Raw genomic sequence first — 48,840 nt, 5'->3', positions numbered from 1 at the left:
ATTCACCCCAGTCATCGCGGGCAAGCCCGCTCCCACATTTTGATTTAGCCAGCCTTAAGCTTTGGGTACGGTACCGAACACGCCTCATCCAGAAACTTCACCACAGTGCCCATGCACGCCTGGCGTTCTTCGACATGGGGCATGTGGCTGGAGTCTTCAAACAGCGCCCAGCGCACATCCGCGATTTCATCCAGGAACGGCTTGACCACCAATGGCGTGGCCTCGTCATGCCGCCCGGAGATCACCAGGGTCGGCACCTTGATCGCCGACAACCGGCCAATCGACTTCCAATCCTTCAAGCTGCCGATCACGTGGAACTCGGTCGGGCCGCTCATGGCGTGGTACACCGTGGGGTCTGAGTCGACTTGGGCAAAGGTCCGCGCGACCTCTTCCGGCCATGGATTGACGCGGCACACGTGCTGGTCATAGAAAATCCGCGAGGCGGCGAGGTATTCCGGGTCTTGATAGGTGCCGGCGGCTTCATGCTTGAGCAGGGTTTCGTGCACGCCTTCAGGCAATAGCTTGCGCAGGCGGTTGGCTTCGCTGACCCAGGTGCGCATGCACGTCGGCGAGTTGGCCGGGATGAACGCGCGCAGGCCCTTGGGCTGGCGGATCGCGTGTTCGCTGCCGAGCATGCCGCCCCAGGATTGGCCGAGGATCGCGTAGTTATCGCGGATGTTCAGGTGGTCGAGCAGGTTGTCCAGTTCGGCGAGGAACAGGTCGACGGTCCAGAACGACGGGTCTTTGTCCGGCAAATGGGTGGAGCGGCCGTTGCCCAGTTGATCGTAGTGGATCACGGCATGGCCGCTGGCGGCGACGTCCTTGAACGCATCGACATAGTCATGGGTGCAGCCGGGGCCGCCGTGGATGATCACCAGCGGCGTGCGGCCGGTGGTCAGGTCGCCGGTGACGCGGTACCAGGTCTGGTAGGCGCCAAAGGCCGCATACCCTTCGCGGATTTTTTCGATGAATTCCATTTCGTACCCTGCTCTTTGGAAAAAGGATCAGGGACACGATAGTCGGCACGCCAGATTTAGGTAACTAGCAAAACAGCTAGGTTTTACCCATCGGTCAATCTTCCAGCAGGCGGTAATGGGTGGCGCGCACCACCGCTTGTACGCGGTTCTTGGCCCCCAGCTTGTGCATCGCCGAGGCCAGGTGCAGGGTGACCACCGCCAGTGAACGGCTCAACTGCGTGGCGATTTCGGCGGCGGTGAGGCCGTCGGCGGCCCATTTCAGGCATTCGCGTTCGCGTTTGGTCAGGTGGATATGCGGGTACGTGCGTAGCTCTTTGCTGAACAGCGGGTAGGCCGCTTCCTGCAAGGCGTGGGTAATCAGGCTGAAATCCGCCAGGGTCTGCTGTGCATCCTGCAACACACTGCGGGCCTTGCCGATGCGCAGGCCGGTCAACGAGGCGAAGCCGCCGCGTGGCAAGTGGATGGGCACGCTGACGCCGCAGGTCAGTTGGCGTTCGTGCAAATAAGAGGAAACAGGCGCGTGGCAAGGGTCGATGATCTTCTGCAGCGCCGTCTGGGCCTTGGCCTCGTAGGACCAGACAAATGGCGATACTGTGCTCAAGGCCAGGTGCTGCACCGGGTCGATCTGGTAGAAGCCTTCGCCGCACCACAACGCGTGCCAGTCGGGCGGCGTGTTGCGCAGTTCCAGGACCGAAGGGGTGATCAAGGCGCCGTCATGGTCGATGGGCACCGGGGTGTAGTCATACACCAGTGCATCAAAACCCAACTGTTGGGCAAGGATAAAGGTGTTGTCCATCTGTTCATCCAGGCTCCTGCCCGGCATCAGACGGTTATTGAAGGCAGTAAGCTTGGCCAGCATCCGTTCTGCTCCCGAATTCATTTGAATCTCGACTTGCGGCAAGTAGAATGCCACGCCCCGGCGAAGGACTGCCAGGCCAAACCTATAAGAAATACTAGGTTATGGACGCACGGCATCCTCGGTAGTGTTGGCCTGATCAACGGCCGCTGCCAGCCAGGCCGATACCACACAAGGAATGTATGCATGTGGCGTGAAATTGCCCCCGACCAGCAGTACAACGTGCACGTCGACGGCCATAACCTCGTGGTCTACAGCTTCGGCGAAGGCGATGAGGTGCTCTTGTGCCTCAACGGCGGCCCGGGCCTGCCGTGTGACTACTTGCGCGACGCCCATGGCTGGCTCAAGGACCATAACCTGCGAGTGGTTGCATTCGACCAGCTTGGCACGGGCGCATCAGCCAGACCGACCGATGTTTCCCTGTGGGAAATCCGCCGTTATGTCGAAGAAGTCGAAACCGTGCGCCAAACCCTGAATCTGGGACGCGTGCATTTGCTGGGGCATTCCTGGGGCGGCTGGCTCGGCATCGAATACGCCATCCATTACCCCGCTGCGTTGAAAAGCCTGATCCTCGAAAACACCGTCGGCGACATTCCGCACCTGTCCCAGGAGCTTGAACGCCTGCGCGGCGCCCTCGGCAGTGAAACCGTGGCGATGATGCAGCGCCATGAAGCCATGGGCACCCTCGACCATCCCCAGTACCAGGCCGCCATCACCTTGCTCAACTATCGCCACGTGTGCCGCCTGGACGAATGGCCCGAGCCGGTCAAGCGCTCCCTCGGCGACTGGAACATGGGGCCTTATGAAACCATGCAGGGCCCTAACGAGTTCCTCTATGTCGGCAACCTCAAGGACTGGAACCGCATCCCCGAGATGGCCGACTTTACGATGCCCACGCTGATCACCACCGGCCAACACGACGAACTCACCCCGGCCTGCGCCATGCGTATGAAGATGGCAGTCAAGCACGCCGAACTCCACGTCTTTCCCAACAGCAGCCATATGCCGTTCTACGAAGAGCCCCAGGCCTATTTCCCGGTGTTGCTGGACTTCCTCGCGCGTCACCGAGGCTGACGGATGAACCTGGCGCGCTACCGTTTTGTGCTGTCCCGGCCGCTGCAATTGCTGCCGGTGTTGTTTGGCATCAGCCTGATCACCTTTATCCTGGTGCGCTCGATCCCCGGCGATCCGGCGCGGGCCTTGCTGGGCTCGCGCAGCACACCGGACGCGCTGCTGAAAATCCGCGCCCAGTACGGCCTCGACCAGCCGTTGTGGCTGCAATATTTCTACTTCCTGAAGAACCTGCTCAAAGGCGATCTCGGCCAATCGCTGCTGTACAAGGTCGATGCCCTGAAGCTGATCGTCACCCGCATCGAGCCGACCCTGGTGCTGGTGCTCGGCAGCGTGCTGCTGGCGCTGTTGATCGCGGTGCCGCTGGCCACCCTGGCGGCGCGCAACAAGGGCGGCTGGGTGGATAACCTGATCCGCGTGTTCACCACGGTTGGCCTGGGCATGCCGGCGTTCTGGCTGGGGCTGATGCTGATCCTGCTGCTGAGTGTGAAGTGGGGCCTGTTTCCGGTGTCGGGCTACGGCCGCACCTTTCTCGACAAGGCGCACCACATGGTCTTGCCGTGCCTGACCATTGCCCTGGCACTGTCGGCGGTGCTGGTGCGCAACCTGCGGGCGAGCATGTTGATGGAATTGCAGGCCGATCACGTCACCGCTGCGCGGGCGCGCGGGTTGTCGGAGGCGGCGGTGTTTCGTCGGCATGTGTTGCCCAATTCCCTAGTGCCGGCGGTCAACCTGCTGGCGGTGAACATCGGCTGGCTGATCAGCGGCACGGTGGTGATCGAAAGCCTGTTCGCCATCCCGGGCATCGGCCAATTGCTGGTGCGCGGCATCTTTACCCGCGACTACATGGTGGTGCAGGGCGTGGCCATGGTGCTGGCGTGTGCGACGGTAATCGTCAACTTTGCCGCCGACGTGGTCACAGTGGCCCTCGACCCACGGGTGAAGATGCAATGAGCAGCCGCCCGTTGATCGCCCCCTGGCGCTTGCGCCTGCGCTTTGGTTTTCGCAATGGCCGACTGACCGCCGCGTGGGGCCTGTTGATCTTGTTCGTATGGTTTGCCTTGGCAGTGTTTGCGCCGTGGATCGCCCCCTATGACCCGATTGCGCAGAACACCGAGTTCAGTTTGCTGGCCCCCAGCCTCGCCCATCCCTTCGGCACCGATAACTACGGGCGCGACATTCTCTCCCGCGTGATCTGGGGCGCACGCATCGACCTGCAACTGGCCATCGTCGGCGTGATCTTTCCGTTCATGATCGGCACCTTTGTCGGTGCGGTCTCCGGCTACATCGGCGGGCGTTTCGACAGCTTCTGCATGCGCGTGATCGACGTGATCCTCGCGTTCCCGTTCCTGGTGCTGATGCTGGCGATCATGGCCATCCTCGGGCCGGGCTTGCAGAGCTTTTATATCGCCATGGCGCTGGTGGGCTGGGTGTCGTATGCGCGGTTGATCCGCTCGCAGATCCTGGTGCTCAAGGAAAGCGACTTTGCCCTGGCCGCCAAGAGCCTGGGCTTTGGTCATGGGCGCATTCTGTTCCGGCATTTGCTGCCGAATGCGATGTTTGGCTCCATTGTGTTTTCCATGTCGGACGCGGTGCTGGTGCTGCTCAACGGCGCCGCCGTCAGTTACCTGGGCCTGGGTGTGCAGCCGCCGACCGCCGAGTGGGGCACGATGGTTGCCGAAGGGCAGGCGTTTATCACCACGGCGTGGTGGATCTGTACATTCCCCGGCCTGGCCATCGTCACCCTGGCCATGGGTTTCAGCCTGCTGGCCGACGGTGTCGCGCAAGTGTTGGGGGACCGCGCATGAGCCTGTTGCAGGTGCAGGACCTGAGCGTGATCGCCAACAACGCGGGGCGCGATGTAACGCTGGTGGACCGTGTGTCCTTCGCCCTGGCCGAAGGCGAAATCCTCGGGCTGGTGGGCGAGAGCGGCTCGGGCAAGACCATGGCCTGCCGCGGGCTGATGCGCTTGTTGCCGTCGCCGAACCTGCGGGTGCAGGGCGCTGCCGTACGGCTGGCCGGCCAGGACTTGCTGGCGCTGGACGATACCGGCATGCGCGCCGTACGCGGTGGGCAGTTGGGCATGATCTTCCAGAACCCCAGCAGCCACCTCGACCCGCTGATGCGCATCGGCGAGCAGATTGCCGAGGGCATTCGTCTGCACCAGGGCGCGTCGAAAAAAGACGCGCGCCGGCAAGCCATCGAGGTACTGCGCCAAGTCGGCATTCCCGATCCCCAGGCGCGGGTGGACAACTATCCTCACGAATTTTCCGGCGGCATGCGCCAACGCGCGATGATCGCCGTCGCCTTGGGCTGCAACCCGAAAGTGTTGATCGCCGACGAACCGACCACCGCCCTCGATGTGACCGTGCAGGCGCAAATCCTGCGCTTGCTGCTGGACCTGCGCGACCGGCGCGGCCTGTCGATCATCATGATCACCCATGACCTTGGCGTGGTGGCGCAGACCTGTGATTCCATCGCGGTGATGTACGCCGGGCGCCTGTGTGAGCAGGGGAGCAAGTACGACTTGTTGGCGCGCCCGCAACACCCGTATACCGCTGGCCTGATCGCGTGCCAGCCGGCCCACAGCAGCGGCCACGCGTTGCTGCGCACCATCGCCGGGCAGCCGCCGTTGTTGGATGCGCTGCCCGACGGTTGTCGCTTCAACCCGCGCTGCCCGCAGGTGGGCGCCTTGTGTACCGAGCAGGTGCCGCAAGGCTTGCGCGTGGCCTGTCACTACCCGTTGGGAGCACGCCCATGAGCCTGTTGCAGATCAAGGACCTGGAGGTGAAGTTTGCCGCGTCCGGCAGCGGTTTCCTGGGGTTGAACAAGCAGTGGGTGAGGGCGGTCAACGGTGTTTCGCTGAACCTGGCGGCGGGGGAAACCCTGGGCTTGGTCGGCGAGTCCGGCAGTGGCAAGAGCACCCTGGGTCGGGCGATTCTGCACCTCAATCCGATCAGCGCCGGGCAGGTGTTGTTCGATGGCATCGACATGGCCCATGGCAGCCCTATCGACATCGCCCGCCTGCGTCACGAAACTGCGATGATCTTCCAGGACCCGTACGCAGCGCTGAACCCGCGCCACACCATTGGCGAAACCATTGCCGAAGTGCTGCGGGTGCAGCGCAAGGTCACGCCGGACCAGATCCCGCGCCGCGTCGATGAGCTGCTCGACCTGGTCGGCCTGCGCCCCGAACTGGCCAGCCGCAAGCCCGGCTCCCTCAGTGGCGGCCAGTGCCAGCGCGTGGGTATCGCCCGCGCATTGGCGGTGGAGCCGCGCCTGATCATTGCCGATGAGTGCGTGGCGGCGCTGGACGTGTCGATCCAGGGGCAGATCATCAACCTGTTGCTGGAACTGCAACAGCGCATGAACCTGGCCATCCTGTTTATCGCCCATGACCTGGCCATCGTGCGCCGCCTGTGCGACCGCGTGGCGGTGATGTACCTGGGCAAGATCGTCGAGGAAGGGCCGGTGGAAGCGGTCTTCACCGCGCCGCGTCATCCCTATACGGCGGCGTTGATCGAGGCGATTCCCGAGATCGATCCCCATCGGCCGTTGCCTACAGAACCTTTGCCCGGTGAGCCACCGAGCCCGCTGAACCTGCCTGCCGGTTGCGCCTTTCACCCGCGTTGCCGGCATGCGCAAACCATGTGTTCCGTGGTGTTGCCGCCTACCCATTTCCTGCACGAGCATCGGTACAGTTGCGTGCTTGAAGAACCATTGCTTTAACCCTCTGCCATTCATTAACAAGGAGTTGTGATATGCAATCGCGTCATTTGAAGTTGCTCGCCGCCGCTACATTGACCGCCTGGTCCCTGACCGCCGGGTTGGCGCAAGCCGCCGGTGTACTGACCATCGGCTGCCGTGAAGACAGCACCACGTTCGACCCGATCAAAAGCGCGCAAAACCGTGACACCTGGGTATTCGCCAACGTGTACGACACCCTGGTCCGCGTGGACAACCTGGGCACCAAGATGGAGCCGGGGCTGGCAGAAAGCTGGGACATTTCCAAGGACGGCCTGACCTACACCTTCAAGCTGCGTGATGCGAAGTTCTCCGATGGCTCGGCGATCAGCGCCGACGACGCGGCGTTCAGCCTGTTGCGCATCCGTGACAACAAGGCCTCGCTGTGGAGCGATCCGTTCAGCCTGATCGACACCGCCAAGGCGGCTGATCCGAAGACCCTGGTGGTCACCCTCAAGACTCCGGCCGTAGCCTTCCTCTCGCAACTGGCGTCGCCGACGGTGTCGATCCTGTCGGAAAAAGCCATGACCAAGATGGGCGAAGACGCCTACTCGGAAAACCCGGTAACCTCCGGCGCGTTCACCGTGGACGAGTGGCGCAAGGGCGACCGCGTGATCCTGAAGAAGAACCCGAACTTCTGGCAGGCCAAGAACGTCAGCCTGGACGGCGTGGAATGGGTCTCGGTGACCGACGACAACACGCGCATGCGCATGGTGCAGAACAACGAACTGGACACGGCGATCTTCGTGCCGTTTTCCCGCGTTGAAGAGCTGAAGAAAGACAAGAACGTGGTGATCCACTCCGACCCGTCCACCCGCGAAGATCACCTGCTGATCAACCACGCCCACGGCCTGCTGGCCAAGAAGGAAGTGCGCGAGGCGCTGGACATGGCCATCGATAAACAATCGCTGGTGAAGACCGCCACTTACGGTCAAGGCACTGTGGCGTATTCCTACATCCCTAAGGGTTCGCTGTTCCACTACGCCAACAACCTGCAACGCCCGTATGACCCGACGGCCGCCAAGAAGCTGCTGGCCGATGCCGGCGCCAAGGACTTGAAACTCAACTACGTGGTCAACGCCGGCAACGAAGCCGACGAGCAGATCGCGGTGATCATCAAGGACCAGTTGGCCAAGGTCGGTGTGACCGCCAACCTGCAAAAGGTCGACCCGACCCAAAGCTGGCAGATGCTGGTGGACGGTGAGTACGATATTTCGGTGATGTACTGGACCAACGACATCCTCGACCCGGACCAGAAGACCACCTTCGTGCTGGGCCACGACACCAACCAGAACTACATGACCCGTTACAAGAACGACAAGGTCAAGGACCTGGTGGCAGCCGCGCGGATCGAGGCCGACCCGGTCAAGCGTGAGCAGATGTATGTGGAGTTGCAGAAGCTGGCCAAGCAGGACGTGAACTGGATTGACTTGTACTACAGCCCGTACATCAATATTTCACGCAGCAACATCAGTAACTTCCTGCAAAACCCATTGGGTCGTTTCACCCTAGAAGAAGTCGTAAAAAACTAAAGAACACCGCAATACCCATGTGGGAGCGGGCTTGCCCGCGATGGCGATCTGTCAGTGACGAATACTTCGCCTGACCCTCCGCCATCGCGGGCAAGCCCGCTCCCACATTTTTGGTGTTCACATTTTGCTTTTATGGTGTATCAGGGATTATTGCGCGTCGAACGCCTGGCCATTGATGCCAGTACTGTCAGGCCCCATCAGATACAGGTACACCGGCATGATCTCTTCCGGCGCCGGCCGCTCCATCGGGTTCTCCCCCGGATACGCCTGGGCCCGCATGCTGGTGCGTGTGCCGCCTGGGTTGATGCTGTTGGAGCGTACCGCTGCCACATCCTCAAGCTCATCGGCCAAGGTCTGCATCAGCCCCTCAGTGGCAAACTTCGAAACACCGTAAGCCCCCCAGTACGCCCGCCCCTTGCGCCCGACGCTGCTGGAGGTAAACACCACCGACGCATCCTGGGACAGCTTGAGCAGCGGCAGCAAGGTGCTGGTCAGCATGAACATCGCGTTGACGTTCACGTGCATCACGCGCATGAAGTTCTCACCGGACAACTGCTCGATCGGCGTACGTGGGCCGATGATCGAGGCGTTGTGCAGCAGGCCGTCGAGGTGGCCGAACTCCTTTTCGATCATCGCTGCCAGCTCATCGTACTGATGGGGCAGGGCGGTCTCCAGGTTGAAGGGGATCACCACCGGCTGAGGTTGGCCGGCCGCTTCGATTTCGTCATAGACCTGGGCGAGGTTGGCTTCGGTCTTGCCCAGCAACAGCACGGTGGCGCCATGGGCGGCGTAGGTTTTCGCCGCCGCCGCGCCAATCCCGCGACCGGCGCCGGTGACCAGGATCACCCGGCCTTTGAGCAGTTCTGGACGTGCAGAGTAATCAAACATAAATAGCCTCGACAAAATTCACAGTGATACAGCGCTCAATCTGCAACCCAATTCTTGTGGGAGCTGGCTTGCCTGCGATAGCGGTGTATCAGTCAGCAGAAGTGTTGGCTGGCAGGCCGCTATCGCAGGCAAGCCAGCTCCCACATTGACATCAGCGGTTTGGAGATAGGTAAGCAATCAGCAACTGCACAGTGCGTTATCCAGCACCTTGCGCAGTTCCAGCGGGTGGTCCACTACCACGTCGGCGCCCCAGTTGCGTGGGTTGTCGTCCGGGTGGATATAGCCGTAGGTCACCGCGGCGGTGCGGGTGCCGGCATCGCGGCCAGACTCGATGTCGCGCAGGTCATCGCCCACGAACAACACGCTGGCCGGGTCGAGGTCGAGCATCTTGCACGCGAGGATCATCGGCTCCGGGTCCGGCTTGCTGTTTTTCACGTGGTCCGGGCAGATCAGCAGGGCCGAGCGCTCGGCCAGGCCCAGTTGCTGCATGATCGGTTCGGCAAAGCGCAGCGGCTTGTTGGTGACCACGCCCCAGACCAGCTTGGACTTCTCGATGTCCGCCAGCAGTTCGGCCATGCCGTCGAACAGTTTGCTGTGCACCGCGCAACCCTTGAGGTAACGCTCCAGGAACTCCAGGCGCAGCTCTTCAAAGCCTGGGGATTCCGGGTCCATCGAAAAGGTCACGGCGACCATCGCTCGCGCACCGCCGGAGATTTCATCGCGGATGTGTGCATCGTTGATCGGCGCCAGGCCACGGTCGGCGCGCATGGCCTGGCAGATGGCGATAAAGTCCGGCGCGGTGTCCAGCAGCGTACCGTCCATATCGAAGAGAACCGCTCGCAACTTCACAGGCTTACTCCTCGCGCAGGGTCTGGATCATGTAGTTGACGTCGACATCGCTGGCCAGCTTGTAGTGCTTGGTCAACGGGTTGTAGGTCAGGCCGATGATGTCCTTGACGGTCAGGCCGGCCTGGCGGCTCCAGGCGCCCAGCTCGGACGGGCGGATGAATTTCTTGAAGTCATGGGTGCCACGGGGCAGCAGCTTCATGATGTATTCGGCGCCGATGATCGCGAACAGGTAGGCCTTGGGGTTGCGGTTGATAGTGGAGAAGAACACCTGGCCGCCCGGCTTGACCATGCGGAAGCAGGCGCGGATCACCGAGGATGGGTCCGGCACGTGTTCGAGCATTTCGAGGCAGGTGACCACGTCGAACTGCTCGGGCATTTCTTCGGCGAGGTCTTCGGCGGTGATCTGGCGGTATTCGACGTTCACCCCGGACTCCAACTGGTGCAGTTGGGCTACGGCCAGTGGCGCTTCGCCCATGTCGATGCCCATCACCGTGGCGCCGCGCTGGGCCATGGCTTCGCTGAGGATGCCGCCGCCGCAGCCGACGTCCAGCACCTTCTTGCCGGCCAGGTTGACGCGTTCGTCAATCCAGTTGACCCGCAGTGGGTTGATGTCGTGCAGGGGCTTGAACTCGCTTTCGCGGTCCCACCAGCGGTGAGCCAGGGCTTCGAATTTGGCGATTTCGGCGTGGTCGACGTTGCTCATGGTGCATCCTCTAAATCTGATAAATCGGGTTGTCGGTCTTGAACGTACGGCGTCAAGGCCGGCGTTATTCGTGGTGCCCGCTGATGCGTTTGCCCCAGGCGATGGCCGTGGCGGTCAACTGTTGCTCATCCATGCGGGTCAATTGCCGGTCGTCGAGCAACTGCTTGCCGGCGACCCAAAGGTGTTTCACGCAATCCCGTCCGGTGGCATATATAAGCTGTGAGACCGGATCGTAGATCGGTTGTTGCGCCAGCCCTGACAGATCGAAGGCGACCATATCCGCCGCCTTGCCGACTTCCAGCGAGCCTATCTCGCTTTCCAGGCCCATGGCCCGCGCGCCATTGAGGGTGGCCATGCGCAGGGCGCGGTGCGCATCCAGCGCGGTGGCCGAACCGGCGACGGCCTTGGCCAGCATCGCTGCCGTGCGGGTTTCGCCCAGCAGGTCGAGGTCATTGTTGCTGGCGGCGCCATCGGTGCCGATGGCCACGTTGACGCCAGCCTGCCACAGGCGCTCCACCGGGCAGAAGCCGCTGGCCAGTTTCAGGTTGGATTCCGGGCAGTGGATCACGCTGGTGTTGCTTTCTACCAGCAAAGCCAGGTCGTCCTCGCTGATTTGGGTCATATGAACGGCCTGGAAGCGCGGGCCCAACAGCCCGAGGCGGCCCAGGCGCGCGAGCGGGCGTTCGCCGGTCTGCTCGACGGCTTGCTGCACTTCAAAGGCGGTTTCGTGTACGTGCATGTGGATCGCGGCGTCGAGCTCTTCGGCGATCACGCGGATTTTTTCCAGGTTGGCATCGCACACGGTGTAGGGCGCGTGGGGGCCGAAGGTGATCTTGATGCGCGGGTGGTGCTTGAGGTCGCCGAACAGCTCGACACCCTGACGGATGGCCTCGTCGGCGCTGCTGGCGCCGGGAATCGGGAAGTCGAGGATCGGAATCGCGATTTGCGCGCGCATGCCGCTGTTGTGCACGCAGTCACTGGCGACCTTGGGGTAGAAGTACATGTCCGAGAAGCAGGTGATGCCGCCCTTGAGCTGCTCGGCGATGGCCAGGTCGGTGCCGTCGCGTACGAAAGCCTCATCGACCCACTTGGCTTCGGCGGGCCAGATGTGTTTTTCCAGCCAGGTCATCAGCGGCAAATCGTCGGCCAGGCCGCGAAACAGGCTCATCGCCGCATGCCCGTGGGCGTTGACCAGGCCAGGGCTGAGCAGCATGCCCGGCAACTCGCGGACCTCTTTGGCTGCCAGCTTCAATGCCGCCGCCCGTGGGCCGATAAAGGCGATGCGCCCGTCACGGATGCCCACGCCATGTTCCTTGAGCACCACGCCGGCAGGTTCGACGGGCACCAGCCAGGTGGGCAGCAACACCAAGTCGAGCGGGGCGGCAGTGGCGGTCATCGCGGGCTTCTTCCCAGGCAGCTATAAAAGAAGGCCGAAGTATACCCGAGCGCCCCGGCTGGCGGATCGCTATAATCGGCGGCTTTTGTTCATGAGTGCGGAGTAAGGGATGCGCGATCGACTGTTGGCTGCGGAGAAAGTGAAGGCCATCGATTGGCGTGATGGCGCGCTGTACCTGCTCGATCAGCGTGCCTTGCCGTCCCGGGAAAGCTGGGTGGCGTGCTCCACGGTCGAGGCCGTGGCCGCAGCGATTCGCACCATGGTCGTGCGCGGTGCGCCGGCGATCGGCATCAGTGCGGCCTATGGCCTGGTGCTCGCCGCCCGTGAACGGATCGCCGAGGGCGGTGACTGGCAGGCTGCGTGGGAAGAAGACTACGCATTGTTGGCTGAAAGCCGTCCGACCGCGTCGAACCTGTTCTGGGCTCTGAAACGCATGCGCGACCGTCTGGACCGGCTCAAGAAGCACGCTGATCCGTTAGCGGTGCTGGAGGCCGAAGCCATTGCGATCCATGAAAGTGATCGGGAAGCCAACTTGAACATGGCCCAGCTGGGCGTCGAGTTGATCCGCAAGCACCAGGGCAACGCCCAGGCGATCCTGACCCACGGTAATGCGGGCGCCTTGGCTACGGGCGGTGTCGGCACGGCCCTTGGGGTGATCCGCGCGGCCTTCCTGGAAGGCATGGTCGAGCAGGTCTACGCCAACGAAACCCGGCCCTGGCTGCAAGGCTCGCGGCTCACCGCCTGGGAGCTGGCGGGCGAGGGCATCCCGGTGACGGTGAATGCCGACTCGGCGGGCGCGCATATCCTCAAGACCAAAGGCGTGACCTGGGTGATCGTCGGCGCCGATTGCATTGCGGCCAATGGCGATGTGGTCAGCAAGATCGGCACCTACCAGCTTGCCGTCTGTGCCATGCACCATGGCGTGCGCTTTATGGTGGTGGCGCCGAGTTCGACCGTCGACTTGATGATGGCGACGGGCGATGACGTCGCGCTGGAAGAGCGTGATCCGGGCGAGTTGCTGGAGATTGTCGGGCAGCGCTTGGGGGTGCATGCGTTAAACCCGGTATTCGACGTGACGCCGGCGGACCTGATCGACGTGATCGTCACGGAAAAGGGCATTGTCGAGCGGCCGGATGTGGCCAAGATGGCCAAGTTGATGTGCCGTAAGCGTCTGCATTGAGGGCGTTGGTGCCAGTGAAATGGCTATCGCAGGCAAGCCAGCTCCCACACTGAGGGTGTACGCCGCTCAAAATGTGGGAGCGGGCTTGCCCGCGATTGCCCTGAAAGTCAACAAAACCCTCGGATCTGCCCACAAAAAATAGCCTCAACGCTTCTCTAAGCCCCTCTCGTCCCCCTCAAGCCTGTCACCCGTCAACTAACTATGCTCCATGCGCATCTGGGGGATAGGTGCGTGGCGGCGATTGTGATAACATCCGGCGGTTTCCAAGGCCGCCCCGAGGGGTTGCCTATAACGTGCAGATCCGTGTCATAACTCGTTGATTTGTCGTAAGTCGTTGTCAGGCACCGTGCCGGCAGCGGCGAGCTTCGTTCGTCCCATATGGATGTGACGAGGTTTCACCCGAAAAAGGAATCAGGCTTCTCATGGGCGAACTGGCCAAAGAAATCCTCCCGGTCAATATCGAAGACGAGCTGAAACAGTCCTACCTCGACTACGCGATGAGCGTAATTGTCGGTCGGGCACTGCCTGATGCGCGCGATGGCTTGAAGCCCGTGCACCGGCGTGTGCTGTTCGCGATGAGCGAGCTGGGTAACGACTGGAACAAGCCGTACAAGAAATCTGCCCGTGTTGTCGGTGACGTGATCGGTAAGTATCACCCTCACGGCGACACTGCGGTGTACGACACCATCGTTCGGATGGCGCAGCCGTTTTCCCTGCGCTACCTGCTGGTAGACGGCCAGGGCAACTTCGGTTCGGTCGACGGCGACAACGCCGCGGCCATGCGATACACCGAAGTGCGCATGACCAAGCTGGCGCACGAGCTGCTGGCCGACCTGCACAAAGAAACCGTGGACTGGGTGCCGAACTACGACGGCACCGAAATGATCCCGGCTGTGATGCCAACCCGTATTCCCAACTTGCTGGTCAACGGTTCCAGCGGTATCGCCGTGGGCATGGCGACCAACATCCCGCCACACAACCTCGGTGAAGTCATCGACGGTTGCCTGGCCCTCATCGACAACCCTGAGCTGACCGTCGATGAGCTGATGCAATACATTCCCGGTCCGGACTTCCCGACCGCCGCGATCATCAACGGTCGCGCCGGCATCATCGAAGCCTACCGCACCGGTCGCGGCCGCATTTACATGCGCGCCCGCTCGATGATCGAAGACATCGACAAGGTCGGTGGCCGCCAGCAGATCGTCATCACCGAACTGCCGTACCAGCTGAACAAGGCGCGCCTGATCGAGAAGATCGCCGAGCTGGTCAAAGAGAAGAAGCTGGAAGGCATCACCGAACTGCGCGACGAGTCCGACAAAGACGGCATGCGCGTGGTGATCGAGCTGCGTCGTGGCGAAGTGCCGGAGGTGATCCTCAACAACCTCTACGCCCAGACCCAGCTGCAAAGCGTGTTTGGTATCAACGTGGTTGCCCTGATCGACGGCCGCCCGCGCATCCTGAACCTCAAGGATCTGCTGGAAGCCTTCGTGCGTCACCGTCGCGAAGTGGTCACCCGTCGTACCGTGTTCGAACTGCGCAAGGCTCGCGAGCGCGGCCACATCCTGGAAGGCCAGGCGGTTGCGCTGTCGAACATCGACCCGGTGATTGCCCTGATCAAGGCCTCGCCAACCCCGTCGGAAGCCAAGGAAGCGCTGATCAGCACGCCTTGGGAATCCAGCGCCGTGGTCGCGATGGTTGAGCGTGCCGGTGCCGATTCGTGCCGTCCAGAGACCCTGGACCCACAATACGGCCTGCGCGAAGGCAAGTACTTCCTGTCGCCGGAACAGGCCCAGGCCATCCTGGAACTGCGCCTGCACCGCCTGACCGGCCTGGAGCACGAGAAGCTGCTGGCCGAGTACCAGGAGATCCTCAACCAGATCGGCGAGTTGATCCGCATCCTCAGCAGCGCTGTGCGCCTGATGGAAGTGATCCGCGAAGAACTGGAAGTGATCCGCGCCGAATACGGCGATGTGCGTCGCACCGAGATCCTCGATGCGCGCCTCGACCTGACCCTGGGTGACATGATCCCGGAAGAAGAGCGTGTGGTGACCATCTCCCACGGCGGCTATGCCAAGACCCAGCCGCTGGCGGCCTACCAGGCCCAGCGCCGTGGTGGTAAAGGTAAATCGGCTACTGGCGTGAAGGATGAGGACTACATCGCTCACCTGCTCGTGGCCAACAGCCACACCACGCTGCTGCTGTTCTCCAGCAAAGGCAAGGTGTACTGGCTCAAGACCTACGAGATCCCGGAAGCCTCCCGTGCCGCCCGTGGTCGTCCGTTGGTCAACCTGCTGCCGCTGGACAGTGATGAATACATCACCACCATGCTGCCGGTCGAGGAATACACCGAAGGTCACTTCATCTTCATGGCGACCGCCAAAGGCACCGTCAAGAAGACCCCGCTGGAATCCTTCAGCCGCCAGCGCAGCGTGGGCCTGATCGCCCTGGAGCTGGACGAAGGTGACGTACTGATCTCCGCCGCCATCACCGATGGCGAGCGTGAAGTCATGTTGTTCTCCGACGGTGGCAAGGTGACACGCTTCAAGGAATCCGACGTTCGCGCCATGGGCCGTACCGCTCGCGGTGTGCGCGGCATGCGCCTGCCAGAAGGGCAGAAGCTGATTTCGATGCTGATCCCGGAAGAAGGCAGCCAGATCCTCACCGCTTCGGCGCGTGGCTACGGCAAGCGTACCGCCATCAGCGAGTTCCCGGAGTACAAGCGTGGCGGCCAGGGCGTGATCGCCATGGTCAGCAACGACCGCAACGGCCGTCTGGTCGGCGCGGTCCAGGTGCTCGATGGCGAGGAAATCATGCTGATTTCCGACCAGGGCACCCTGGTACGTACCCGTGTGGCCGAAGTGTCGAGCCTGGGTCGTAACACCCAGGGCGTGACGCTGATCAAGCTGGCCAGCGACGAGACACTGGTCGGCCTGGAGCGAGTCCAGGAACCATCGGAAGTCGAAGGCGAGGAGCTGGAAGGTGAAGAGTTTGACGGCGAGGTGATCGCAACAGGCGATGACAGCGTCGACGAGCCAACCCTCGACGCTGCCGCAGACGAAGAAGAACCGCAGGAGTAAGCGGACACACAGGGGGCGGATGAAGATTCGCCCCCTTGTTGTTTGTCCCCTTTGAAACAACATGTCCTTTGACTGGACGCGGTCAATGTGGGAGCTGGCTTGCCTGCGATGGCAGCGCTGCGGTATCACTGCGATACCGAGGTGCCCTTATCGCAGGCAAGCCAGCTCCCACAAGGGTTCGCTCCAGGGAAAGGGTGTTGTCGAACATGATTGCAGCCCCACCAGATCAGAGTGAGATTGGATGTGAGCAAGAGAGCCTATAACTTCTGTGCCGGTCCCGCGGCGCTTCCTGAAGCAGTCCTGCAGCGTGCGCAGGGTGAACTCCTCGACTGGCATGGCAAAGGCCTCTCTGTGATGGAAATGAGCCATCGCAGCGATGAATTCGTGTCCATTGCCAACAAGGCCGAGCAGGATCTGCGCGACTTGCTGGACATCCCATCAGACTACAAAGTGCTGTTCCTGCAAGGCGGCGCCAGCCAGCAATTCGCGCAGATTCCACTGAACCTGCTGCCGGAAGACGGCACGGCTGACTATATCGACACCGGTATCTGGGGCCAGAAGGCCATTGAAGAGGCCTCGCGCTACGGCAACGTCAACGTCGCCGGTACCGCCAAGCCCTACGACTACTTCGCGATTCCCGGTCAGAACGAGTGGAAACTCTCGAAGGATGCGGCCTACGTCCATTACGTGCAGAACGAGACCATCGGCGGCCTGGAATTCGACTGGGTGCCGGAAGTCGGTGACGTGCCATTGGTGTGTGATATGTCCTCGGACATCCTCTCGCGCCCGATCGATGTGTCCAAGTACGGCATGATCTACGCCGGCGCGCAGAAGAACATCGGCCCGAGCGGCATCCTCGTCAACATCATCCGCGAAGACCTGCTGGGTCGCGCCCGCTCGCTGTGCCCGACCATGCTCAACTACAAGGTCGCGGCCGATAACGGCTCGATGTACAACACCCCGCCGGCGTTCGCCTGGTACCTGTCCGGCCTGGTGTTCGAGTGGCTGAAAGAGCAGGGCGGTGTCGCCGCCATGGGCAAGCTCAACGAAGAGAAGAAGCGCACCCTGTACGACTTCATCGACGCCAGCGGCCTGTACAGCAACCCGATCAACCTGACCGATCGCTCGTGGATGAACGTGCCATTCCGCCTGGCTGACGACCGCCTGGACAAGCCATTCCTCGCCGGCGCCGACGAACGCGGCCTGCTGAACCTCAAGGGCCACCGTTCGGTCGGTGGCATGCGCGCCTCCATCTACAACGCTGTCGACATCCATGCGATCAATGCGCTGGTTGCCTACATGGCAGAGTTCGAAAAGGAACACGGCTAATGTCTGAGCAAGAACTCAAGGCCCTGCGTGTACGCATTGACAGCCTGGACGAGAAGGTCCTGGAGCTGATCAGTGAGCGCGCACGATGCGCCCAGGAAGTGGCGCGGGTGAAGATGGCGTCCCTGGCGGAAGGCGAAGTGCCGGTGTTCTACCGGCCTGAGCGTGAAGCCCAGGTGCTCAAACGCGTGATGGAACGCAACAAGGGCCCGCTGGGCAACGAAGAGATGGCGCGGTTGTTCCGTGAAATCATGTCCTCGTGCCTGGCCCTGGAGCAGCCGCTGAAAGTGGCCTACCTCGGCCCGGAAGGCACCTTCACCCAGGCGGCGGCCATGAAGCACTTCGGTCACGCGGTGATCAGCAAGCCCATGGCGGCGATCGACGAAGTGTTCCGTGAAGTGGCAGCCGGTGCGGTGAATTTTGGCGTGGTCCCGGTGGAAAACTCCACAGAGGGCGCGGTCAACCACACCCTGGACAGCTTCCTTGAGCACGACATGGTGATCTGCGGCGAAGTCGAGCTGCGTATCCACCACCACTTGCTGGTGGGCGAGAACACCAAGACCGACAGCATCAGCCGCATCTACTCCCACGCCCAGTCCCTGGCCCAGTGCCGCAAGTGGCTGGATGCGCACTACCCGAATGTCGAGCGTGTGGCGGTGTCCAGCAACGCCGAAGCGGCCAAGCGGGTCAAGGGTGAGTGGAACTCGGCGGCCATCGCCGGTGATATGGCGACGGGCCTGTACGGCCTGACGCGCTTGGCTGAAAAGATCGAGGATCGTCCGGATAATTCCACGCGCTTCCTGATGATCGGCAGCCAGGAAGTGCCGCCGACCGGCGACGACAAGACCTCGATCATCGTCTCCATGAGCAACAAGCCCGGCGCGCTGCATGAGCTGCTGGTACCGTTCCATGACAACGGGATTGACCTGACGCGCATCGAGACTCGTCCTTCGCGCAGCGGTAAATGGACCTACGTGTTCTTTATCGACTTCATCGGCCATCACCGCGACCCGCTGGTCAAGGGTGTGCTGGAGAAAATCAGTCAGGAAGCGGTGGCACTCAAGGTGCTGGGCTCCTACCCGAAAGCGGTTTTGTGAGGCGTTAACATGAGTGGCAACTTCCTCGCCCTGGCACAGCCGGGCGTGCAACAACTGTCGCCTTACGTTCCGGGCAAGCCTGTGGACGAGTTGGCGCGCGAGTTGAACCTGGACCCGGCGAAGATCGTCAAGCTGGCCAGTAACGAGAACCCGTTGGGCCCAAGTCCCAAGGTGTTGGCGGCGATTCGTGAAGAGCTGGCCGAGCTGACGCGTTATCCCGATGGCAACGGCTTTGCCCTGAAGTCGCTGCTGGCTGAAAAGTGCCGGGTCGAGCTGAATCAGGTGACGTTGGGCAACGGTTCCAACGACATTCTCGAGCTGGTCGGGCGTGCTTACCTGGCGCCGGGCCTCAACGCGGTGTTCAGCGAACACGCATTTGCCGTCTACCCGATCGTCACCCAGGCGGTGGGTGCCGATGCGCGGGTGATTCCGGCGAAGGACTGGGGCCACGATCTGCCGGCCATGCTGGCGGCCATCGATGCGCAGACCCGCGTGGTGTTTATCGCCAACCCGAACAACCCGACCGGGACCTGGTTCGATGCGCAGGCGTTGAACGATTTCCTACAGGATGTGCCCGAGCACGTGCTGGTGGTTTTGGACGAAGCCTACATCGAGTACGCCGAAGGCAGCGACCTGCCGGATGGTTTGGACTTCCTGGCGGCCTACCCGAACCTGCTGGTATCGCGCACGTTCTCCAAGGCTTATGGCTTGGCGTCGTTGCGGGTTGGCTACGGTTTGTCCACGGCAGTGGTTGCGGATGTGCTGAACCGCGTACGCCAGCCGTTCAACGTCAACAGCCTCGCCCTGGCGGCGGCCTGTGCGGCGGTGAAGGATGCCGAGTACCTGGAAGAAGGACGCCGTATCAACGAAAGCGGCATGTTGCAACTGCAGGCAGGTTTCCGTGAGTTGGGCCTGGGCTGGATTCCGTCCAAGGGCAACTTCATCTGCGTCGATCTTGGCCAGGTGGCTGCCCCGGTGTTCCAGGGCCTGCTGGCTGAAGGGGTGATCGTGCGTCCGGTGGCCAACTACGGCATGCCGAACCACCTGCGTATCACCATTGGTTTGCCGGCCGAGAACGCCCGCTTCCTCGAGGCGCTGGCCAAGGTTCTGGCTCGTGGTTGATGTCACTGCAATGCAACCTGCTGTGCCTGTGATCGGTCGCCTGGTGGTGGTCGGTCTGGGGTTGATCGGCGGCTCCTTCGCCAAAGGCCTGCGTGAAAGCGGGTTGTGTGGCGAAGTGGTCGGTGTGGACCTGGACCCGCAGTCGCGCAAGTTGGCGGTTGAGCTCGGGGTAGTCGATCGCTGTGAGGCAGACCTGGCGCTTGCCTGCCAGGGCGCGGATGTGATCCAGCTGGCGGTGCCGATCCTGGCCATGGAGAAATTGCTGGCGCTGTTGGCCGGCATGGACCTGGGCCAGGCGATCCTGACGGACGTCGGCAGTGCCAAGGGCAATGTGGTGCGCGCGGCGCAACTGGCCTTTGGCGGCATGCCGGCGCGCTTTGTACCCGGCCATCCGATTGCCGGCTCCGAGCAGAGCGGGGTGGAGGCGTCCAATGCGCAGCTGTTCCGCCGGCACAAGGTGATCCTCACGCCGCTGGCGCAAACCGATCCGGCGGCGCTGGCGGTAGTGGATCGTCTGTGGCGCGAGCTGGGGGCGGACGTCGAGCATATGCAGGTCGAGCGCCACGACGAAGTGCTGGCGGCGACCAGCCATTTGCCCCATCTGTTGGCATTTGGCTTGGTGGACTCCCTGGCCAAGCGCAACGAGAACCTCGAGATTTTCCGTTACGCCGCCGGCGGCTTCCGTGATTTCACGCGGATTGCCGGCAGTGATCCGGTGATGTGGCACGACATTTTCCTCGCCAACCGCGAAGCGGTGTTGCGTACCCTGGATACGTTCCGCAGTGACCTTGACGCCTTGCGCGATGCGGTCGATGCAGGTGATGGGCATCAGTTGCTGGGCGTGTTCACCCGGGCGCGGGTAGCGCGGGAGCATTTCAGCAAGATCCTGGCGCGCCGGGCCTACATGGAAACCGCGTCGGATGCCGATGAACTGACGTTCCTGGCTAGCCCGGGCGGCTGTTTGAGCGGGCGTATTCGTGTGCCGGGCGACAAGTCGATCTCCCATCGCTCGATCATGCTGGGGTCGTTGGCCGAGGGTGTGACGGAAGTCGAAGGTTTCCTCGAGGGCGAAGATGCCTTGGCGACCTTGCAGGCGTTTCGCGACATGGGCGTGGTAATTGAAGGGCCGCACCATGGGCGCGTGACCATCCACGGGGTGGGATTGCATGGCCTGAAAGCGCCGCCGGGGCCGATTTACCTGGGGAACTCCGGGACGTCCATGCGGCTGTTGTCCGGGCTGCTGGCGGCGCAAAGCTTCGACAGTGTGCTGACGGGCGACGCCTCTCTGTCCAAGCGTCCCATGAGTCGCGTGGCCAAGCCGCTGCGGGAAATGGGGGCGGTGATCGAGACCGGCCCTGAAGGGCGGCCGCCGCTGACTATTCGTGGCGGCCAGGCGCTGAAAGGGCTGACGTATGCGTTGCCGATGGCCAGCGCGCAGGTCAAGTCCTGCCTGTTGTTGGCCGGGCTGTACGCCGCCGGCAAGACTTCGGTCACCGAGCCGGCGCCGACCCGTGACCATACCGAGCGGATGTTGCGCGGCTTTGGTTACCCGGTAACGGTTGCCGGGGCGACTGCCTCGGTCGAGTCCGGGCATGCACTGACAGCAACCCGCATTGAGGTGCCGGGGGATATTTCCTCTTCGGCGTTTTTCCTGGTGGCTGCTTCGATTGCCGAAGGTTCCGACGTGTTGCTGGAGCATGTTGGCATCAATCCGACGCGTACCGGGGTGATCGACATCCTGCGCCTGATGGGGGCGGATATCACCTTGGAAAACCCGCGTGAAGTGGGCGGGGAACCTGTCGCTGATCTGCGTGTGCGCGCGGCAGCGCTGAGGGGTATCGAGATTCCCGAAGCGCTGGTGCCATTGGCGATCGATGAGTTCCCGGTGCTGTTTGTTGCGGCGGCTTGCGCGGCAGGGCGAACCGTTTTGCGCGGTGCCGAAGAGCTGCGCGTCAAAGAGTCTGACCGCATTCAGGTCATGGCCGATGGTCTGCTGGCGCTGGGGGTCAAGTGCGAACCGACCCCTGATGGGATTATTATCGACGGTGGTCCGATGGGGGGTGGTGAAGTCCATGCTCACGGTGATCATCGGATTGCCATGGCATTCAGTGTTGCTTCCCTGCGGGCGACAGCGCCGATTCGTATCCGTGACTGCTCCAATGTTTCTACATCTTTTCCGAACTTTCTTACACTGTGTGCCCAAGTCGGCATCCGTGTAGCCCAAGAGGCTCAATTGTGAATATTAAAGCACCGGTGATTACCATCGACGGGCCAAGCGGCTCGGGCAAAGGCACGATCGCCGGCATTCTGGCCAAGCGCCTGGGTTGGTGTCTGCTGGATTCCGGCGCGCTGTACCGCCTGCTGGCCTTTGCTGCGCGCAACCATGGCGTCGACCTGACCAACGAAGAATCCTTGAAGCTGTTGGCGGCGCATCTTGATGTGCAGTTCGTCGGGGCGACGGAAGGTCATCCGCAACGCATCATCCTGGAAGGGGATGATGTGACCGATGACCTGCGTAATGAGCAAGTCGGTTCCTGGGCTTCCCAGATAGCCGCACTACCGGCCGTGCGTGACGCATTGCTGCTGCGCCAGCGGGCTTTTCAAGAGCCCCCGGGCCTGGTGGCTGACGGGCGCGATATGGGAACCGTGGTGTTTCCCGAGGCGCCGCTGAAGGTTTTTCTGACGGCCAGCGCCGAGGAGCGGGCTCGCCGCCGCTACTTGCAGTTGAAGGGCAAAGTCGATGGTGTTAGTCTGTCGAGTCTGCTAGATGAGATCCGTGCACGTGATGAGCGTGATACCCAGCGCGCAGTAGCCCCGCTCAAGCCGGCGGCTGATGCGATACAGCTGGATTCCACGGAGTTGTCCATCGAGCAGGTGCTGGAACGCATCTTGAGCGAAATCGCCATTCGCGATATCGCCGGGTGATCAAGAAGGCCGCAGGGGACCAGTCATAGTCCTGCGGTGGCTTCTTTTAACTGAAACTGACCCACACCGTCTGGGGTGTGGAGATGGGCGTATTCTTCGCCCTTATCAACAGGAATTAAAATGAGCGAAAGCTTTGCGGAACTCTTTGAAGAAAGCCTAAAAACCCTGAACCTTCAGGCAGGCTCCATCATCACCGGTGTTATCGTTGATATCGATTACCAAGCTCGCTGGGTAACCGTTCACGCTGGTCTGAAGTCTGAAGCTCTGATCCCGCTGGAACAGTTCTACAACGATGCTGGTGACCTGACTATCAATGTCGGTGACGAAGTTCACGTTGCTCTGGACTCGGTTGAAGACGGTTTCGGTGAAACCAAGCTGTCCCGTGAAAAAGCCAAGCGCGCTGAATGCTGGATTGTTCTCGAAGCAGCCTTCGCAGCTGAAGAAGTGGTCAAGGGCGTTATCAACGGTAAGGTTAAAGGCGGCTTCACTGTCGACGTTAACGGCATCCGTGCGTTCCTGCCAGGTTCTTTGGTCGACGTTCGTCCAGTGCGCGACACCACGCACCTGGAAGGCAAGGAACTCGAATTCAAGGTCATCAAGCTCGACCAGAAGCGCAACAACGTTGTCGTTTCCCGTCGCAGCGTCCTGGAAGCAGAGAACTCCGCCGAGCGTGAAGCTCTGCTGGAATCCCTGCAGGAAGGCCAACAAGTCAAAGGTATCGTCAAGAACCTCACCGATTACGGCGCATTCGTCGATCTGGGTGGCGTCGATGGTCTGCTGCACATTACCGACATGGCTTGGAAGCGTATCAAGCATCCATCTGAAATCGTCAACGTTGGCGACGAGATCGATGTCAAGGTTCTGAAATACGATCGCGAGCGCAACCGTGTTTCCCTGGGCCTGAAGCAACTGGGTGAAGATCCATGGGTTGCTATCAAAGCCCGTTACCCAGAAAGCACTCGCGTAACCGCGCGTGTTACCAACCTGACCGACTACGGCTGCTTCGCTGAGCTGGAAGAAGGCGTGGAAGGCCTGGTACACGTTTCCGAAATGGACTGGACCAACAAAAACATCCACCCTTCGAAAGTCGTACAAGTCGGCGACGAAGTGGAAGTTATGGTTCTGGACATCGACGAAGAGCGTCGTCGTATCTCCCTGGGCATCAAGCAGTGCAAATCTAACCCATGGGAAGATTTCTCTGGCCAGTTCAACAAGGGCGATAAAATCTCCGGCACCATCAAGTCGATCACCGATTTCGGTATCTTCATTGGTCTGGACGGCGGCATCGACGGCCTGGTTCACCTGTCCGACATCTCCTGGAACGAAGTTGGCGAAGAAGCTGTTCGTCGTTTCAAGAAGGGCGACGAGCTGGACACCGTTATCCTGTCGGTTGACCCAGAGCGCGAGCGCATCTCCCTGGGTATCAAGCAGCTGGAAAGCGACCCGTTCTCTGAATACGTTCAGGACAACGACAAAGGCGCAATCGTTAAGGGCATCGTGAAAGAAGTTGACGCTAAAGGCGCCATCATCACTCTGGCCGACGATATCGAAGCGACTCTGAAAGCCTCCGAAATCAGCCGTGACCGCGTTGAAGACGCGCGCAACGTTCTGAAAGAAGGCCAGGAAGTAGAAGCCAAGATCATCAGCGTTGATCGCAAGAGCCGCGTGATCCAACTCTCCATCAAGTCGAAAGACGAAGTGGAAGAGAAAGAAGCTATGCAGAGCCTGAAATCGGCTCCAGAAGCTGCCGCAACTGGCGAGACCACTATGGCCTCCCTGCTGCGCGAAGCAATGGCTAAGCAGAACTAAGTTCTGTAACGCTGTAGAAAAAGGGCGACTTTGGTCGCCCTTTTTTGTGCCTGAAATTCGTTGAATCAACAACCAAGAACCAAGCGGTATGAGCGGCTGTCAGAACTGACTATAGTCGTTTGAAAAGCTGCTTTCGTGTTGTTTATTCAGTAAGGGTCGGAATGAACAGGTTTATCGTAGTGTTCGCAGTGGCAATGCTTGCAGGCTGCTCTGCCACCAGTGCCAAGACCCATGCTCGGCACGGTGTAAGCGGCATAGAGATCGATTGCTCTGGCCTGGGCTCTGGTTGGGACAGGTGTGAGAGTCGCGCGGCTCGTGAGTGCAAGATGCAGGGCTACAAGGTGGTCACCAGATCCAGCGATGCAAAGGACGATGAGGGTGACTATCTATTTGGCTGGAACCCGGCAGGCGCGGTCACTCGGACGATGTTGGTGATCTGTAATTGAGCATGCAAGGCGTGTTTTGTCGGCCTTGCGCTGACCTGTCGATAAGTTGGGGTATGGGCTGTTCAAATTCATCAAGTCATGCTAAAACCTTCGAAGCGCTTTTCCTAGCTGCTTGAAAAAGAAGGGAAAAATATGACGAAGTCGGAGTTGATCGAACGAATTGTCACCCATCAAGGGCTGCTTTCATCCAAGGATGTAGAGCTGGCCATCAAGACCATGCTTGAACAAATGTCCCAATGTCTGGCTACCGGCGATCGGATTGAGATCCGTGGATTTGGGAGCTTCTCGTTGCACTATCGTGCGCCCCGGGTTGGGCGTAATCCTAAGACCGGACAATCGGTCAGCCTCGACGGTAAGTTCGTTCCTCACTTCAAGCCGGGCAAGGAGTTGCGAGACCGGGTGAACGAAGAAGAGGAAGAGGGTGTCTGAGAATCTTTGAGGAAAGCTACCATGGGTAGAGTTGGGCGTATTTTCTTGGGAATGATCCTGGTGGTCTTCACCTTGGCGGTCATCGCGTTTGTGCTGGAAAACCAGCAAGGTGTGGCTTTGTCGTTCCTGGGGTGGACAAGCGCCGAATTCCCTGTGGCTGTGTTTGTTGGGCTTGCCTTGATCGTTGGTGCGTTGATCGGCCCTTTTTTGGGTTTGTTAGTAAGGCTGGCAGGGCGGCGTCGCGTGGAAGCGTCCAAGCGCTCGTGAGCTGGTATGTCTGATTAGCAGATGCGGCGCTTTACGGGTCTCATCGGCGCCTGAAACACCTTAACGAACAGCAGCGCGAGCGTTGATTGATCGTGAATTCAGTTAATCCGATGCCAGACGGTTTGGTGCTCCCGGTTGCCTGTCTGTCGTCAGCTAAAATCGGCGCTGCAGCGTAATCTTGAAGTCAGATAATTCCTACGGATGGCTCTGTTTTTTGTAGCGTATTCTTCGCTTCAATTTATAGAGGATTTTTGCATGATGCGGAATCTGAAGTTTGTAAGTAATATTTGTACTGTCCATTGTCTCTGAAGTGCTTCGAGTGTCGGCCTATTGAGTGAGGCCAATGAATGAAAGCGCGCCGAAATTTTTTATCAATCCTGCTCTTCAAGTCTCACGTGCTTTGAGATTGGTAATGGGTTTGATATCGCTTTGATATTATCGCATTAGAGGCGTGGCGGAACGTTCGGGGTGAGAGGTCTAGGGTTGGCCTGCAAGGTTTCATCAGGTCAGAGTAGGGAGGGGGGCTACGATCATTGTTTCCTGATTACTCGTTAGCAAATGCACGCCAGGATGAGCAAGCAGGAGATTTTGATGGAAGCAAATAGATGGAAGGCCATGCAATGCGCTATCAGTCCCGTATCGCAGTCGAATGAAGGGCGCGTGACACCTGTCAATGACCGACTGTTGAAGAGGGGGAGCGACAAGCGCCTTGGCAGATTGCGCAAGTGCTCGACGCCGAGTAGCTTCCGAGCGCCAACGCTAGTTAGAATTTGTGGCAGATAATGATGAAGTATTTGTGTTATTTGCTCGGTGCCTTAATGGTCTTTCCAATAAAGATGCTGGAAAGTGGCGGTGTAAACTACAAGTTAGATGAGTTTTTGCTTGTTTTTGTCGGTGTGGTTTTTTTGTGCACTCGTCATGCCAGGCCAGCGATGTTTGGTTACGCCTTCCTGGTTCTGCTCTATCTGTTTTACGGCGCGATGATGGTTTATATCAGTGGGCTTGTCGTTAATTATGAGGTGTTCTTTCGGTTACTCCAGATTCTGCTGATCATCATTGTCATGTCGATGATGTCTGATATTGAAAGAACGGCGATGCTTGACGGGATAGGTAATTGGGGGCCGGTGTTTGCGTTGTTGATGGTTAGCTACCTGGTTTTCAAGCTGGACTACTCTACAAGTGTGTTGCTGGGCAGTCAGCAGCATTATAAAGACTTCTTTAATAGTAAAGAGTCTTTTTTAAGTGTGCATATAAATACTGTGGGTACGGTGTTGCTGTTGTCGATTTATGTGAATATGTTGAAGTATCAAGTGACGGGTAGGTCGATATATTTGGTGCTGTGTATTTTCATGCTGCTTCCACCTTTTATGCTCTTGTCCAAAGGCGATTTGCTGGCAGTTTCGCTGGCGCTGGTTTTCCTGGGTTTTGCAAGGTTCAGCGTGTCATATTTGTTTTTTGTGTTTCTGGCGATAGGTGGGGTGATCGCGGCGGTTTTTGGGGACTTTTCCCGATTTGATCCCACGCGAGAAATTCTCTATAGCACTGCATTGAAGGCATTTGTTCAAAACCCATTCGGATACGGCATCGGTACGGAAAGCCAGGTTATTTTTGCTTTGTCTGGAATCGATTATCCGGCTCACAATTTTTTGCTGAGTGCTGCGTTGGAGACAGGAATATTCGGCGTACTGTTTTTTGTTTCCTTGGTTTTTTACAGCTGTTGGAAGAATAAAAGTCCTATTGCACGGGCTTTTTTGCTCGCGTTTGTTGTCGTGGGGTCTTTCGGTAATGTCATGTATTTTTACAAATACCACTTCGTGTTTTTTATGATGATAATTGCTTTTTTTGATAAGACGTATTGTCAGTCTGTCCAGCTGCGTAGTCAAAGATTGGCCGCGATCTAAATGAATTAAGGTGGGGTGAGTTAGAATGCCTAGGGCGAAAATTGGGATCGTGGTTGCTACGTATAATAGTGAACGGACGCTACGTGAGTGCCTGGACTCTATTAAGGGGCAGACATTCAAGGATGTTGATCTATATATTCAGGATGGTGGTAGTACAGACGGTACGCTGCAAATAATAGAAGAGTACGGAATGGCCAGGTTCTCCAGTGAGAAGGATTCTGGCGTTTACAATGCGTGGAATAAAGCATTGGCGCAGGTTGACGCTGACTGGATAACGTTCCTTGGGAGTGATGACTACTTTAGTTCGCCTTCTGCACTGGCTTCCATAATTGCACACTTGGACGCTGCGGGAGAGCGTGATGTCAAGATTGTTTACGGTAAAAATAATCTTGTTGATCAGTCTGGAGCCTTTATCGACGAGGTGGGCCTGCCTTGGGAGGCAGCACGTATTGGTTTGAAAAATAAAATGACGATACGCCACCCGGGTTGTTTCCATCATGCGTCGCTGTTTGAAGCGGGGAATGGATTCGACGAGAGCTATAAGGTGATAGGTGACTATCATTTTATCCTGCGTGCGCTCCGGGCGCGGGACGCCGGCTTTTATCCTTTTTCCGTGGTGTCTCATCGAGTGGGTGGGCTGAGCAACAAGCCTAGCTTGATGATGTCGATTATTCGAGAGAACTTCAGGCTTCGGAAAGAGTTGGCGCTATCTCCGGTGTATTTGGTTGATTCGATTTTTATCAAGCGATTGGTGCTTTTCTTACTGAGCGCTGTATTGGGTGATCGTGGTGTTATGAAGTTGCTGTCGGTTTATGGTGGGCTCGTGAAGAAATGAAAATCTGCTATGTGGTTCCAGCGATTGTCAATAAAGCTCCCATTTTAGTGGTTATGCAGCTGTGTGAGCAAATGGTTCGTAGAGGGCACGAGGTTACCGTGCTCTATTTTGATGAGTGTGTCGAAATCGAACTGCTGGAAGGGGTCAGGTTTGAGCGTGTTGGTTTCTACAAGTCATTTGATTTTTCCGCTTATGATGTTGTTCACTCTCACCTGTTGCGGGCTGATGCGTTCGTGTTTAGGAATAAATCATTTTTTACAAAGGTAAGCTATGTAAGTACCTTGCATAATTATGTCGAGCGGGAGTTGTATTTTCATTACAACAGGTTTGTTTCGTTTGTGTTCAGCTTTGTCTGGAATGTGTGTTGGTTGAGGCACGATCGGCTCGTCGTACTGAGCGATGATGCGGTAAAGTACTATTCGAGGTTTTCATATAATAAGAAACTAACAAGGGTCTATAACGGTAGAGATATTGTTGTGGATTATAGTTTGGTCGAGGATTGGTGTGCCGCTGAAATAAATAAATTGAAAGGGCGTGTCGACTATTTATTAGGGACCTACTGTGTGCTCACCGCCACAAAAGGCGTTGATCAATTGGTGAAATTGTTGACTATCAATGCTCGGCTGGGGTTGGTGGTCATTGGTGATGGCCCAGCGAAGCAGTCATTGCAGGAACTGAGTGTGTCGCTGGGTGTAGACAGTCGGTGTGTATTTCTGCCCTCGGTTCCTTATGCGCATCAGTGTAATGTTTTTTTTGATATGTTTGCCATGCCTTCTCGTTCAGAGGGGTTTGGATTGGCTCTGATTGAGGCGGCTCTGCACTCGAAAAAAATAGTGTGCTCCGATATTCCTATATTCAGGGAGCTTTTCAGTGAAGAGGCCGTTTGTTTTTTTGAGCTTGATGATGTCGCGAGCCTGGATGCAGCAGTGATGAGAGGCTTGTCTGACGAATCCAAAGGGCCAGCGGTGTTGAACGTTGCTCGCGAGAAGTATAGCTCTCTTGCGATGGCAACCAACTATCTTAAGGTCTATGAGGAGTTGATGCGTGACTAACTATAAGGTTTTGGTTACCGGCGGGTCGGGCTTCATAGGGACTAATTTGGTAGGTCGTCTGAAGGGGCTCGGGTTCGATGTTTTAAGCCTGGATGTGGCTGCACCGAGGAATCGCGATAACCTTGACGTCCACCGTTATTGTGATATTTGCGATGTGGATCTGTTGGCTGAGGCGTTTGAGTCGTTCAGGCCCGACTACGTTTTTCACCTTGCGGCGCGCACGGATCTTCGCGGCAAGAGTTTGGACGACTATCGGGAAAATATTGCTGGCGTGGACAATTTGTGCGCAGTTCTTTCCTCGGCCGACTACGTTAAACATGCTGTTTTCGCTTCCAGTATGTTGGTTTGTAGGGCTGGCCACATACCCGCTACGATAGAGGATGTTTCTCCTACTACTGTCTATGGCAAAAGCAAGGTGGAGGGGGAGCGTATCGTCCGGCAGTGGATGGCGCGGATGCCAAAGTGCTCTATTGTGCGCCCCACGTCTATTTGGGGGGCCTGGTTTGGAGAGCCCTATCGAAACTTTTTCGATATGGTGCTCGCCGGTCGTTATATTAGAATTGGTCGGGCGTCCAGCACGAAGACCTACGGCTATGTAGAAAACTGCGTCAATCAGATTATTTCGATTGCCCAGCGTCCTGATGACAGTGTTGAATATTTTTATATCGGTGATGCCGTCCCGTTGAATGTAGACGAGTGGAGTTTGAGTATTGCGTCGCATGCAGGTCGTCGGAAGCCGATAAAGGCGCCAATGTTTTTTTTCTATTGTTTGGCATGGGTGGGTGATCTCTGCAATTTTACGGGCTTGAGATTTCCGTTCAGTAGTTTTCGGCTGAAAAACATGACAACTCATAATGTGGTGGACTGCGCTCCGGCAGAAAAATCGAATGTCTACCCTGTGGTAGGTCTGCAGGAGGGGATTGAAAAAACACTGTCATGGCTCAAGGCATCATCGACAAAGGAATAACCCACACATTGGCGTCTCTGGAGCCGTAACTGGTGTTTCTTCGCAGAGTGTTCAAAAGCGTCAGCTGCTGGCTTTGCGTGGGTTGGCGGGCTTCAGGGTGTCTACGACAGATGGCATTTTGCCTGTAAAATCAATGGCCTGTGCCTGGTCAGAGACTTTTCAGTGTTCCAGCGTCATGCTAAGGTTCTCGCTGTTGCCAAGCTTTTTGTCCGGTGCGTGTCACTGCTGCGTGCTACCAGGGGCATCCAATGAGGGCGCTATTTTCATTCGCGTTGTCAGGCGCGGCTTTTCATAAAGTCCGGAAGTGGGTTGGTGTACGGGGTGCGCATATTTCCAAAGAGTCTGAATTGCGACGGAATATAATCGATGATGTTTTTAACGCTCGTTGAATTTTCCGAAAATACCCGTGTTACGAGGCAAAGGGCTGTGACGCATGAATAGCGCGCTTAAAAACGTAGCGGCGAACTTTTTGGGGCAGGGGTGGGCTGCCTTGATGGGGATCTGTTTCGTCCCCCTGTATCTCAAGTTTATTGGCGTTGAAGGTTACGGTTTAGTTGGTTTCTTTGTAATTCTTTCTGCCGCTATGACTATGCTTGACGGAGGCTTTGGGGCTGTTGCGACCAAAGAAGCCTCGGTTTACGACGCCGCGTCGCCAGCGGACAAGCTAAAGGTTGTTTTGCTGTTAAGAAGCGTCGAGTGGATATTTTGGTGTGTTGCGCTTACGGCGGGCACAATCGTTATATTTTTGGCTCCGGTGATTTCTTCTTACTGGCTTGATGTGACTCCCAGCAAGCTGGAGTCGGTTACTCTATCGTTAAGAGTAATGGGCGTGGCGCTGGTTCTTCAGTTTCCTATCGCATTTTATTACGGGGCCCTGACCGGGCTTCAAAAGCAAGTTGAGTTGAATGTTGCAACCTCTGTTTTTGCAACGCTGCGCTCGGTGGGCGCCGTGTTGGTGTTATGGCTTGTTTCGCCGACGGTTGAATGGTTTTTTATATGGCAGTGCGTGATCAATGTTCTGACTGTTTTTATTTTGCGTATTCAGTTGGTGCGGGAGTTAGGCGGCTGGAAGAAGTCCCCATCATTTTCGGTTGAAGCGCTTCGCCGCCTTCGTGGCTTTGCAATCGGTGTCGGCGTAACCAATGCGCTCACGTTTTTATTGATGCAGGCCGATAAAATCGTGTTGTCGAAGACGCTGTCATTGACGGATTTTGGTTATTACATGCTGGCTTGGACGTTGGGTACGATAGCGTTCAGGCTTATATCACCCGTGTTTAATGCCTATTACCCTAGAATTGTCGCAGCCGTAGCATCTGAAAATACCCAAGAGGCTTTCAGCTCTTATATCAGGGCCAGTCAGATATTGTCGATGTTGGTCATTCCGTTTTCCGTGTGGATTGCGTTGTATAGCCACCCGCTGCTTACATTCTGGACGAGAGATTCGAATATCGCCGCAGCGGCGAGTGGTCCTCTTGTGATACTGGTAATTGGTACCATGCTTCATTCCTTTATGCATATGCCTTATGCGTTGCAATTGGCCCATGGTTGGACCCGGTTTAGTGTTTGGCAAAATTTCATTGCCGCAATTCTCGTGGTGCCTGTGACCTATTACCTGGCAAGTACCTATGGCCTGACGGGGAGTGCCTGGCCCTGGCTGTTGCTGAATATAGGATTTGTTGTGTTGTGTCCGCCGATTGTATTTAGAAAACTGAATATCAAGCCCGCCAAGGTCTGGTATTTCGAGGCTATCGTTATTCCGCTGGCTATTTCAGTTTCTACGTTGTGGTTTTTCAAAGTGATCTATGATGTTCTAAGTGTGGGTAACCTCGTGGTGATGTTCTTGTCGCTAGGGGTGAGCTATTTTCTTGTGGCGCTCCGGTTGTTCGTTTTTCGTTTTGATCTCCGGAGGGTTCAGTGGAGAAATGCACTGTAATTTTCCAATGAGACCTCTGAGGCTGGCGCAGCTTTGGCACCATTTGTTCAAGTTGGCAGTGGCGTTGGGTGTGATGCGGTACAGGCTCGATTTTTTGATCGGTTGGGACTTAACCTTCTCTCGAGTAAAAAAATAATATGCGCGTTGCTTTCGATTACCAAATATTCGCCCTGCAAAATTACGGTGGCATTTCTCGTTATTTTTGCCGCATCGCCGAGCAGATGGCCCAGGCCGGTACCGATGTAGGTGTTTTCTCGCCTTTCTACCGCAATGTGTACTTGAATGAGTTGCCTGAGGGAATCGTTCATGGACGCTGGATAGAAAAGTATCCGCGCTATACCGCGAGGCTCATGCTTGGCTACAACCGTCTTCAAGGGCGAGTGGCGATGAATCGTTGGCGGCCTCAGGTGGTGCACGAAACCTATTACGCCCGTTCCGGTACGGCCCCCAAGGGGTGTCCAACCGTTCTGACGGTCTACGATATGATCCACGAGCTGTACCCTGAGAGCTTCTCTTCGGAGGACAAGACATCCCTGCTCAAGCGCCGCGCAGTAGAGCGTGCAGACCACGTTATTTGCATTTCGGAGAGCACGCGGCAAGACCTCATGAGGCTGTTCGACGTCCCCGAAAGCAAGTTGTCGGTTGTTCATTTGGGTTTTGAACAATTCAAGCCGGTCACCCTAAAAAAACCGAGCCAGTTGCCCAGACCCTATCTGTTGTATGTAGGGGCACGCTTTGCCTACAAGAACTTCGCCGGGCTGCTTCGTGCCGTGGCGAACTCAACACGGTTAAAGTCAGACTTTGACATTGTCGCGTTTGGCGGCGGCGGGTTCTCCGAAAACGAACAGGAGTTGGTACAACGTCTTGGTTTTGCTCCCGGGCAGGTGCGGCAGATGGGGGGCGACGATGCTTTGCTGGGTGAGCTCTACGAGGGCGCCAAAGCCTTTGTCTATCCCTCTATCTATGAGGGCTTCGGACTTCCTCCACTGGAGGCGATGGCGCATTCCTGCCCTGTAATCAGTAGTGGCACCAGTTCAATGCCTGAAATCATCGGCACCGCAGGTGTTTTTTTCGATCCCGTTAATGATGATGAAATGGCTGGAGCGATAGAAAGAGTGGTTTACTCTGACAGCGAAATTGCGAGATTGGTCGGGCTCGGGCATGAGCGCTTAAACCAATTCTCCTGGCAGCGCTGTAGCCAAGAAACACTATCGATCTACAATTCATTGCAAAGGTAATACTTTGGACTATTCAGAAAAAACCGCCCTGATTTGCGGTGTGAGTGGCCAGGATGGTGCTTATCTCGCAAAGCTGTTGCTGAGTAAGGGCTATACCGTTTGGGGGACATCCCGGGATGCGCAGGGCTCTTCATTCGCCAATTTGAAGCGACTGGACGTTTTCCCCAGGGTGAAGTTGCTGTCGATGGTGCCCGAAGATTTTCGCAGTGTGTTCATGGCGCTCAAGCGTAGCCAGCCTGATGAAGTCTATTTTCTGGCCGGGCAGTCGTCAGTCGGACTGTCGTTCGAGCAGCCTGCTGAAACAATTCAAAGTATTACCTTGGGAACCCTGAACATGCTTGAGGCATGCCGGATGACCGAACGTCCGATTCGCTTCTATCAAGCTGGTTCCAGCGAATGTTTTGGTGATACCAACGGCGAGCCCGCCATCGAGAGTACCGCCTTTCATCCTCGTAGCCCTTATGCCGTGGCTAAGTCCTCGGCGTTCTGGCTGGTCGATAACTATCGCGAGGCTTATAATCTTTTTGCGTGTACTGGCATCTTGTTTAATCACGAATCGCCTTTACGCCCCTCCAGATTTGTAACACAAAAAATCGTAACTACAGCCAAACGAATTGCACAGGGCTCCACGGAGCGGTTGACGCTTGGGCGTCTGGATATCGCACGCGATTGGGGGGCTGCCTCAGAATACGTTGATGCAATGTGGAGGATGCTTCAGTGTGAGGAACCCGGTGATTTCGTGATCGCAACGGGTCAAACCCACACGCTGGAAACCTTTGTTGCTGAAGCATTCACGCAATTGGGCCTCGACTGGCAAGCTCATGTCGATCAATCGACGGAGTTCTTCCGACCCACTGATCTACTGATCAGTCGAGCTTGTCCGGCAAAGGCGGAACAGGTTCTGGGGTGGAAAGCCCAATCGACAATGCCTGATGTCATTACCAGCATGCTAAATGCGATTTAACAGTCACTCTAAGAATTTTAGGACCTAAACATGACCCTGAAAAAAGCGCTAATTACCGGGATCACCGGCCAGGACGGCTCTTATTTGGCCGAACTGCTGTTGGAAAAGGGCTACGAAGTTCACGGTATCAAACGACGCGCGTCGTCGTTTAATACGCAACGTGTGGATCACATTTATCAGGATCCGCATGTAGATAATCAACGGTTCATCTTGCATTACGGCGACCTTACCGACTCGTCGAACCTGACCCGTATCATTCAGGAAGTTCAACCTGACGAGGTCTACAACCTCGGTGCGCAATCTCACGTCGCCGTAAGCTTTGAATCTCCGGAATACACAGCTGACGTCGATGCAATGGGCACCCTGCGAATTCTTGAGGCCATCCGTCTGCTCGGGCTGGAGAAAAAGACCCGTTTCTACCAAGCCTCCACCTCTGAACTGTACGGCCTGGTGCAGGAAACGCCGCAGAAAGAAACCACGCCGTTCTATCCGCGCTCGCCCTACGCTGTTGCAAAACTCTACGCGTACTGGATTGTCGTCAACTACCGCGAAGCGTATGGCATGCATGCCTGTAACGGGATCCTCTTCAACCACGAGTCGCCGCGCCGAGGCGAGACGTTTGTGACCCGCAAAATCACCCGCGGCCTGGCAAATATTGCCCAGGGACTTGAGCAGTGCCTCTACATGGGCAACATGGATGCGCTGCGGGATTGGGGCCATGCCAAAGACTACGTCCGTATGCAGTGGATGATGTTGCAACAAGAGGTTGCTGAAGACTTTGTCATTGCAACGGGCGTCCAGTATTCGGTGCGTGAGTTCATTTGCTGGTCTGCCGCTGAGCTTGGCCTGACCTTGCGCTTCGAAGGTACGGGTGTAGACGAGCGTGGCATTATCGACTCCATTGTTGGAGATAAGGCACCGGCGCTCAAAGTTGGCGATACGCTGGTGCGTATTGACCCACGCTACTTCCGCCCGGCCGAAGTTGAAACATTGCTCGGCGATCCTACCAAGGCCAAGACAAAGTTAGGCTGGGTGCCGGAAATCACTGCCCAGGAGATGTGCGCTGAAATGGTTCGCGAAGACTTGAAAGTCGCCCAGCGTCACGCATTGTTGAAGAACCACGGTTACGATTTGCCGGTGTCGCTGGAGAACTAACATGTCACGTCAATTGAGCGAATGTGTTTTTGTTGCCGGCCACAAGGGGATGGTGGGTTCGGCCATCGTCCGGCGCCTGCGAACGTTGGGTTATACCAATATTGTGACCCGCGACAGGGCTCAATTGAATTTGCTTGATCAGCGCGCGGTAGCGGATTTTTTTGCCGGGAACAAGATCGAGCAAGTCTATATGGCCGCGGCAAAGGTGGGTGGCATTCATGCGAACAACACCTACCCGGCCGAGTTCATCTACGAAAACCTGACGATGCAGGCGAATATCGTCCATGCGGCGCACCAGCATGACGTGCAGAAAATGCTGTTTCTTGGCTCCTCATGCATTTACCCCATCAAGGTCCAGCAGCCAATGGCTGAAGAGGCTCTGCTGACAGGGGTGCTCGAGCCAACCAATGAGCCTTATGCGATTGCGAAGATCGCCGGGATCAAGCTGTGCGAGAGTTACAACCGTCAATATGGACGTGATTATCGCAGTGCCATGCCCACCAATCTGTATGGTCCGAACGATAACTTCCACCCGCAAAACTCTCACGTGATACCGGCTCTGCTGCGTCGGTTCCACGATGCTGTCGAGCAGGGCGTTGAAGAGGTAGTGATTTGGGGCAGCGGTTCGCCAAAGCGCGAGTTCCTGCATGTTGATGACATGGCCAGTGCATCCGTTCATATCATGGAGTTGGATCAAGCGCAGTACGGCGCCTGCACCCAACCGATGCTCTCTCATATCAACGTTGGTACGGGGCAGGACTGCACTATTCGAGAGTTGGCCGAAACCATCGCCAAGGTCACTGGGTTCAAGGGTCGCCTGAGCTTTGACGCCACCAAGCCGGACGGCCCGCCAAGGAAGCTGATGGATGTTTCGCGTCTTGGGCGATTGGGATGGCACGCAACTGTACGTCTCGAAGACGGGCTGCGAGACGCCTACGCCTGGTTCTCCGAGAACGCCTTGCATGCTCGTTCACGCTAGGCTGAAAACTGACCGTGACGGTCTTTTTCAGGGCTCGGTTCAACCACTTCGTTGTGGGTGTTAACGGTTGTCTCCCGCGCAAACTACACTCGCGCCTGTACAGCGGCGCTGATCTCGGTCTCAAAGGATGATTGAATGTTTCTTCCAGTAATCATGGCCGGCGGCTCGGGCACCCGGCTATGGCCACTCTCTCGTCAACTGAACCCTAAGCAGTTCCTGCCCTTGGTGGATGCAGACCTGACGATGCTCCAGGCCACGATCAAGCGCCTTGATGGACTTGAGCACGGCTTGCCGCGGTTGATTTGCAATGAGCATCATCGCTTTCTTGCTGCCGAGCAGCTTCGGCAACTGGGGCTGGAAGACGCGAACATCATTCTTGAGCCGGTAGGCCGGAACACGGCGCCGGCCATCGCCTTGGCGGCCCTGCAGGCGCTGAGCGAGCAGACCGATCCGATCATGCTGGTGTTGGCTGCCGACCACTTGATTCAAGACGTCCAGGCCTTCCAGGAGAGTATTACGGCGGCCCTTTTGCTTGCAGAGTCGGGCAAATTGGTCACGTTTGCCATTGCCCCCACCAGCCCTGAGACGGGCTATGGCTACCTTCAGTTGGGTGCTCCTGTTGGGGCCGGTGGGTTCAAGGTCAGCCGATTCGTCGAAAAACCCGACTTGAACACCGCGAAATCCTACTTGTCCCAAGGTGACTACTTTTGGAACAGCGGTATGTTTATGTTTCGCGCCAGTCGCTATATCCAGGAACTTGAAAAGTTTCACCCGGAAATCGTGTCGGTATGCCGTGGTGCCTTGGCCGGGGGCCAGCAGGATATGCATTTTACCCGGGTTGACGGCACCCTCTTTGCGACGAGCCCGGACGTGTCAATTGACTATGCCGTCATGGAGAAAACGGCGGATGCCGTGATGGTTCCGTTGAACGCAGGCTGGAGCGACATCGGCTCGTGGTCGGCGCTCTGGGAGGCCGGTGAAAAAAACGCGCAAGGCAACCTGTTCAAGGGGGATGTGCTGTCGGAAAACACCACCGGCAGCTACGTTCACGCGACCCATCGCCTGGTCACTACGGTGGGCGTGCAAGACCTGATTATTGTCGAGACCAAGGACGCTGTCCTGGTGGCGCACAAAGACCAGGTTCAGGAAGTCAAAAAGATTGTCGATCAACTCAAGGCGGGTGGCCGTCAAGAGCAGGTCAACCACCGCGAGGTCTATCGTCCCTGGGGTGTGTACGATTCCATCGATAGTGGCGAGCGTTATCAGGTCAAGAGGATTACAGTCAAACCGGGTGAAAAGCTTTCGGTGCAAATGCACCATCACCGCGCAGAGCATTGGGTTGTCGTGAGTGGCACTGCTCGTGTCACCAACGGGGAGAAAACCTATCTCGTCACGGAAAACCAATCCACGTTTATCCCCATCGGCCAGGTCCATGCACTTGAGAATCCGGGGATGATCCCCCTGGAACTGATTGAGGTTCAATCAGGGTCTTATTTGGGCGAGGATGATATTGTGCGGTTTGAAGATATTTACGGTCGCGTAAAGGGTTGACGTATTGAAGATCTCGATTATCACGGTTTCATACAATAGTGAAAAAACGATAAGAGACACTATTGAATCTGTGTTGGCTCAAACCTATTCGGATATTGAATACATCATCGTAGACGGTGGTTCCAAAGATAATACGATGGGTGTGGTCGCGGAGTATGCGGCGTCTATCGCGACCATCGTGAGCGAACCGGATCGCGGTATATACGACGCGATGAACAAAGGTATTGCGCTGGCCACCGGCGATGTCATCGGTATTCTCAACTCCGACGATTTCTACGAGAGCCCGTCGTCGTTGGAGAGCGTCGCCGCAGCGTTTCGGCTAAAGCCAGACGATGCGTTGATCTTCGGCGATGTCGTCTTCGTCAACCCTGATGACCTGCATCGGGTGACACGGGTCTACCGCGCCGCTCATTTCAAGGCTTGGAAACTTCGGTTTGGATGGATGCCTCCCCATCCCGGAACGTTTATAAGAAGGCAAGCCTACAAGGACGTCGGTGATTATTCCTTGTTGTACACGATATCTGCGGACTATGAGATGTTTGTCCGCCTGTTGTTGACCAGGCACTGCCGCTTTTCGTATATCGATAAAGTATTGGTACGCATGCGTTCGGGTGGCGTCAGTACTTCAGGTGTCAAAAGCAGCTTGAAGCTCAATAGGGAAATCGTTCAGGCCTGCAAGCGAAATGGCATATATACCAATTTGTTCATGGTCCTCAGTAAAATCCCATTCAAGTTATTGGAATACCTCAAGCGCCCGGGAACGAGGAGCTGATGGAACATATCTTCATTACCGGTGCCGGCGGCTTTTTGGGTAGAGACTTGATCCGTCGCCTGCAATCAGAGGGTCGGTATCGCCTGTCCGCCTCGGTCCGGAATGCCGAGACCCATGTCCCTGCGGGCGTGGTTGCGCATTTCACCGGCGCGATGGACGCCCGAAGCTCCTGGGCGGCGGCCCTCACCGGCGTGGACGTAGTCGTCCACTGTGCTGCCCGAGTGCACGTCATGGCCGATACCTGCGCCGACCCGCTTCAGGCTTTTCGCGAGGTCAACGTTGCCGCCACGCTGCACCTGGCTCGGCAGGCGGCAACTGCCGGAGTCCGCCGCTTTGTGTTTATCAGCTCGATCAAGGTCAATGGCGAAGAATCCCTGGCGGGCAGGCCGTATCGGCCCGATGACGAGCCCAAGCCAATCGACGCCTACGGTCTCTCCAAATGGGAGGCTGAAAAAGGGCTCCTGCAATTGGCCGAGGAGGTCGAGATGGAGATCGTCATCATTCGCCCCGTGCTTATCTACGGCCCAGGGGTAAAAGCAAACTTTCAAAACATGATGCGTTATTTGTGCAAGGGCATCCCTTTGCCGTTGGGCGCCATTCATAACAAACGCAGTTTTGTTGCGTTGGATAACGTAACCGATCTGATCGTCACGTGCCTGGATCACCCGGCAGCCAGTAATCAGGTGTTTCTCGTCAGTGATGATGAGGACCTTTCTACCACTGAGCTGTTGCGCAAAATGGCGCGTGCGCTGCGCGCGCCCGCGCGTTTGGTGCCCGTTCCGGCCTGGCTTCTTACGGCTACGGCCAAGCTTTTGGGACTGTCCGGGTTTTCCCAACGGCTGTGCGGGACCTTGCAGGTCGATATCAGCAAGACCCGTTCGTTGCTGGGATGGGCGCCTCGTGTTGGCTTGGATCAAGCACTTGACGGCACGGCACGACATTTTCTGGATCAGAATAAACGATGAATGTTCTTTGGTTACTCCCCGGCCTGGCAGGTGTTTCGCTACTGCTCACGTGGCTGCTTCGGCGCTATGCATTGTCGGCCAGCCTGATCGATACACCCAACGCTCGCAGCTCTCACTCCATCCCAACGCCCAGGGGGGGCGGGGTGGCGATTGTGCTCAGCTTCCTGGCGGCGGTCCCCGTGCTGGCCTTCGCCGGCCTTGTGCCTTGGCCCTGGGCGTGGGGCATGCTGGGCGCGGGGCTGGGCGTGGCAGTCCTGGGGTTCATGGATGACCACGGGCATATCGCAGCGCGTTGGCGGCTGCTCGGCCATTTCCTGGCGGCGGCTTGGGTGTTGTTTTTCCTTCACGGGCTGGGGCCGGTCAGGGTGTTCGGCCAGCTTCTGGACCTTGGCTGGTTTGGGAATGTCCTGGCCGTTCTCTATCTGGTCTGGCTGTTGAATCTCTATAACTTCATGGATGGCATCGACGGCATCGCAAGCGTTGAAGCGCTGTGTGCCTGCTTGGGCATGTGCGCCATCTATTGGTGGGTGGGCCAGCCACAGCTTGTGTGGACACCGCTGGTGTTCAGCATGGCGGTAGCGGGGTTTCTGTATTGGAATTTCCCACCGGCCAGGATTTTCATGGGTGATGCTGGAAGCGGGTTTATCGGCATCATGCTGGGTGCTTTCTCATTGCAGGCCAGTGTCGTTTCCCCTCAGTTGCTCTGGGCATGGCTGATCATGCTGGGGGTGTTCATCGTCGATGCCACATTCACCTTGATACGCCGGCTGTTGCGCGGGGATAAGGTTTATGAGGCCCATCGCAGTCACGCCTACCAGTTTGCCTCGCGACAGTTTGGTCAACACCGTCCAGTCACGCTGACGGTCGCGTGCATCAATATCTTCTGGCTGTTCCCCGTGGCACTGGCAGTCGTGTTGTTGGATATCGATGGCTTTCTTGGGCTTGCTCTCGCTTATGCCCCTTTGATTTGGCTGGCAGTAAGGTTTCACGCGGGAGCGCTGGAGCACGTTGAGGCGCGCTGATCATCCTGGATGTTCAAGTGCAGACTAAAATAGTCTGATAGCGACATCATCCCTGCGGTGTCTATTGGCAGGTGAAGGTTATTTTGGAGAATGAAGATGGATCGAATGCGCACGCTGCTGCTGGGCTTGCCAAGGCGTCACAAGCGCGTTCTGCAGGTTCTGACTGACGTCGTGATGGTGTGGATCGCGTTGTGGATGGCCTTTGTAGTACGCCTGGGCATCGATGAAATGGTCAATCCTGTCCGGATGCACTTCTGGCTGTTCATTTCTGCGCCCATCATTGCCATCCCGTTGTTCGTGCGATTTGGCATGTACCGGGCAGTCATGCGTTATTTCGGCAATGATGCGCTGATCGCCATCATCAAGGCCGTCAGCTTGTCAGCGTTGATATTGGCGTTGGTGGTCTATTGGTACAGCAATCATCAAAACGTGGTTCCGCGCTCGATCGTGTTCAACTATTGGTGGTTGAGCCTGATCATGATCGGCGGCTTGCGACTGGGCATGCGCCAATACTTTCTGGGGGATTGGTTCACCGCTTCGCAGCACGTGCCTTTCACCAGTCGTGACGATGGCTTGATCAAAGTCGCTATCTACGGCGCCGGTTCTGCCGGGAACCAGTTGGTTGCCGCACTTCGAATGGGGCGAGTCATGCGCCCAGTGGCGTTTATCGATGACGACTCGAGCATTTCAGACCGAGTCATATCGGGTTTGCATGTGTATAAACCCAAGCACATCCAACAAATGATCGAGGCAACCGGCGCCCAGGAAATCCTTCTGGCCATCCCCTCGTCCAACCGTGGCCGCCGTCGTGAAATCCTGAGTTTTCTTGAAGGCTTTCCACTCCACGTGCGCAGTGTTCCCGGCTTCATGGACCTCGCCAGTGGGCGTGTCAAAGTTGACGATATTCAAGAAGTCGATATCGCCGACCTGCTGGGGCGCGATGCGGTCCCGGCACAGGCCGACTTGCTTGAGCACTGCGTCAAGGCCCAGGTGGTACTGGTAACCGGTGCGGGTGGTTCCATCGGCTCGGAGCTTTGCCGACAGATTCTTTCCCTGCGGCCAACGACCTTGTTGTTGTTCGATCACGGCGAATTCAACCTGTACACCATCCTGTCCGAGTTGGAACAGCGCATTGCGCGGGAGTCTTTGCCGGTAAAACTTCTACCGATTCTCGGGTCAGTGCGTAACCCGGAAAAACTGCTCGACGTGATGAAGACCTGGCATGTCGATACCGTCTACCATGCCGCGGCCTACAAACACGTCCCGATGGTTGAGCACAACGTGGCAGAAGGCGTGTTGAACAACGTCATCGGAACACTGAATACCGCCCAGGCGGCACTCCAGTCGGGGGTTGCCAACTTCGTGTTGATCTCAACTGACAAGGCTGTACGCCCGACAAACATCATGGGCAGTACCAAGCGCCTGGCAGAGTTGACACTGCAAGCCCTGAGCAGGGAATTGGCCCCCGTACTGTTCGGCGACAAGTCCAATGTTTCCCACGTCAACAAGACCCGCTTCACCATGGTTCGCTTCGGCAACGTTCTTGGGTCCTCGGGCTCTGTGATTCCGTTGTTCCACAAGCAGATCAAATCCGGAGGGCCGCTGACGGTTACCCACCCGAAGATCACGCGCTACTTCATGACGATCCCGGAGGCCGCCCAACTCGTCATCCAGGCAGGCTCCATGGGGCAGGGCGGGGACGTATTTGTACTGGATATGGGCGAACCGGTGAAAATCATCGAACTCGCAGAAAAGATGGTTCATCTCTCTGGCCTGAGCGTGCGCTCCGATAAAAACCCCCAAGGTGACATCTCCATCGAGTTCACCGGCTTGCGTCCCGGTGAAAAACTTTACGAGGAGTTACTGATTGGCGACAACGTGGTCGCGACCCAGCACCCGATGATCATGAGCGCCAGTGAAGATCATCTGTCGTGGGAGGTGCTCAAGGGCACGCTCAAAGAGCTGCTGGCTGCGGTCGATCAAGATGATTACGCGCGTATCCGAGAGCTGTTGCGCGACACTGTCAGCGGCTACTCCCCCGATGGCGAAATCGTTGATTGGATCTATCAGCAACGTCGCCTGGAGCCTTGATTTAACACCCTGTTACTCAAGCTTTTTTGACGAATCCCACGCATCACCTAAGTTTGAAAAGCAGCTTCGGAAAGCTGCTTTTCTCTCATAGTTGTCATGGAGCGTCACCAATGCAAAACACCTACGTTTCTTCCCTGATCTTCGCCTTCCTCACCACACTCTCCGTCACCACCACCGCAGCCCCTTCGATCAAACCCGAAGCACCCACCCCCATCACTGCGCAAATAACCAAGGCCGAGCAAGCCGCCAAGGTCAACCTGAACGCCGCCGACGCCGAAACCCTGCGGCGTGACTTGTTCGGCATCGGCGCCGCCAAAGCCAAGGCAATCGTCGCCTACCGCGATAGCAACGGTCCGTTCACGGCAGTGGATGAGTTGTTGGAGGTGAAGGGCATCGGCAAGGCGTTGCTGGAGAAGAACCGCGATAGGCTGTCGATCAATTAAGTCGCCAGGAGGCCGGTCATTGATCGGCCTTTTCATCTTCCCGGATCTGCGTTTTCAAGGTGTCTCGAACCACATCCATGATCCGCGTGGCCAATTGTGGATTCTCGACACTCCTGGCCAGTACCAGCGCGCCTACGAGTGTCGACATCATCACCAGTGCCTGAGCGTCGGCACGGCCCTCACCCAAAGCTGTATCAATCTGTTTGAGCCGTGCATCGAGCACTGCGTCCGTTGTCGGACTAGGCTGGCCTCGTAGCCCTAGTTCGGAACACATGGTCGGCAAAGGGCAGCCCTGGTCCGGGGAGGTCTGGTGCCAGTCCGACAGGTAGCTGTCGATGAACGCGTCCAACGGCCGCTCCTGGCTGAACAGCATCTCGCAGTGAGCATCGAGTTCTGCGGCCGAGGCGAGCAAGGCTTTTTCTACCAGTTCGTCCTTGGACTTGAAGTGTGCGTAAAACCCGCCATGCGTCAGGCCCAGCGCTTTCATCAGCGGTTGCAGGCCGGTGGCGCCAATGCCGTCGCGGCGAAAGCGCACCGACGCTTCCTTGATGATGCGCTGATGGGTTTGGGCTTTGTGGTCTTGGGAGTAACGCATAGGGCAGCCTCGGTAACGAGGTGGCAGTTTAACGGAGTTGAACGTTATTACACATCCAGCGAAGCGCAGCGGTTGGCACGAAAAGTGATTACGTCTACGCAGAGGATTGTTCAACAATCATGGGGGAGTGATGGCACTCAGTTTGTCGTTAGCCGATCAGATCGCGCTGGAACTTCGTGCCGACATCATCGGTGGGCGGTTGCTACCTGGCATGGCGTTGGTCGAGGTGGAGTTGGTGAGGCGTTACAACGCCTCGCGCAACACGATTCGCGAAGCCTTGCATCGCCTGGGGCAGGAAGGCCTGACCCGGTACGTGCGAAACAAGGGGGTGATGGTCCGGCGCCTGGAGCGTGAAGAGGTGCGTGATGTGTTTGTAGTGCGACGCACCCTGGAGTTACAGGCCATCGCCCAGAGCGGCGCATTGACCGCCGATCAGTCCGAGCGCATGCAAAACGCTATCGACGCCACCACCCTGGCGCGGGAACGTGAAGATTGGCGCGCCGTGGCCACCCACAGCCTGGTGTTCCACCAACAGATTGTCGGGCTGATGCGCAGCCCGTTGTTCGATGACTTTTTTGCCCAGGTGATCGCCCAGTTACGCCTGGTATTTTGTGCCGCACCCGATGAGCAGCGGTTCCAGTCACCCTGGCTGGAGCGTGACCGTGAGATATACGTGCTATTGGTCCAAGCGGATAAACCGGCAGCAGGGCAGGCTCTGAGTTTGTATCTGGATGATTCGGAGCGCGTGTCGCTGGCCCTGTTCGCCCCCCTTGATCGAGGATTTCCATAATGTACAAAGACTATCCGGCGGCTTATCAGGTCAGCAAAGGTTCGGCGCTGCAGGTTGATAAGGCGTTTTATGAGCGCATTCGCGAGCGCGCCGACCAGCGCACCTTGATCGAACAATTCGAGGTGCCGATTCGTACGGGCAGGGCATGGAAAGTGCCGGCCGGGCATGTGTTCCGGGTGACCACGCCGGTTGGCCCGCAGGTGGGCGACTTCAACGTGTGGAACGCCAATGACCCGCGCGAGCGGCTGTGGGCCGCACGCACGCGGCAGTTGCAGGGCGCCCATGTCAGCACCCATGACCGCTTGTGGTCGAACCTGCCGTTTCTGCGGCCCCTGGTGACTATCACCGATGACAGCCTGGCGAGCTATGGCATCGATGAACATGGCGGGCGCCTGCATGACCTGCTGGGTACGCGCTGCGACCCTTATGTGAACCGCATGCTCACCGGTGAGGACTTCCATCACCATTGCCACTCGAACCTGACGCGTGCGGTTTTACCCCACGGCCTGACGGAATTCGACGTGCATGACGTGCTGAATATTTTCCAGTGCACCGGCCTCAATCAGGACGACATGTATTTCATGAAGGCGTGCCCGGCGCAGAAGGGTGATTACCTGGAGTTCTTTGCCGAGATTGATCTGCTGTGCGCGCTGTCGACCTGCCCGGGCGGGGACCTGTCACTGCCGATGTGGGGCCCCGACGCGCAGGACCCGCTGACGGTATGTCGCCCGCTGGGCGTTGAGATCTACCGGTTGGAAGCGGCGCTGCTGAATGGCTGGAGCCAGCCGGAACGTGCTGCCTACAAGGGGCAGCACGGGTTGCATATGGCCAAGGCGGCTTGGGAGTAACCCAAGGCTCAGCGATCTTGCGCGTCCTTGGCATCCGCCTGGGCGTTGCGTTCGGCCACGCGTTTGCGTTGTTCGTCGGTGAGTTCCACCTTGTTGGCGCTGTCCCGCAGCATCAGCAGGCCACCGACGATCGAGCCGATCGCCACCACTAAAATCAACCACGCGTACCACGGCATAAGGCTCTCCTTGAGGCAGATTGCCGTGGGAGAATTTTCCCACGGGAATAACTGCTTTGAGTAACGGGCTTTCTCAGTAGTTCAGTGTAGGCCCGTTCTGCCTCAAGTTGCTCAGAGTCCGGTCAACATCGCATCCGCCGGGGCATCGGCACGGTGCTGCGCGGTCATCTGGAAGTAGGCAAACCCTACCGCCATGAAGCCCAGGAAGATCAACCCGATCAACGTGTTTAACCAGGCCATGGCCACCAGGCACACCACCGCCAGCACCAGCGCAATGCCCGGCACAATCGGGTAACCCGGCGCGCGAAAGGTGCGCTCCAGCAGCGGTTCGGTCTTACGTAGCTTGAACAGGCTGAGCATGCTCATGATGTACATCACGATGGCGCCGAACACCGCCATGGTGATCATCGCTGCGGTCAGCGTCATGCCGCCCAGGTTGATCAAGCCGTCGCTGTAGATCGCGGCGATGCCGACCACGCCGCCGGCGAGGATGGCGCGGTGGGGTGTCTGAAAACGCGACAGCTTGGCGAGGAAAGAGGGCAGGTAACCGGCGCGGGCCAGGGCAAAGAACTGACGCGAATAGCCGAGGATGATGCCGTGGAAGCTCGCCACCAGGCCGAACAGGCCGATCCACACCAGCATGTGCAGCCAACCTGAGTGGTCGCCCACCACGGTTTTCATCGCTTGGGGCAGTGGGTCGTTGATGTTCGACAAGGTGCGCCAGTCACCCACGCCGCCGGCGAAGAACATCACGCCCATGGCCAGGATCACCAGGGTCAGGATGCCGCTGATGTAGGCTTTTGGAATGGTGCGCTTGGGATCTTTCGCTTCTTCTGCGGCCATGGCTGCGCCTTCGATGGCAAGGAAGAACCAGATCGCAAAGGGAATCGCCGCAAACATCCCGGCAATCGCCGGCGCGCCAAACGTATCCGAACCGGCCCAGCCATTCAGGGCGAAGTTGCTGAAACTGAACGCCGGGGCGACCACGCCCATGAATACCAGCAACTCGGCCACGGCGAGCACGCACACCACCAATTCGAAGGTGGCAGCGAGTTTCACGCCGAGGATGTTCAGGCCCATGAACACGAAATAGGCGCCGACGGCCGCATGTTTCGGGTCCAGTGCCGGAAACTGCACGTTGAGGTAGGCGCCGATGGCCAGGGCGATGGCGGGCGGGGCGAACACGAATTCAATCAGCGTCGCCAGCCCGGCGATCAAGCCGCCTTTCTCGCCGAAGGCGCGACGGCTGTAGGCAAACGGCCCACCTGCGTGGGGAATGGCGGTGGTCAGTTCGGTGAAACTGAAGATAAAGCAGGTGTACATCGCGGCGACCATCAGCGAGGTCACCAGGAAGCCCAAGGTGCCGGCGACGCCCCAGCCGTAGCTCCAGCCGAAGTACTCCCCGGAAATCACCAGGCCGACAGCAATGCCCCACAAATGCAGGGTGCCCAAGGTGGGTTTGAGTTGTGTGTTCATCGTGCTGCGCTCCCTGAACGGTTTGGAATGATTCAAGGTGTTGCAGCGGCCATGCCAGCCTGAGAATCATTGTCGTAAAGGCGCACACCTGTCGTCGGGGGGATGGTTTGGCGTTTGAATCTCGGCAGGGTTGCACCAGATGAGTGCGAGGTTGTTTGAGCTGCCGCCATCGCGGGCAAGCCCGCTCCCACACTCGACCGCGTTGTCATGGCAAACGCCGATCAAACTGTGGGAGCGGGCTTGCCCGCGATGAGGCCTTCCCAGCCACTACACCTCTCCTGTAACCCCCGCATAAACCCACTCTTTACGCCGTCTTTACGCCCCGCCCACCCCCTCGCTCTCGTTCCTTTACACCACTCCTGCGGACAATTGCCCCACACGCGGCAATACGCCGCTAAACGGAGAAACTTCCATGAGCGTTCTGGACGGGGTGTCACTGCTATTGGCCGTGGCGCTGTTCATTTATCTGCTGGTTGCGCTGCTACGCGCGGATCGGAACTAGGAGCTTGGCCATGCACAGTTATGACTATTGGCTGATCATCGCCTTCTTTGCCGTGGTGTTGGTGCCGGCGCCGTTCCTGGGCCGGTTCTACTACAAGGTGATGGAAGGCCAGCGCACCTGGCTGAGCCCGGTCCTGGGGCCCGTCGAAAAAGCCTGCTATCGCCTCTCGGGCGTGGACGAACATCAGGAACAAAGCTGGCAGAAGTACATGCTGGCCCTGCTGGCATTCAACCTTGCCGGCTTCCTGCTGTTGTTCGCCATCCTGCTGTTCCAGGACTACCTCCCACTGAACCCGCAGAAATTACCGGGCCAGGAATGGACGCTGGCCTTCAACACGGCCGTCAGTTTCATGACCAACACCAACTGGCAGTCCTACAGCGGTGAAGCGTCCCTGAGCTACCTCAGCCAGATGGCCGGCCTGACCGTGCAGAACTTCGTCAGCGCCGCCACCGGCCTGGCCGTCCTGGTCGCTTTGTGCCGCGGGATCGGTCGCAAATCCGCGCAGACCCTGGGTAACTTCTGGGTCGACATGACCCGCGCCACCCTCTACGGCCTGCTGCCCCTGTGCCTGGTGCTCGCATTGTTCCTGGTGTGGCAGGGCGTGCCGCAGACCTTCGCCCATTACGTCGATGCGCTGACGATGCAGGGCGTGGATCAGGTGATCCCTCTCGGCCCGGCCGCCAGCCAGATCGCGATCAAGCAACTGGGTACCAACGGCGGTGGTTTCTTCGGCGTCAACTCGGCGCATCCGTTTGAAGACCCTACCGCGTGGGCCAATCTGTTCGAGGTGGCGTCGATCATCCTGATCCCGGTGGCGCTGGTGTTCACCTTTGGTCACTACGTGAAGGACCTGCGCCAGAGCCGCGCGATCCTTGGCTGCATGTTGGCGCT

General features: G+C 57.9%; 45 protein-coding genes (1 of these 45 running past the window's edge). 36 read left to right on the top strand and 9 right to left on the bottom strand.

Annotation, left to right across the window (positions count from 1 at the left end; translation table 11 throughout):
* Nucleotides 1–44: 44 nt before the first annotated feature.
* Nucleotides 45–977 carry a proline iminopeptidase-family hydrolase gene (locus B348_RS0101985; RefSeq protein ID WP_017734489.1) on the bottom strand — a complete coding sequence of 311 codons (933 nt, stop codon included), beginning with the start codon at nucleotides 975–977 and terminating at the stop codon, nucleotides 45–47.
* 94 nt (nucleotides 978–1,071) lie between these two features.
* Nucleotides 1,072–1,836, bottom strand: a complete 765-nt coding sequence (locus B348_RS0101980) for a LuxR family transcriptional regulator (protein WP_017734488.1) — start codon at nucleotides 1,834–1,836, stop codon at nucleotides 1,072–1,074.
* 183 nt (nucleotides 1,837–2,019) lie between these two features.
* Between B348_RS0101980 and B348_RS0101975 the strand changes: the two genes are divergently transcribed.
* Genes B348_RS0101975 through B348_RS0101950 form a run of 6 tightly spaced genes read left to right on the top strand, consistent with a single transcriptional unit; the run spans nucleotide 2,020 to nucleotide 8,180 of the window.
* On the top strand, nucleotides 2,020–2,907 hold the full coding sequence (locus B348_RS0101975) for a proline iminopeptidase-family hydrolase (protein ID WP_017734487.1): 888 nt from the start codon (nucleotides 2,020–2,022) through the stop codon (nucleotides 2,905–2,907).
* 3 nt (nucleotides 2,908–2,910) lie between these two features.
* Nucleotides 2,911–3,858 carry an ABC transporter permease gene (locus B348_RS0101970; RefSeq protein WP_017734486.1) on the top strand — a complete coding sequence of 316 codons (948 nt, stop codon included), beginning with the start codon at nucleotides 2,911–2,913 and terminating at the stop codon, nucleotides 3,856–3,858.
* A complete protein-coding gene (locus B348_RS0101965; RefSeq protein WP_017734485.1) occupies nucleotides 3,855–4,712 on the top strand; it encodes an ABC transporter permease in 858 nt (285 codons plus the stop codon). Before B348_RS0101970 ends, B348_RS0101965 begins: the two co-directional genes overlap by 4 nt.
* Nucleotides 4,709–5,665 carry an ABC transporter ATP-binding protein gene (locus B348_RS0101960; RefSeq protein WP_017734484.1) on the top strand — a complete coding sequence of 319 codons (957 nt, stop codon included), beginning with the start codon at nucleotides 4,709–4,711 and terminating at the stop codon, nucleotides 5,663–5,665. Before B348_RS0101965 ends, B348_RS0101960 begins: the two co-directional genes overlap by 4 nt.
* Complete coding sequence (locus B348_RS0101955; protein WP_017734483.1) at nucleotides 5,662–6,633, top strand: ABC transporter ATP-binding protein; 972 nt, start codon at nucleotides 5,662–5,664, stop codon at nucleotides 6,631–6,633. The genes B348_RS0101960 and B348_RS0101955 overlap by 4 nt, the downstream gene beginning before the upstream one ends.
* 32 nt (nucleotides 6,634–6,665) lie before the next feature.
* Nucleotides 6,666–8,180, top strand: coding sequence for an ABC transporter substrate-binding protein (locus B348_RS0101950; protein WP_017734482.1), 1,515 nt, complete (start codon nucleotides 6,666–6,668; stop codon nucleotides 8,178–8,180).
* A 147-nt stretch (nucleotides 8,181–8,327) separates the two neighbouring features.
* On the opposite strand, the gene B348_RS0101945 is transcribed toward B348_RS0101950, so the two are convergent.
* The 4 genes from B348_RS0101945 to B348_RS0101930 form a co-directional block, all read right to left on the bottom strand.
* Entirely contained in the window at nucleotides 8,328–9,068 is a 741-nt protein-coding gene (locus B348_RS0101945; protein WP_017734481.1) for a YciK family oxidoreductase, read from the bottom strand.
* Nucleotides 9,069–9,245: 177 nt separating this feature from the next.
* The gene (mupP, locus tag B348_RS0101940; protein WP_026136488.1) at nucleotides 9,246–9,917 is read right to left on the bottom strand and encodes an N-acetylmuramic acid 6-phosphate phosphatase MupP; all 672 of its coding nucleotides are present in this window, start codon (nucleotides 9,915–9,917) and stop codon (nucleotides 9,246–9,248) included.
* Nucleotides 9,918–9,921: 4 nt separating this feature from the next.
* Nucleotides 9,922–10,620, bottom strand: coding sequence for a bifunctional 2-polyprenyl-6-hydroxyphenol methylase/3-demethylubiquinol 3-O-methyltransferase UbiG (gene ubiG, locus B348_RS0101935; protein ID WP_017734479.1), 699 nt, complete (start codon nucleotides 10,618–10,620; stop codon nucleotides 9,922–9,924).
* Between the two features lie 64 nt (nucleotides 10,621–10,684).
* Nucleotides 10,685–12,016, bottom strand: coding sequence for a TRZ/ATZ family hydrolase (locus B348_RS0101930; RefSeq protein WP_017734478.1), 1,332 nt, complete (start codon nucleotides 12,014–12,016; stop codon nucleotides 10,685–10,687).
* Between the two features lie 109 nt (nucleotides 12,017–12,125).
* On the opposite strand from B348_RS0101930, the gene mtnA reads away from it, so the two are divergent.
* The 26 genes from mtnA to B348_RS0101800 all read left to right on the top strand — a co-directional run bounded on the left by mtnA (nucleotide 12,126) and on the right by B348_RS0101800 (nucleotide 43,562).
* On the top strand, nucleotides 12,126–13,196 hold the full coding sequence (mtnA, locus tag B348_RS0101925) for an S-methyl-5-thioribose-1-phosphate isomerase (protein WP_017734477.1): 1,071 nt from the start codon (nucleotides 12,126–12,128) through the stop codon (nucleotides 13,194–13,196).
* 422 nt (nucleotides 13,197–13,618) lie between these two features.
* Entirely contained in the window at nucleotides 13,619–16,273 is a 2,655-nt protein-coding gene (gene gyrA / locus B348_RS0101920) for a DNA gyrase subunit A (protein ID WP_017734476.1), read from the top strand.
* A 243-nt stretch (nucleotides 16,274–16,516) separates the two neighbouring features.
* Nucleotides 16,517–17,602: a 3-phosphoserine/phosphohydroxythreonine transaminase gene (gene serC, locus B348_RS0101915; protein WP_026136487.1), complete on the top strand. Its 1,086-nt coding sequence runs from the start codon at nucleotides 16,517–16,519 to the stop codon at nucleotides 17,600–17,602.
* Nucleotides 17,602–18,696: a prephenate dehydratase gene (pheA, locus tag B348_RS0101910; RefSeq protein WP_017734474.1), complete on the top strand. Its 1,095-nt coding sequence runs from the start codon at nucleotides 17,602–17,604 to the stop codon at nucleotides 18,694–18,696. Before serC ends, pheA begins: the two co-directional genes overlap by 1 nt.
* Nucleotides 18,697–18,705: 9 nt before the next feature.
* Nucleotides 18,706–19,818, top strand: coding sequence for a histidinol-phosphate transaminase (gene hisC, locus B348_RS0101905; RefSeq protein WP_017734473.1), 1,113 nt, complete (start codon nucleotides 18,706–18,708; stop codon nucleotides 19,816–19,818).
* Nucleotides 19,819–19,846: 28 nt separating this feature from the next.
* A complete protein-coding gene (locus B348_RS0101900) occupies nucleotides 19,847–22,057 on the top strand; it encodes a bifunctional prephenate dehydrogenase/3-phosphoshikimate 1-carboxyvinyltransferase (RefSeq protein WP_026136486.1) in 2,211 nt (736 codons plus the stop codon).
* Entirely contained in the window at nucleotides 22,054–22,743 is a 690-nt protein-coding gene (gene cmk, locus B348_RS0101895) for a (d)CMP kinase (RefSeq protein WP_017734471.1), read from the top strand. The genes B348_RS0101900 and cmk overlap by 4 nt, the downstream gene beginning before the upstream one ends.
* Before the next feature lie 120 nt (nucleotides 22,744–22,863).
* Nucleotides 22,864–24,552, top strand: a complete 1,689-nt coding sequence (gene rpsA, locus B348_RS0101890) for a 30S ribosomal protein S1 (protein WP_017734470.1) — start codon at nucleotides 22,864–22,866, stop codon at nucleotides 24,550–24,552.
* Between the two features lie 161 nt (nucleotides 24,553–24,713).
* Entirely contained in the window at nucleotides 24,714–24,998 is a 285-nt protein-coding gene (locus tag B348_RS1000000131880; RefSeq protein ID WP_026136485.1) for a hypothetical protein, read from the top strand.
* Nucleotides 24,999–25,130: 132 nt separating this feature from the next.
* Entirely contained in the window at nucleotides 25,131–25,427 is a 297-nt protein-coding gene (gene ihfB, locus B348_RS0101880; RefSeq protein WP_003189779.1) for an integration host factor subunit beta, read from the top strand.
* Between the two features lie 21 nt (nucleotides 25,428–25,448).
* Nucleotides 25,449–25,694, top strand: coding sequence for a lipopolysaccharide assembly protein LapA domain-containing protein (locus B348_RS0101875; protein ID WP_017734468.1), 246 nt, complete (start codon nucleotides 25,449–25,451; stop codon nucleotides 25,692–25,694).
* Between the two features lie 782 nt (nucleotides 25,695–26,476).
* Nucleotides 26,477–27,595 carry an O-antigen ligase gene (locus B348_RS0101870; RefSeq protein ID WP_017734467.1) on the top strand — a complete coding sequence of 373 codons (1,119 nt, stop codon included), beginning with the start codon at nucleotides 26,477–26,479 and terminating at the stop codon, nucleotides 27,593–27,595.
* A 25-nt stretch (nucleotides 27,596–27,620) separates the two neighbouring features.
* A complete protein-coding gene (locus B348_RS1000000130440) occupies nucleotides 27,621–28,430 on the top strand; it encodes a glycosyltransferase family 2 protein (RefSeq protein ID WP_017734466.1) in 810 nt (269 codons plus the stop codon).
* Nucleotides 28,427–29,482, top strand: a complete 1,056-nt coding sequence (locus B348_RS0101860; protein WP_017734465.1) for a glycosyltransferase family 4 protein — start codon at nucleotides 28,427–28,429, stop codon at nucleotides 29,480–29,482. The genes B348_RS1000000130440 and B348_RS0101860 overlap by 4 nt, the downstream gene beginning before the upstream one ends.
* A complete protein-coding gene (locus B348_RS0101855) occupies nucleotides 29,475–30,449 on the top strand; it encodes an NAD(P)-dependent oxidoreductase (protein ID WP_017734464.1) in 975 nt (324 codons plus the stop codon). Before B348_RS0101860 ends, B348_RS0101855 begins: the two co-directional genes overlap by 8 nt.
* A gap of 433 nt (nucleotides 30,450–30,882) precedes the next feature.
* Entirely contained in the window at nucleotides 30,883–32,382 is a 1,500-nt protein-coding gene (locus B348_RS0101850) for an oligosaccharide flippase family protein (protein ID WP_017734463.1), read from the top strand.
* A 137-nt stretch (nucleotides 32,383–32,519) separates the two neighbouring features.
* A complete protein-coding gene (locus B348_RS0101845; protein WP_017734462.1) occupies nucleotides 32,520–33,620 on the top strand; it encodes a glycosyltransferase family 1 protein in 1,101 nt (366 codons plus the stop codon).
* A 4-nt stretch (nucleotides 33,621–33,624) separates the two neighbouring features.
* On the top strand, nucleotides 33,625–34,584 hold the full coding sequence (locus B348_RS0101840) for a GDP-mannose 4,6-dehydratase (RefSeq protein WP_017734461.1): 960 nt from the start codon (nucleotides 33,625–33,627) through the stop codon (nucleotides 34,582–34,584).
* A gap of 30 nt (nucleotides 34,585–34,614) precedes the next feature.
* The gene (gene gmd, locus B348_RS0101835) at nucleotides 34,615–35,739 is read left to right on the top strand and encodes a GDP-mannose 4,6-dehydratase (protein ID WP_017734460.1); all 1,125 of its coding nucleotides are present in this window, start codon (nucleotides 34,615–34,617) and stop codon (nucleotides 35,737–35,739) included.
* A 1-nt stretch (nucleotide 35,740) separates the two neighbouring features.
* On the top strand, nucleotides 35,741–36,718 hold the full coding sequence (locus tag B348_RS0101830) for a GDP-L-fucose synthase (RefSeq protein WP_017734459.1): 978 nt from the start codon (nucleotides 35,741–35,743) through the stop codon (nucleotides 36,716–36,718).
* Between the two features lie 135 nt (nucleotides 36,719–36,853).
* Nucleotides 36,854–38,269 carry a mannose-1-phosphate guanylyltransferase/mannose-6-phosphate isomerase gene (locus B348_RS0101825; protein WP_017734458.1) on the top strand — a complete coding sequence of 472 codons (1,416 nt, stop codon included), beginning with the start codon at nucleotides 36,854–36,856 and terminating at the stop codon, nucleotides 38,267–38,269.
* Nucleotides 38,270–38,273: 4 nt separating this feature from the next.
* The gene (locus B348_RS0101820; RefSeq protein ID WP_032864668.1) at nucleotides 38,274–39,041 is read left to right on the top strand and encodes a glycosyltransferase family 2 protein; all 768 of its coding nucleotides are present in this window, start codon (nucleotides 38,274–38,276) and stop codon (nucleotides 39,039–39,041) included.
* Nucleotides 39,041–40,006: an NAD-dependent epimerase/dehydratase family protein gene (locus B348_RS0101815; RefSeq protein ID WP_017734456.1), complete on the top strand. Its 966-nt coding sequence runs from the start codon at nucleotides 39,041–39,043 to the stop codon at nucleotides 40,004–40,006. The genes B348_RS0101820 and B348_RS0101815 overlap by 1 nt, the downstream gene beginning before the upstream one ends.
* Nucleotides 40,003–41,028, top strand: coding sequence for a glycosyltransferase family 4 protein (locus tag B348_RS0101810; protein ID WP_017734455.1), 1,026 nt, complete (start codon nucleotides 40,003–40,005; stop codon nucleotides 41,026–41,028). Before B348_RS0101815 ends, B348_RS0101810 begins: the two co-directional genes overlap by 4 nt.
* Nucleotides 41,029–41,124: 96 nt before the next feature.
* Nucleotides 41,125–43,119 carry a nucleoside-diphosphate sugar epimerase/dehydratase gene (locus tag B348_RS0101805; RefSeq protein WP_026136484.1) on the top strand — a complete coding sequence of 665 codons (1,995 nt, stop codon included), beginning with the start codon at nucleotides 41,125–41,127 and terminating at the stop codon, nucleotides 43,117–43,119.
* Nucleotides 43,120–43,229: 110 nt separating this feature from the next.
* The gene (locus B348_RS0101800) at nucleotides 43,230–43,562 is read left to right on the top strand and encodes a ComEA family DNA-binding protein (protein WP_017734453.1); all 333 of its coding nucleotides are present in this window, start codon (nucleotides 43,230–43,232) and stop codon (nucleotides 43,560–43,562) included.
* A 16-nt stretch (nucleotides 43,563–43,578) separates the two neighbouring features.
* Here the strand turns inward: B348_RS0101800 and B348_RS0101795 are convergent, their stop codons facing one another.
* Entirely contained in the window at nucleotides 43,579–44,157 is a 579-nt protein-coding gene (locus B348_RS0101795; protein WP_017734452.1) for a TetR/AcrR family transcriptional regulator, read from the bottom strand.
* Between the two features lie 130 nt (nucleotides 44,158–44,287).
* Here B348_RS0101795 and B348_RS0101790 point away from each other — a divergent pair, with 130 nt between their 5' ends.
* Both B348_RS0101790 and B348_RS0101785 read left to right on the top strand, forming a co-directional pair.
* Nucleotides 44,288–44,947 (top strand): GntR family transcriptional regulator, encoded by a 660-nt coding sequence (locus tag B348_RS0101790; protein ID WP_017734451.1) that lies wholly within the window; start codon nucleotides 44,288–44,290, stop codon nucleotides 44,945–44,947.
* Nucleotides 44,947–45,795: a DUF1989 domain-containing protein gene (locus B348_RS0101785; protein WP_017734450.1), complete on the top strand. Its 849-nt coding sequence runs from the start codon at nucleotides 44,947–44,949 to the stop codon at nucleotides 45,793–45,795. Before B348_RS0101790 ends, B348_RS0101785 begins: the two co-directional genes overlap by 1 nt.
* 8 nt (nucleotides 45,796–45,803) lie before the next feature.
* On the opposite strand, the gene B348_RS1000000130575 is transcribed toward B348_RS0101785, so the two are convergent.
* Together B348_RS1000000130575 and eat are read right to left on the bottom strand one after the other, a co-directional pair.
* Nucleotides 45,804–45,971, bottom strand: coding sequence for a DUF2897 family protein (locus B348_RS1000000130575; RefSeq protein ID WP_008437727.1), 168 nt, complete (start codon nucleotides 45,969–45,971; stop codon nucleotides 45,804–45,806).
* A 111-nt stretch (nucleotides 45,972–46,082) separates the two neighbouring features.
* Nucleotides 46,083–47,447, bottom strand: coding sequence for an ethanolamine permease (eat, locus tag B348_RS0101775; RefSeq protein ID WP_017734449.1), 1,365 nt, complete (start codon nucleotides 47,445–47,447; stop codon nucleotides 46,083–46,085).
* 412 nt (nucleotides 47,448–47,859) lie between these two features.
* On the opposite strand from eat, the gene kdpF reads away from it, so the two are divergent.
* Nucleotides 47,860–47,949 (top strand): K(+)-transporting ATPase subunit F, encoded by a 90-nt coding sequence (gene kdpF, locus B348_RS01000000129625; RefSeq protein ID WP_003218754.1) that lies wholly within the window; start codon nucleotides 47,860–47,862, stop codon nucleotides 47,947–47,949.
* A gap of 10 nt (nucleotides 47,950–47,959) precedes the next feature.
* Nucleotides 47,960–48,840, top strand: the 5' portion of a protein-coding gene (gene kdpA, locus B348_RS0101765; protein WP_017734448.1) for a potassium-transporting ATPase subunit KdpA. Its footprint extends 814 nt past the window's final position; 881 of the gene's 1,695 nt are visible here — the first part of the coding sequence; it begins with the start codon at nucleotides 47,960–47,962; the stop codon falls past the right edge of the window.

The sequence above is a fragment of the Pseudomonas sp. CBZ-4 genome (assembly GCF_000346755.1).
Lineage (GTDB): Bacteria > Pseudomonadota > Gammaproteobacteria > Pseudomonadales > Pseudomonadaceae > Aquipseudomonas.
The sequence above is the reverse complement of the archived record's forward strand: the minus strand, read 5'-3'. Positions and strand labels throughout refer to the sequence as shown.

What these genes read in the sequence shown, in the direction of transcription:
- mtnA (WP_017734477.1), top strand. Translation starts at nt 12,126, where the DNA reads ATGCGCGATCGACTGTTGGCTGCGGAGAAAGTGAAGGCCATCGATTGG.
- B348_RS0101810 (WP_017734455.1), top strand. Translation starts at nt 40,003, where the DNA reads ATGAATGTTCTTTGGTTACTCCCCGGCCTGGCAGGTGTTTCGCTACTG.
- pheA (WP_017734474.1), top strand. Translation starts at nt 17,602, where the DNA reads ATGTCTGAGCAAGAACTCAAGGCCCTGCGTGTACGCATTGACAGCCTG.
- B348_RS0101870 (WP_017734467.1), top strand. Translation starts at nt 26,477, where the DNA reads ATGATGAAGTATTTGTGTTATTTGCTCGGTGCCTTAATGGTCTTTCCA.
- B348_RS0101980 (WP_017734488.1), bottom strand. Translation starts at nt 1,836, where the DNA reads ATGCTGGCCAAGCTTACTGCCTTCAATAACCGTCTGATGCCGGGCAGG.
- B348_RS0101790 (WP_017734451.1), top strand. Translation starts at nt 44,288, where the DNA reads ATGGCACTCAGTTTGTCGTTAGCCGATCAGATCGCGCTGGAACTTCGT.
- B348_RS1000000131880 (WP_026136485.1), top strand. Translation starts at nt 24,714, where the DNA reads ATGAACAGGTTTATCGTAGTGTTCGCAGTGGCAATGCTTGCAGGCTGC.
- B348_RS0101955 (WP_017734483.1), top strand. Translation starts at nt 5,662, where the DNA reads ATGAGCCTGTTGCAGATCAAGGACCTGGAGGTGAAGTTTGCCGCGTCC.
- B348_RS0101825 (WP_017734458.1), top strand. Translation starts at nt 36,854, where the DNA reads ATGTTTCTTCCAGTAATCATGGCCGGCGGCTCGGGCACCCGGCTATGG.
- B348_RS0101960 (WP_017734484.1), top strand. Translation starts at nt 4,709, where the DNA reads ATGAGCCTGTTGCAGGTGCAGGACCTGAGCGTGATCGCCAACAACGCG.
- B348_RS0101945 (WP_017734481.1), bottom strand. Translation starts at nt 9,068, where the DNA reads ATGTTTGATTACTCTGCACGTCCAGAACTGCTCAAAGGCCGGGTGATC.
- B348_RS0101850 (WP_017734463.1), top strand. Translation starts at nt 30,883, where the DNA reads ATGAATAGCGCGCTTAAAAACGTAGCGGCGAACTTTTTGGGGCAGGGG.
- eat (WP_017734449.1), bottom strand. Translation starts at nt 47,447, where the DNA reads ATGAACACACAACTCAAACCCACCTTGGGCACCCTGCATTTGTGGGGC.
- hisC (WP_017734473.1), top strand. Translation starts at nt 18,706, where the DNA reads ATGAGTGGCAACTTCCTCGCCCTGGCACAGCCGGGCGTGCAACAACTG.
- gyrA (WP_017734476.1), top strand. Translation starts at nt 13,619, where the DNA reads ATGGGCGAACTGGCCAAAGAAATCCTCCCGGTCAATATCGAAGACGAG.
- B348_RS0101970 (WP_017734486.1), top strand. Translation starts at nt 2,911, where the DNA reads ATGAACCTGGCGCGCTACCGTTTTGTGCTGTCCCGGCCGCTGCAATTG.
- ubiG (WP_017734479.1), bottom strand. Translation starts at nt 10,620, where the DNA reads ATGAGCAACGTCGACCACGCCGAAATCGCCAAATTCGAAGCCCTGGCT.
- B348_RS0101860 (WP_017734465.1), top strand. Translation starts at nt 28,427, where the DNA reads ATGAAAATCTGCTATGTGGTTCCAGCGATTGTCAATAAAGCTCCCATT.
- B348_RS0101805 (WP_026136484.1), top strand. Translation starts at nt 41,125, where the DNA reads ATGGATCGAATGCGCACGCTGCTGCTGGGCTTGCCAAGGCGTCACAAG.
- B348_RS0101800 (WP_017734453.1), top strand. Translation starts at nt 43,230, where the DNA reads ATGCAAAACACCTACGTTTCTTCCCTGATCTTCGCCTTCCTCACCACA.
- B348_RS0101950 (WP_017734482.1), top strand. Translation starts at nt 6,666, where the DNA reads ATGCAATCGCGTCATTTGAAGTTGCTCGCCGCCGCTACATTGACCGCC.
- B348_RS0101785 (WP_017734450.1), top strand. Translation starts at nt 44,947, where the DNA reads ATGTACAAAGACTATCCGGCGGCTTATCAGGTCAGCAAAGGTTCGGCG.
- B348_RS0101875 (WP_017734468.1), top strand. Translation starts at nt 25,449, where the DNA reads ATGGGTAGAGTTGGGCGTATTTTCTTGGGAATGATCCTGGTGGTCTTC.
- B348_RS1000000130575 (WP_008437727.1), bottom strand. Translation starts at nt 45,971, where the DNA reads ATGCCGTGGTACGCGTGGTTGATTTTAGTGGTGGCGATCGGCTCGATC.
- B348_RS0101930 (WP_017734478.1), bottom strand. Translation starts at nt 12,016, where the DNA reads ATGACCGCCACTGCCGCCCCGCTCGACTTGGTGTTGCTGCCCACCTGG.
- B348_RS0101975 (WP_017734487.1), top strand. Translation starts at nt 2,020, where the DNA reads ATGTGGCGTGAAATTGCCCCCGACCAGCAGTACAACGTGCACGTCGAC.
- ihfB (WP_003189779.1), top strand. Translation starts at nt 25,131, where the DNA reads ATGACGAAGTCGGAGTTGATCGAACGAATTGTCACCCATCAAGGGCTG.
- B348_RS0101845 (WP_017734462.1), top strand. Translation starts at nt 32,520, where the DNA reads ATGCGCGTTGCTTTCGATTACCAAATATTCGCCCTGCAAAATTACGGT.
- B348_RS0101815 (WP_017734456.1), top strand. Translation starts at nt 39,041, where the DNA reads ATGGAACATATCTTCATTACCGGTGCCGGCGGCTTTTTGGGTAGAGAC.
- B348_RS0101795 (WP_017734452.1), bottom strand. Translation starts at nt 44,157, where the DNA reads ATGCGTTACTCCCAAGACCACAAAGCCCAAACCCATCAGCGCATCATC.
- rpsA (WP_017734470.1), top strand. Translation starts at nt 22,864, where the DNA reads ATGAGCGAAAGCTTTGCGGAACTCTTTGAAGAAAGCCTAAAAACCCTG.
- B348_RS0101830 (WP_017734459.1), top strand. Translation starts at nt 35,741, where the DNA reads ATGTCACGTCAATTGAGCGAATGTGTTTTTGTTGCCGGCCACAAGGGG.
- B348_RS0101965 (WP_017734485.1), top strand. Translation starts at nt 3,855, where the DNA reads ATGAGCAGCCGCCCGTTGATCGCCCCCTGGCGCTTGCGCCTGCGCTTT.
- gmd (WP_017734460.1), top strand. Translation starts at nt 34,615, where the DNA reads ATGACCCTGAAAAAAGCGCTAATTACCGGGATCACCGGCCAGGACGGC.
- B348_RS1000000130440 (WP_017734466.1), top strand. Translation starts at nt 27,621, where the DNA reads ATGCCTAGGGCGAAAATTGGGATCGTGGTTGCTACGTATAATAGTGAA.
- B348_RS0101985 (WP_017734489.1), bottom strand. Translation starts at nt 977, where the DNA reads ATGGAATTCATCGAAAAAATCCGCGAAGGGTATGCGGCCTTTGGCGCC.
- kdpF (WP_003218754.1), top strand. Translation starts at nt 47,860, where the DNA reads ATGAGCGTTCTGGACGGGGTGTCACTGCTATTGGCCGTGGCGCTGTTC.